The sequence below is a fragment of the Ignatzschineria sp. RMDPL8A genome (genome assembly GCF_029815055.1).
GTDB lineage: Bacteria > Pseudomonadota > Gammaproteobacteria > Cardiobacteriales > Wohlfahrtiimonadaceae > CALZBJ01.
This window is the reverse complement of the sequence record NZ_JAPPWA010000002.1, coordinates 461,372-519,042: the sequence shown is the minus strand read 5'-3', so window position 1 is coordinate 519,042 and position 57,671 is coordinate 461,372. Positions and strand designations below refer to the sequence as shown.

55 protein-coding genes and 1 riboswitch (1 of these 56 cut by a window edge) are annotated in these 57,671 nt (G+C 47.1%); of the genes, 23 read left to right on the top strand and 32 right to left on the bottom strand.

From position 1 onward, the window contains the following. From OXI21_RS03970 to OXI21_RS03935, 8 genes are all read right to left on the bottom strand, one after another. On the bottom strand, positions 1 to 981 hold the 5' portion of the coding sequence (locus OXI21_RS03970; RefSeq protein ID WP_279618265.1) for a TonB-dependent receptor. 948 nt of this gene lie to the left of the window's left edge; only the first 981 of its 1,929 coding nucleotides appear in the window; the start codon lies at positions 979 to 981; the stop codon falls past the left edge of the window. Between the two features lie 22 nt (positions 982 to 1,003). Continuing rightward, positions 1,004 to 1,157: riboswitch (cobalamin riboswitch) on the bottom strand. After that, positions 1,121 to 1,657, bottom strand: coding sequence for a protoglobin domain-containing protein (locus OXI21_RS03965; RefSeq protein WP_279618264.1), 537 nt, complete (start codon positions 1,655 to 1,657; stop codon positions 1,121 to 1,123). (Overlaps the previous riboswitch by 37 nt.) Before the next feature lie 414 nt (positions 1,658 to 2,071). Continuing rightward, positions 2,072 to 3,055: an iron ABC transporter permease gene (locus OXI21_RS03960; RefSeq protein ID WP_279618263.1), complete on the bottom strand. Its 984-nt coding sequence runs from the start codon at positions 3,053 to 3,055 to the stop codon at positions 2,072 to 2,074. Next, entirely contained in the window at positions 3,052 to 3,825 is a 774-nt protein-coding gene (locus OXI21_RS03955; RefSeq protein WP_279618262.1) for an ABC transporter ATP-binding protein, read from the bottom strand. The genes OXI21_RS03960 and OXI21_RS03955 overlap by 4 nt, the downstream gene beginning before the upstream one ends. A 51-nt stretch (positions 3,826 to 3,876) precedes the next feature. Next, positions 3,877 to 4,698, bottom strand: a complete 822-nt coding sequence (locus OXI21_RS03950) for a TonB family protein (protein WP_279618261.1) — start codon at positions 4,696 to 4,698, stop codon at positions 3,877 to 3,879. A 26-nt stretch (positions 4,699 to 4,724) separates the two neighbouring features. Beyond that, a complete protein-coding gene (locus OXI21_RS03945; RefSeq protein WP_279618260.1) occupies positions 4,725 to 5,507 on the bottom strand; it encodes a hypothetical protein in 783 nt (260 codons plus the stop codon). A gap of 45 nt (positions 5,508 to 5,552) precedes the next feature. Next, positions 5,553 to 7,532, bottom strand: coding sequence for a UvrD-helicase domain-containing protein (locus OXI21_RS03940; protein WP_279618259.1), 1,980 nt, complete (start codon positions 7,530 to 7,532; stop codon positions 5,553 to 5,555). Positions 7,533 to 7,535: 3 nt separating this feature from the next. Next, entirely contained in the window at positions 7,536 to 8,507 is a 972-nt protein-coding gene (locus OXI21_RS03935; protein ID WP_279618258.1) for a KpsF/GutQ family sugar-phosphate isomerase, read from the bottom strand. Positions 8,508 to 8,672: 165 nt separating this feature from the next. Between OXI21_RS03935 and OXI21_RS03930 the strand changes: the two genes are divergently transcribed. The 4 genes from OXI21_RS03930 (at position 8,673) to OXI21_RS03915 (ending at position 13,201) form a co-directional block, all read left to right on the top strand. Further along, positions 8,673 to 8,906: a glutaredoxin family protein gene (locus OXI21_RS03930; protein WP_279618257.1), complete on the top strand. Its 234-nt coding sequence runs from the start codon at positions 8,673 to 8,675 to the stop codon at positions 8,904 to 8,906. A gap of 5 nt (positions 8,907 to 8,911) precedes the next feature. Further along, positions 8,912 to 10,585, top strand: coding sequence for a DNA repair protein RecN (gene recN, locus OXI21_RS03925; RefSeq protein ID WP_279618256.1), 1,674 nt, complete (start codon positions 8,912 to 8,914; stop codon positions 10,583 to 10,585). 335 nt (positions 10,586 to 10,920) lie between these two features. Then, positions 10,921 to 12,300, top strand: coding sequence for a c-type cytochrome (locus OXI21_RS03920; protein WP_279618255.1), 1,380 nt, complete (start codon positions 10,921 to 10,923; stop codon positions 12,298 to 12,300). Further along, a complete protein-coding gene (locus tag OXI21_RS03915) occupies positions 12,293 to 13,201 on the top strand; it encodes a c-type cytochrome (RefSeq protein WP_279618254.1) in 909 nt (302 codons plus the stop codon). The genes OXI21_RS03920 and OXI21_RS03915 overlap by 8 nt, the downstream gene beginning before the upstream one ends. Before the next feature lie 124 nt (positions 13,202 to 13,325). Here the strand turns inward: OXI21_RS03915 and OXI21_RS03910 are convergent, their stop codons facing one another. Together OXI21_RS03910 and OXI21_RS03905 are read right to left on the bottom strand one after the other, a co-directional pair. Further along, a complete protein-coding gene (locus OXI21_RS03910; RefSeq protein WP_279618253.1) occupies positions 13,326 to 13,925 on the bottom strand; it encodes a hypothetical protein in 600 nt (199 codons plus the stop codon). A 35-nt stretch (positions 13,926 to 13,960) separates the two neighbouring features. Further along, a complete protein-coding gene (locus OXI21_RS03905) occupies positions 13,961 to 14,392 on the bottom strand; it encodes a DNA polymerase III subunit chi (RefSeq protein ID WP_279618252.1) in 432 nt (143 codons plus the stop codon). 124 nt (positions 14,393 to 14,516) lie between these two features. Between OXI21_RS03905 and tgt the strand changes: the two genes are divergently transcribed. The 3 genes from tgt to lptG are packed head-to-tail and all read left to right on the top strand — an operon-like array spanning position 14,517 to position 17,739. After that, positions 14,517 to 15,632, top strand: coding sequence for a tRNA guanosine(34) transglycosylase Tgt (gene tgt / locus OXI21_RS03900; RefSeq protein WP_279618251.1), 1,116 nt, complete (start codon positions 14,517 to 14,519; stop codon positions 15,630 to 15,632). A 7-nt stretch (positions 15,633 to 15,639) separates the two neighbouring features. Then, positions 15,640 to 16,698, top strand: coding sequence for an LPS export ABC transporter permease LptF (gene lptF, locus OXI21_RS03895; RefSeq protein ID WP_279618250.1), 1,059 nt, complete (start codon positions 15,640 to 15,642; stop codon positions 16,696 to 16,698). Then, entirely contained in the window at positions 16,699 to 17,739 is a 1,041-nt protein-coding gene (gene lptG, locus OXI21_RS03890) for an LPS export ABC transporter permease LptG (RefSeq protein ID WP_279618249.1), read from the top strand. Between the two features lie 136 nt (positions 17,740 to 17,875). Here lptG and OXI21_RS03885 read toward each other — a convergent pair whose 3' ends face one another. From OXI21_RS03885 to hfq, 6 genes are all read right to left on the bottom strand, one after another. Beyond that, positions 17,876 to 19,270: a phosphomannomutase CpsG gene (locus OXI21_RS03885; RefSeq protein ID WP_279618248.1), complete on the bottom strand. Its 1,395-nt coding sequence runs from the start codon at positions 19,268 to 19,270 to the stop codon at positions 17,876 to 17,878. Between the two features lie 91 nt (positions 19,271 to 19,361). After that, entirely contained in the window at positions 19,362 to 20,654 is a 1,293-nt protein-coding gene (locus OXI21_RS03880; RefSeq protein ID WP_279618247.1) for an adenylosuccinate synthase, read from the bottom strand. 48 nt (positions 20,655 to 20,702) lie between these two features. Then, positions 20,703 to 21,755, bottom strand: coding sequence for a protease modulator HflC (gene hflC / locus OXI21_RS03875; RefSeq protein ID WP_279618246.1), 1,053 nt, complete (start codon positions 21,753 to 21,755; stop codon positions 20,703 to 20,705). Between the two features lie 13 nt (positions 21,756 to 21,768). Then, on the bottom strand, positions 21,769 to 23,061 hold the full coding sequence (gene hflK, locus OXI21_RS03870) for an FtsH protease activity modulator HflK (RefSeq protein ID WP_279618245.1): 1,293 nt from the start codon (positions 23,059 to 23,061) through the stop codon (positions 21,769 to 21,771). 98 nt (positions 23,062 to 23,159) lie between these two features. Continuing rightward, on the bottom strand, positions 23,160 to 24,458 hold the full coding sequence (hflX, locus tag OXI21_RS03865; protein WP_279618244.1) for a ribosome rescue GTPase HflX: 1,299 nt from the start codon (positions 24,456 to 24,458) through the stop codon (positions 23,160 to 23,162). A gap of 85 nt (positions 24,459 to 24,543) precedes the next feature. Beyond that, positions 24,544 to 24,789: an RNA chaperone Hfq gene (hfq, locus tag OXI21_RS03860; RefSeq protein WP_279618243.1), complete on the bottom strand. Its 246-nt coding sequence runs from the start codon at positions 24,787 to 24,789 to the stop codon at positions 24,544 to 24,546. 218 nt (positions 24,790 to 25,007) lie between these two features. Between hfq and OXI21_RS03855 the strand changes: the two genes are divergently transcribed. From OXI21_RS03855 to OXI21_RS03800, 12 genes are all read left to right on the top strand, one after another. Further along, positions 25,008 to 25,799 carry a Cof-type HAD-IIB family hydrolase gene (locus OXI21_RS03855; protein ID WP_279618242.1) on the top strand — a complete coding sequence of 264 codons (792 nt, stop codon included), beginning with the start codon at positions 25,008 to 25,010 and terminating at the stop codon, positions 25,797 to 25,799. A gap of 64 nt (positions 25,800 to 25,863) precedes the next feature. Then, the gene (locus OXI21_RS03850; protein WP_279618241.1) at positions 25,864 to 26,637 is read left to right on the top strand and encodes a phosphatase PAP2 family protein; all 774 of its coding nucleotides are present in this window, start codon (positions 25,864 to 25,866) and stop codon (positions 26,635 to 26,637) included. A 62-nt stretch (positions 26,638 to 26,699) separates the two neighbouring features. Beyond that, positions 26,700 to 27,473 carry a peroxide stress protein YaaA gene (gene yaaA, locus OXI21_RS03845; RefSeq protein WP_279618240.1) on the top strand — a complete coding sequence of 258 codons (774 nt, stop codon included), beginning with the start codon at positions 26,700 to 26,702 and terminating at the stop codon, positions 27,471 to 27,473. A gap of 123 nt (positions 27,474 to 27,596) precedes the next feature. Continuing rightward, on the top strand, positions 27,597 to 28,142 hold the full coding sequence (gene orn / locus OXI21_RS03840) for an oligoribonuclease (RefSeq protein ID WP_279618239.1): 546 nt from the start codon (positions 27,597 to 27,599) through the stop codon (positions 28,140 to 28,142). Positions 28,143 to 28,162: 20 nt separating this feature from the next. Then, entirely contained in the window at positions 28,163 to 28,651 is a 489-nt protein-coding gene (locus OXI21_RS03835; RefSeq protein WP_279618238.1) for a phosphatidylglycerophosphatase A, read from the top strand. 38 nt (positions 28,652 to 28,689) lie between these two features. Continuing rightward, positions 28,690 to 29,394, top strand: coding sequence for a thermonuclease family protein (locus tag OXI21_RS03830; RefSeq protein ID WP_279618237.1), 705 nt, complete (start codon positions 28,690 to 28,692; stop codon positions 29,392 to 29,394). Between the two features lie 13 nt (positions 29,395 to 29,407). Next, complete coding sequence (locus OXI21_RS03825; protein WP_279618236.1) at positions 29,408 to 30,253, top strand: PH domain-containing protein; 846 nt, start codon at positions 29,408 to 29,410, stop codon at positions 30,251 to 30,253. After that, positions 30,250 to 31,353, top strand: coding sequence for an ABC transporter permease (locus tag OXI21_RS03820; RefSeq protein WP_279618235.1), 1,104 nt, complete (start codon positions 30,250 to 30,252; stop codon positions 31,351 to 31,353). The genes OXI21_RS03825 and OXI21_RS03820 overlap by 4 nt, the downstream gene beginning before the upstream one ends. Positions 31,354 to 31,371: 18 nt before the next feature. Further along, a complete protein-coding gene (locus tag OXI21_RS03815) occupies positions 31,372 to 32,172 on the top strand; it encodes an ATP-binding cassette domain-containing protein (RefSeq protein ID WP_279618234.1) in 801 nt (266 codons plus the stop codon). Next, positions 32,162 to 33,043: an MlaD family protein gene (locus tag OXI21_RS03810; protein WP_279618233.1), complete on the top strand. Its 882-nt coding sequence runs from the start codon at positions 32,162 to 32,164 to the stop codon at positions 33,041 to 33,043. Before OXI21_RS03815 ends, OXI21_RS03810 begins: the two co-directional genes overlap by 11 nt. Positions 33,044 to 33,054: 11 nt before the next feature. Next, positions 33,055 to 33,642 (top strand): ABC-type transport auxiliary lipoprotein family protein, encoded by a 588-nt coding sequence (locus OXI21_RS03805; RefSeq protein ID WP_279618232.1) that lies wholly within the window; start codon positions 33,055 to 33,057, stop codon positions 33,640 to 33,642. A 49-nt stretch (positions 33,643 to 33,691) separates the two neighbouring features. Then, positions 33,692 to 34,576 carry a DUF4743 domain-containing protein gene (locus tag OXI21_RS03800; RefSeq protein WP_279618231.1) on the top strand — a complete coding sequence of 295 codons (885 nt, stop codon included), beginning with the start codon at positions 33,692 to 33,694 and terminating at the stop codon, positions 34,574 to 34,576. A gap of 116 nt (positions 34,577 to 34,692) precedes the next feature. Here the strand turns inward: OXI21_RS03800 and OXI21_RS03795 are convergent, their stop codons facing one another. Continuing rightward, positions 34,693 to 36,336, bottom strand: coding sequence for a FecR domain-containing protein (locus tag OXI21_RS03795; RefSeq protein WP_279618230.1), 1,644 nt, complete (start codon positions 36,334 to 36,336; stop codon positions 34,693 to 34,695). 191 nt (positions 36,337 to 36,527) lie between these two features. After that, positions 36,528 to 38,018 (bottom strand): cardiolipin synthase, encoded by a 1,491-nt coding sequence (gene cls / locus OXI21_RS03790; RefSeq protein ID WP_279618229.1) that lies wholly within the window; start codon positions 38,016 to 38,018, stop codon positions 36,528 to 36,530. 144 nt (positions 38,019 to 38,162) lie between these two features. Between cls and OXI21_RS03785 the strand changes: the two genes are divergently transcribed. Continuing rightward, positions 38,163 to 39,026, top strand: coding sequence for an adenylyltransferase/cytidyltransferase family protein (locus tag OXI21_RS03785; protein ID WP_279618228.1), 864 nt, complete (start codon positions 38,163 to 38,165; stop codon positions 39,024 to 39,026). A 182-nt stretch (positions 39,027 to 39,208) separates the two neighbouring features. Then, positions 39,209 to 40,414, top strand: coding sequence for an FAD-dependent oxidoreductase (locus OXI21_RS03780; protein WP_279618227.1), 1,206 nt, complete (start codon positions 39,209 to 39,211; stop codon positions 40,412 to 40,414). Between the two features lie 100 nt (positions 40,415 to 40,514). Here the strand turns inward: OXI21_RS03780 and OXI21_RS03775 are convergent, their stop codons facing one another. The 13 genes from OXI21_RS03775 to OXI21_RS03715 all read right to left on the bottom strand — a co-directional run bounded on the left by OXI21_RS03775 (position 40,515) and on the right by OXI21_RS03715 (position 53,793). After that, the gene (locus tag OXI21_RS03775) at positions 40,515 to 41,993 is read right to left on the bottom strand and encodes a hypothetical protein (protein WP_279618226.1); all 1,479 of its coding nucleotides are present in this window, start codon (positions 41,991 to 41,993) and stop codon (positions 40,515 to 40,517) included. 307 nt (positions 41,994 to 42,300) lie between these two features. Continuing rightward, positions 42,301 to 43,320, bottom strand: coding sequence for a 4-hydroxy-2-oxovalerate aldolase (gene dmpG / locus OXI21_RS03770; protein WP_279618225.1), 1,020 nt, complete (start codon positions 43,318 to 43,320; stop codon positions 42,301 to 42,303). 2 nt (positions 43,321 to 43,322) lie between these two features. Next, complete coding sequence (locus OXI21_RS03765; RefSeq protein ID WP_279618224.1) at positions 43,323 to 44,270, bottom strand: acetaldehyde dehydrogenase (acetylating); 948 nt, start codon at positions 44,268 to 44,270, stop codon at positions 43,323 to 43,325. A gap of 82 nt (positions 44,271 to 44,352) precedes the next feature. Beyond that, the gene (locus tag OXI21_RS03760) at positions 44,353 to 46,275 is read right to left on the bottom strand and encodes a feruloyl-CoA synthase (RefSeq protein WP_279618223.1); all 1,923 of its coding nucleotides are present in this window, start codon (positions 46,273 to 46,275) and stop codon (positions 44,353 to 44,355) included. Positions 46,276 to 46,493: 218 nt separating this feature from the next. Beyond that, the gene (locus tag OXI21_RS03755) at positions 46,494 to 47,276 is read right to left on the bottom strand and encodes a fumarylacetoacetate hydrolase family protein (protein ID WP_279618222.1); all 783 of its coding nucleotides are present in this window, start codon (positions 47,274 to 47,276) and stop codon (positions 46,494 to 46,496) included. A 195-nt stretch (positions 47,277 to 47,471) separates the two neighbouring features. Then, the gene (locus OXI21_RS03750) at positions 47,472 to 48,464 is read right to left on the bottom strand and encodes a nitronate monooxygenase (protein WP_279618221.1); all 993 of its coding nucleotides are present in this window, start codon (positions 48,462 to 48,464) and stop codon (positions 47,472 to 47,474) included. A 50-nt stretch (positions 48,465 to 48,514) separates the two neighbouring features. Further along, a complete protein-coding gene (gene hcaB, locus OXI21_RS03745) occupies positions 48,515 to 49,321 on the bottom strand; it encodes a 3-(cis-5,6-dihydroxycyclohexa-1,3-dien-1-yl)propanoate dehydrogenase (protein WP_347815506.1) in 807 nt (268 codons plus the stop codon). Positions 49,322 to 49,330: 9 nt separating this feature from the next. After that, the gene (locus OXI21_RS03740; RefSeq protein WP_279618219.1) at positions 49,331 to 49,858 is read right to left on the bottom strand and encodes a 3-phenylpropionate/cinnamic acid dioxygenase subunit beta; all 528 of its coding nucleotides are present in this window, start codon (positions 49,856 to 49,858) and stop codon (positions 49,331 to 49,333) included. 9 nt (positions 49,859 to 49,867) lie between these two features. Then, complete coding sequence (locus OXI21_RS03735; RefSeq protein WP_279618218.1) at positions 49,868 to 51,211, bottom strand: SRPBCC family protein; 1,344 nt, start codon at positions 51,209 to 51,211, stop codon at positions 49,868 to 49,870. Between the two features lie 146 nt (positions 51,212 to 51,357). After that, positions 51,358 to 51,708 (bottom strand): non-heme iron oxygenase ferredoxin subunit, encoded by a 351-nt coding sequence (locus OXI21_RS03730; RefSeq protein ID WP_279618217.1) that lies wholly within the window; start codon positions 51,706 to 51,708, stop codon positions 51,358 to 51,360. Positions 51,709 to 51,826: 118 nt separating this feature from the next. Next, positions 51,827 to 52,675: a hypothetical protein gene (locus OXI21_RS03725; RefSeq protein ID WP_279618216.1), complete on the bottom strand. Its 849-nt coding sequence runs from the start codon at positions 52,673 to 52,675 to the stop codon at positions 51,827 to 51,829. A gap of 3 nt (positions 52,676 to 52,678) precedes the next feature. Further along, positions 52,679 to 52,975, bottom strand: coding sequence for a hypothetical protein (locus OXI21_RS03720; RefSeq protein ID WP_279618215.1), 297 nt, complete (start codon positions 52,973 to 52,975; stop codon positions 52,679 to 52,681). Positions 52,976 to 52,977: 2 nt separating this feature from the next. After that, the gene (locus tag OXI21_RS03715) at positions 52,978 to 53,793 is read right to left on the bottom strand and encodes an alpha/beta hydrolase (protein WP_279618214.1); all 816 of its coding nucleotides are present in this window, start codon (positions 53,791 to 53,793) and stop codon (positions 52,978 to 52,980) included. Between the two features lie 408 nt (positions 53,794 to 54,201). On the opposite strand from OXI21_RS03715, the gene OXI21_RS03710 reads away from it, so the two are divergent. Further along, positions 54,202 to 54,816, top strand: a complete 615-nt coding sequence (locus tag OXI21_RS03710; RefSeq protein WP_279618213.1) for a TetR/AcrR family transcriptional regulator — start codon at positions 54,202 to 54,204, stop codon at positions 54,814 to 54,816. Positions 54,817 to 54,952: 136 nt separating this feature from the next. Continuing rightward, positions 54,953 to 56,467 carry a threonine ammonia-lyase, biosynthetic gene (gene ilvA, locus OXI21_RS03705; RefSeq protein WP_347815486.1) on the top strand — a complete coding sequence of 505 codons (1,515 nt, stop codon included), beginning with the start codon at positions 54,953 to 54,955 and terminating at the stop codon, positions 56,465 to 56,467. Between the two features lie 142 nt (positions 56,468 to 56,609). Here ilvA and ispH read toward each other — a convergent pair whose 3' ends face one another. After that, positions 56,610 to 57,593: a 4-hydroxy-3-methylbut-2-enyl diphosphate reductase gene (ispH, locus tag OXI21_RS03700; RefSeq protein ID WP_279618212.1), complete on the bottom strand. Its 984-nt coding sequence runs from the start codon at positions 57,591 to 57,593 to the stop codon at positions 56,610 to 56,612. Positions 57,594 to 57,671: the final 78 nt, after the last annotated feature.

Genomic DNA, 57,671 nt, shown 5'->3' with positions numbered 1-57,671 from the left:
AGTACCTAGATACTCTCCTGTTATATGATCTTTCTGATCATACCCTGAATAATTATCTCGCTTAATATCATTAATACTATAAGCAACCGTTGTTGCTAAGCGATCATCAAATAACGATAAGTTTCCTGCAATGCGCCCTAAAAACTGTTTGTTACGCATATAGTCAGGATATACTCGGTTACCAGGCGCGTCATATTCAAGATATTGACGATTATAATGCGCCATCAGATCAATATCGAAGTTTTCACTAACGATAAAGTTCATATTGCCCGATAATACACGGTTTTTTTGACGATCTTTATCAAAATCTTTTTCAGGTTTTAGTGGATCATCATTTGATGTAACATCAATCCCCCGTTGATTTTCAACAGACCCTGCAATCGCATACGAAAAACGCTCAAATCCACCTGACGTTGAAAGCGTCGTACGAATGGTCTCACGAGAACCTGCCTCTAAACTTAAAACAGTTTCTGGCTCTTTTTGGCCTTTTTTCGTAAAGATTTGCACCACACCGCCCATCGCACTGGAACCATAGAGCGTACTTTGCGGGCCTTTTAACACTTCGATGCGATCAATGTTATTTAAGCGGCCAAGCAGAGTGAAATCAACCATTCGCCCTGTTCCCATCGCATCGCCCATCGGCACACCATCCACTAATACCAGCGAATGTTGACTACCAGCTCCGCGAATAAAGAGATTACTCGGGCCATTAATACTGGTACGGCTTAACGTGATTCCAGGCTTACTGTAGAGCGCTTCTTCAACGGTGCGATATTGGCGTTGATGGATTTCACTGCTAGAGACAACTTCGGTACGCGTTCCGGTTTTATCTTTGTCCGTTGCGATCCGGTTTGCAGTAAAAACGATCGCTTCTTCATCCGTTTGAGGGATATTTTGCGATGATTCATCTGCGTGTGCAGAGAGAGAAAAGAGAGTGGCAAGCGCCACGATCAGCGCTTTGGGCTTAAATTGATTGGTCATGAGCTCTAAAACCTCGAGAGTCGATGAATGAATAAATATAGGGGTCTGACTAAAAAAGCGCCTTCCAAGTGGAAGACGCTCTTATTACAGTGGCGGGCCCGCGTAGGATTCTCACCTACTTCCCTATGATCGCAATGAATTAGCTCATTAAGCGATGTAATAATGCTTTTGAAATTCCCGTTACTTCCATCAGTCGATCGTAATAACTACGGTCGATTACGAACTGACTAATATCTAATAATTTGAGAATAGATGCAACAATATCATCCCTATTTTCATTGATTTGCTGCGCTTGATCATCCGTTACTAATTTTGGCATTTCTGAACGCAAATAGCTCATGCTTGACGCAACAAAGAGTGGCGCAATGTGCATTTTTGCGTGAACGCGGCCAATCTCCCATTGAGTTTTAACGTATGCCGCATCCATCACCCCGGTAAATAACCCTTTTAACCAGTTAAAGTGCGTCTGTTTTAACGCCTCTAAACGGCCTTCTAAAAATGGCGCGGTTGCTGAGTTGTTGGTTAATTGATCATAAAAACGATCGGTTAACTGAGGTAACTGAGGAACGATAATCTCACCGACTTTTTTAAGACGCGCTAAATCTTCGTCTGTAAATTGGTTGATATCGAGTAACGCATCTAAATCTGTATCATTCGCACGAACGTCCTGTAACATATTTCCTTCCTATAATTAAGCTAATTAATTAAAGCGTGTCTTGCCTTTATCTTTTTAATTTGAAGACCACGCGCATCATCAGTTCGTTTATTAACCGTACCATTATGTCAGCACACTATGACGAGCGTATGACTCCCAATTGACGACAGAATCATAGCCTATTAATTAAGAAATGTTAAGTCTTTTTAACGCATATTAAGATTATAATTTAAAACGGAAAAATATTGTCACTAAAAACCGTAGAGTTGCTACAAAGCTAACAATAATCGGCATAAACAGCCCCCTATCGATTATCTGTAGTCGATTATTACAATTCATACCAATCGAAGATGGCGACAATATTAATTTTTTTAATCGCTCTCATTTGGAAATCCTCTCCACCAGATTCTGATAATCAATTGCAAAGAGAAGCAATTATTTATTCGACAATAGAAGGTATAAAAAGAGTGGTGCGCCCAAGATCGAGGTGATTACGCCCACAGGAAGATCGGCGGGATAGAGCATCGTTTGCGCCACAAGATCGGCACTCATCAATAAAACAGCACCAAGTAACGCCACCACCGGCCAATTTTGGCGATGATCATTGCCTAAGGTAATTCGCACAATATGCGGCACAATGAGCCCCACAAACCCAATTGGTCCTGCGAGCGAGACGGCATACCCCACCACCACGCTCACCATAATAAATAGAAGGGAGATCACTGGTTTTAGCGAAAGCCCGCGAGTTTGCGCTGCAACGCGCCCTAAAGAGAGGAGATTAAGATGCGGGGATAATCGGTAGATCGCCAATAAAAAGAGCCCACTTATCACCGCTAATTGCCAAAGTTCATGGGACTCCACGAGTGTCAGCCGGCCCATCATCCAATCGATCATCGCGAGCACTTTATGGGGCTCACCGATCGCTTGCAATAACATAATCAGGCTCGAAATAAAGAAGTTTAAAATCACCCCCACAAGCAGCAGCGTCAGCGTCTTTTCAAGATGACGAAAGCTCAATAGATAGATTAGCCCACTTACCGCGAGCGCCCCCAAAAACGCGCCAATTGCCGTACTTGATAGCCCAAAAATAGACAAGGCTCCCACTGAAATCCCAAAATGGATCACGAGCGCCACCCCGAGCGCCGCCCCACTGGCAACACCTAAAATAAAGGGCTCGGCAAGAGGATTTTGCAGCATCGCTTGATAGATCATCCCCGATAGTGCTAACACTGCGCCAATCATTCCCGCCGCCATCAATCGCGGAAGGCGAAAGGTCTTAATGAGCTCAAATCCGTCTGCAAAGTGACGTGTTTGATCATCCCACAAACCGGTCAAATTGCTGGGAAAAAACCACGGCACGCACCCCAATAAAATCAGCACGCAGAGCGTCAATCCGATCAGATACATTCGCTGTTTCATGATAAGAATGCTCCTCGCCCAGAGGTATCCTGCACAAATCGAAACGGAATCTCAAAGAGCGTCTCGAGGAGCTCGCCCGTTAAGATCACCTCTATGCTCCCCATTGCTAAAATCTTTCCACCCTTAAGCGCAATCAGATAATCGGCATAATCGAGCGCATCATTAATATCGTGGGTCACGCGTAAAATAGTCGATTGTGGCATGTTCGGATCTTGATGAATGGCGCAGATCAACTCATTTTGGGTATGGCGATATTTGGGATCGAGAAAACTTGCCGGTTCATCCAAGCAAAGATAAGGGGTATTTTGCGCAAGGATTGAGGCGAAAAATGCTCGCTGCCGCTCACCACCACTTAGCTCCCCGAGCCTACGGGTTTTAAAACTGGTCATCTCTGTTAATTGAAGCGCGCGCTGGATGATCGATTCATTTTCTTGGGCATCGCGCCCCCGATACGGAAACCGCCCCATCTCCACCAACATCTCCACCGTCATATAAGGATCGATCGTTTGTGTTTGCGGCAAAAAGGCGAGCGTTTGGGCAAGCGTTTGCGTGGAATAACGATCGAGCGACCGGCCATCAATAGTAATCGAGCGATACGAGAGAGAGTGGCGCTCAATCAACCGTAATAGCGCATGCAAAAACGTACTCTTTCCGGTGCCATTTGGGCCAATAATGGCGATATTTTTCCCTTTAGGAATGTGGCAATGATCGATCGCAAGCAGGGTTTTCCCGCCTTTAATTACCGTTAGTCCATCAATCTCAATACCCATAACGCCCCTCCTCCTCTATCTCCACAGTCTCCCCTCTTTTCATCCCCACCTCTACCGTAAACGAAAATGGATCGGAGGTAATGCTAAAACACCTGCCGCCCGATTCAGTTTCTCTCCGCGAAGTGCCTTATTAACCGCCTGTTCTGCACAACGATCAAGCCGTGCATAGCCACTACTTTGCGTGATTTCCGTCCGCTCCATTTGCCCTTGATGATTAATATAGAGATTGATCCGCACAATTCCCTCTTCACCTCGACGCCGTGAAATCTCAGGATAACAACTTTCGATGCCGCGTAAAATTCGCCCTTCAATGCCATGGCGTTGCGCCGGTGTTTGAAAGCCAATCTGTACCGCGCCGGCATGCTTCGCCCCTTTTTTTTGTTGATTGGCCTTTATCTTGGTCGTTTGAGGACGCGTAACGGGCTTTTTCTCCGCTGGCGGTTTTGTATGAGATTTCGTGTGAGGTTTCAATTCAGTTTTTTTAGATTCGGGAGTTTTAGGATCAGTATTATTAGACTCGGGGGCTTTAGAGGGCGCATCAATGGTGACCTCCGATTCCTTTGTACTCATCACTTGGTCTATTGCTGAGGGAATAATGGGATCATTGAATGGGTCATTGGTCGGTTCAGGCTCTTTTGAATCCGTCGGATCTAATCCTGTTTCAACCGGCTCAAGCTCGACCCAATGGATTGCCCCCGGTTCTGCTAAACCTTGCTGATCGTTTGCAGAATGAAGCGCAGCGAGCGCGCCGGCAAGGGTTAATGTTTGCTGATGATGCTGAGCCGATAAAAGATGAAATGCCCAACCATTTAGGCCAAGCGATAAGAGTAGCGCTATGCTAAAAATCCAGCCTTTCATCGGTTTTGCATTCACAGCGATACTCCTGCTTCAATCACGCATCACGCCTTTTTCGGGACAAAAAACTCCTCGATAATAATTCCGTGGAAAAGATAGTAAAGCAGTAGCGCACTCACCACAATCATAATGAGTCCCATCACCTTTTCATAACTGCCCGAATTGAGTTTCACCCCGTAATGATTGGGGCTTTCACGACTAAAAAGTAAGAGTGCCGAGAGGAAAATCACGCCACTCATAATCGCAAGGACCAAGAGCGCATCCCGGCTCTGCATCAAGATAAATTCAAGCCGTGGCAAGATCACCGACATAAAGCCCTCTTTAGTGGGAAGCGAGATAAATGTCCCCACCTCAAAGAGTTCAATCGCAGAGAGATCGAGCTTTAAAAACGCCTCGCGCACCTCGACAAAAAAGTAGGCAAGCGCTCCATAAAAAAGAAGCAAAGGGAGGGATGAAAACCACGCCGAAAGATTAACGTCATGAAGGCGTTTAATATAGAGCCAACCAAAGACCGCATAGTAAAAAAGACCATAGCCCGCAAGATAAAAACGAAGGTCGTAGAGCTTTTGTAAACTCGATTGATTAATCTGCGTCGCTTGAGCGTAGCTAAGATCATTATTGAGGTGCACGCCCATATTAATTTCATAGAGATCGCGAGTGTAAAGATTCGCCTCATCGATGCCGAGCACGCCAATAATAAAGCGGAGATCGTAAAAATAATGGAGCGCAACCGCCGCCAAACAGGAGACGATCACGAGCGTACCCATCCCTGCAAAAAACTGCAACGCTGTAATGCGGCGCGTCACCCAACTAGTCGTTCGTCCCATGCTCCCTCCCTCAATATTCAATTTATTTTAATGAAAAAAAGATCTCTAATCATCCATATTTTTCAGCATCGCGCGTAGATCACTTAAGGTCTGCGATGTCTTTTCCCGCTTCTCCTCATCGCTCACCGTCTCCCTATTTTTCCAAATCGCGTGTTCATCCGGTAATTCCCGTAAAAACCGGCTTGGCTGACAGCTCTCCCATTCGCCAAACCGCTTCCGCTGACGGCAATAAGTAATTTTAAGCTCTTCGCGCGCGCGGGTAATGCCTACATAAAAGAGCCGGCGCTCCTCTTCCACCATGCCCCCATCAATGCTGTTTTTATGGGGCAAAATATCTTCTTCAAGCCCCACCATAAAGACCGATGGAAATTCAAGCCCTTTTGCGCTGTGTAACGTCATTAAGGTTACCGCATCTTCCTCACGACTTTCCTCTTCATTTTCTAAAATAGAGACCAAGGTCAAATGTGAGAGAATTTCTGCGAGCGTTTTGCCCTGATCTTTAAACCAATCAGACAGCATTAAGACGTTGCGCTGTTTTCGCTCAAAGGCTTTTGGCGATCCGGCGGTTTCCCGCAGATAACTCTCATAATCAATATGCGCAAGCAGCCGCTCAAAGAGCTCGGCCACCTGAAATTCTTTCTCTTGGCACTTTTTAATAATTTGATAAAACGCATGACATTGATGCGCCGTTTGTCGCCCTAAATAGCTGTGCAATTGCGGATGGTTGAGCGTTTCAAAGAGCGTTAATTGATTGGCATCGGCAAACTCGGTGAGCTTGCGTAACGATACCGCCCCAATTTCCCGCCGTGGAATATTGATAATTCGCAACAGCGAGGCGCTATCTTCAGGATTGGCGATCAATTTTAAATATGAGAGCAGATCTTTAATCTCCGGCTGATCAAAAAAGCTCGCCCCACCCACCACTTTTGTGGGAATACCGCGCATGCGAAGCGCCATCTCAAAAGTTCGCGCTTGGTGATTACCTCGGTATAAAATCGCATAATCACGATATTTTCGATGATGAAACATCACCTCGTGTTGAATGGTAATCGCAACAAAACTCGCTTCATCGTCCGCACTTTTACACTCATGAATCTCAATCTTTTCCCCCTCACCAAGGCTCGACCAGAGCTTTTTATCATAAAGATGGGGATTGAGGGAAATCACATGGTTGGCCGCATTTAAAATATGGGAGGTGGAACGATAATTTTGCTCCAATTTCACCAGTTTCAACGCGGTAAAATCCTTCTCGAGCTGATGCAAATTTTCAGGACGCGCCCCACGCCATGCATAGATCGACTGATCGTCATCGCCGACCACGGTTAAATGCACGCCATCACCAATCAAATAACGCACCAGATCATATTGGCAGAGATTGGTATCTTGATACTCATCGACAAGCAGATATCGAATCCGCTCTTGCCAGGTTTTCCGCACCTCAAGATCATTTTTAAGCAGCAGTAGCGGCTTTAAAATTAGATCGTCAAAATCCACCGCATTATAGGCAAGTAACTGCGCTTCATACTGTTTGTAAATGAGGGCATTTTGCTGAGCAAGCTCATCTTTGGCAAAAGAGAGCGCTTCATCGGGGAGAATTTTATCGTTCTTCCACGTTGAGATCTGTTCAAGGGCAATTTTCGCCGCATCGGTATCTTCATGCAGAAGGGATTCCATCAGCTCAAGCGCATCTTTTTGGTCATAGATAGAGAAGTTTTTCCGAAGCCCAACCGCTTTCCCTTCCCGTTTTAAAATCGATAATCCCAGCGTATGAAAGGTGGAAACCCGCACCGCTCGCCCCTCTTCTCGCCCCAGCGTTTTTATTAAACGCTCACTCATCTCTTTTGCGGCTTTATTGGTAAAAGTCACCGCGTAGATCGTTTTTGGCGCATAGAAACGCTCACGGATTAAGAATTTAATCTTCTCCGTAATGACGCGGGTCTTCCCCGATCCCGCGCCCGCCAACACAAGCAGCGGCGCATCAATGGTGCGAACCGCTTCGGCCTGTTCTCGATTTAGATTAAACAAGGATTAAATCACTCGCGCTTTCAGAAGATGATGCATATTCACAACGCCGAGCAGCTCATTGTCATCACTTAATACCGGCAGTGCGGTAATGCGTTTTTCCTCCATAAGCGCCACCGCATCCACCGCTAAGGCATCGTGTTCGATGGTGTAAGGGTCGGTCGTCATACAAGTTTCAAGCGTCAATTCTGTAGGGTTTTCCCCTTTAACAAGCACTCGGCGAAGATCCCCTTCGGAGAAAACCCCTTCCACACGGCGCGCAGAATCGATCGACACCATAATGCCAACAGGGAATTTTGTCATCTCAAGCAGCACATCCGAGAGCGTTGCCTCTTTTGGCAGTACCGCACAATCTTCAAAGGGTTCCATCACATCGGAAACCCGCAGTAATAGACGGCGCCCCAATTTTCCACCAGGGTGAGAAAAGGCAAAATCATCAGCGGTAAATCCGCGCATCTCAAGGAGCGTCACCGCGATCGCATCGCCCATCGCAAGAGCCGCTGTGGTACTTGCCGTTGGCGCGAGCCCTAAAGGACAGGCCTCCTCTTTCACCTTCACTAAAATATGATAATCACTCAAACGAGCGAGCGAGGAATCGGCATTTCCGGTCAGTGAAATAAGCGGAATTGATTGGCGCGCAATGATCGGCACCACCGCCAAAATCTCATCGGTCTCCCCTGAATTTGAGAGCGCAATGACGATATCTTCTTTCGTTACCATGCCAAGATCGCCGTGGCTCGCTTCCGCTGGATGAACGAAAAAAGAAGGCGTTCCGGTACTTGCTAAGGTCGCGGCAATTTTACTGCCCACATGGCCCGATTTTCCCATTCCGGTCACAATCACGCGCCCTTTAATATTCTTAATGCGCTCGCAAACCTCAATAAAATACTCATCGATTTGAGATTGAAGATTTAACACTGCCTCGGACTCAATCGCGAGGACTTTTTTCGCGCGATTAATATAATTAGTTTGATTCATGTCGTGCCATTAAGATTAAAATTAAAGGTTAAATTATAACGGAAAACCGCGATGAAACCTAGCGGGACAAATTGGCGCGTTAAACGATCAAAATCATCACGTTTGCCATGAAACTCCGTTATAATGCCCCTTTATTCGCGATTTTAATACGGTGATATTCGATCTATGACAGCCCCTTTGCTTATTTTATATGGCACCGATGGTTGCCACCTTTGCGATACGATGGAAGACTTTTTAAAGGCCCATGAAATTGCATTTCACTATATCGATATTGCAAGCAATGATGCGCTCACCGAGGAGTTTGGCTGGGTAATTCCGGTACTCAAATATGGCGATCATTGCCTCACCGCGCCTCACAATTACGACACGCTGTTAGATCAACTCAATTTGAAAGGATAATTGCCATGCTGATCGATCTCTACGTCAACAATTTTGCCATTATTGAAGAGCTCAACCTCGATTTTGAGCCGGAACTGACCGTCATTAGCGGGGAAACCGGTGCTGGTAAATCATTAACGGTAGACGCGCTCGCCATTGTGCTCGGTGGCAAAGCCGATGCCTCGATGATCTACCAAGGCCACGATCAAGGCGAGGTAATTGCAACCTTCGATATTCGCAATATTCCCGATGCCAAACGTTGGCTTGAAGAGAATGCCATCGAAAATAGCGATGATCTCTGCATTTTACGCCGGGTTATCTCTTCAAAAGGGCGGAGCCGCGGCTTTATTAATGGTCGATCAATGCCCCTTCACGCCCTAAAAGCGCTTGGGGAAAAGCTCGTCGATATTCACGGACAACATGCACACCAATCGCTCACAAAAACAAGCGAACAACGTAAACTTGTCGATCAATATTCGGGCTCAACGGAAAAAGTGGCGGAACTAACGGATCTTACCCGCCGTCTGCAAGAGCTGGAAACTAAATTACACGATCTTAAAAACCAAGATGAAGCAGCGCAAGATCGCATCAACTTTTTAAAATTCCAACTCGCTGAATTTACCAATATCGCCCCTCAGGAAAATGAGTGGGAAGAGATCTCCGATCGGTTTGATTATCTGAGCAATTTTGAGGAGCGTTTAAGCGGGATTCAGCACTGTCTTGATCTGCTTGGCAATGACGATCAGGGCATCACGCGCATGCTCAATCAATTGCAACAAGGCTTGGAAACCTTAAGTCGCCAAAGCGAGAGTTTTAACGACCTTGGCGATATGATCAATAACGCGCTCATTCTCTGCTCAGAGTCGGAAAATGAGTTGAGTCGCCGTCTTGATCTTGAAAATTTTGACCCAGAAGAGATGCAGATTGTAGAAGCTCGGATGAAAGAGCTCAACAGCCTCGCGCGAAAACACCGCATCGACCCGGAGCGACTCCTCGATAAACAGCATGAGCTCGAAGCGGAGCTTAAATCGCAAGATGTCTCTGATGAGGAGCTTGAAGAGCTGCAAGCAAAAATTGATCTTCTTAAAGACGAATGGCAAGAGCGCGCCGATGAGATCACCCAACTTCGCTTAACGGGCGCGGCGGAACTCAATGAAAAAATCACCGATTCAATGCAAGGTCTTGCGATGGAAGGCGGGCAATTTGAGGTGAGTTTTGTCCCCGCGATGCCCTATCATCCTTACGGCAATGAGGCGATTGAGTTTTTAGTCTCCGCAAACCCCGGCCAGCCACTGCAACCCCTTGGAAAAGTGGCCTCCGGTGGGGAGCTTGCGCGAATTAGCCTCTCCATCTCCGTAATTTTAAGCATGCGCTCATCGCTACCGACATTGATCTTTGACGAGGTCGATACCGGTGTTGGCGGTGCAGTTGCGGAAATTATCGGAAAGCATCTTCAAGATATTAGTATCGGGCGCCAAGTCTTCTGCGTAACCCATCTACCGCAAGTGGCGAGCTTTGGCCATCACCATCTTAAAGTCGAAAAAACCAAAGGCGAAAAATCGACTCAAACCGCAATTCGTACCCTTAAAGGCGATCACCGCGTTGATGAAATTGCCCGCATGCTCGGCGGCGTAAAACTTACCGATGCCACCTATCAACACGCCCGCGAAATGCTCGAAGGGAATGCAGGAAAAGTATAGTTTCATTCACTAACCGTATTATAAATAAACAAAACGCTCATGCAGATTACGCTTATCGGCCCAAGGTATCGGCCGGTTTAGGTTTTAACGCATGGGCGTTTTTTATATCAAACGAAGGGAGCGCCACCAATTTTCGTGCCAATTAATCCCACTTTAATGGGAAATTGCTGACTTCTATCAACTTACAAAAAAGATATATCGTCTTCCCACTAGTATTTGCCGATCTTTATGATAATTTACATTGTATAAATATAAATAAAAAAGTAACTAAACAAAATAAAGCGAAGTAGTAGAGACCGGGCCCTTTAATTGAAAAGATAAGGAGGATCATTTTTATGAATCCACGCCGCAAAAAAAAGCTTCTTCCACTTCTGGTGGTGGCTGCGATTGGGTTTGTGGGCGCCTATGGAGGCGCTAAAGCAATCACCAAAAGCCGTACACTTCCGAGTGCGTCAACTGCTACCAACAACTATTCTCCAGAGATCATTGCTCGCGGTGAATATATTGCTCATACCGCCGACTGTGCTGCCTGTCATACCGCACCGAACGCGCCTAAATATGCCGGTGGCCTTGCGATGCAAACGCCAATTGGTGCAATCTATTCGACCAATATCACTCCCGATAAAGAGACCGGGATCGGAACTTATACGCTCGCAGAATTTACCACTGCGGTAAAACATGGGGTTCGTCAAGATGGTGCTCCGCTCTACCCTGCGATGCCCTATCCTTCGTACACCATCATGCCCGATGAGGACATTGAGGCGCTCTACGCCTATTTTATGAAGGAAGTGAAACCGGTTAAATTTGCGAACGCCGATTCGACGATTCCTCCGATCTTAAACTGGCGCTGGCCGGTGGCGTACTGGCAATTCCTCTTCTCGCCCGAACGTGAATTTACCCCTGAAACCGATAAAGATGCTCTTTATAATCACGGCGCATATTTAGTGGAAGGCCCGGGACACTGTGGCGCCTGCCACACCCCTCGCGGCATTGCTTATCAAGAAAAAGCCTACTCAATGAAAGATGGGAATGATTTCTTATCCGGCGCGATTATTGATGGCTGGCGTGCAAAATCCCTTCGTGGTGAAGCGCGCGGCCTACAATCGTGGAGCCAAGAAGAGATTCAAACCTTCTTGAAAACTGGTCGTACCGATAAAGTATCGGCCTTTGGTGCGATGACCGATGTAATCAATCACAGTACGCAATATTTCACCGATCACGACATTGAAAGCATTGCCTATTACTTAAAATCGCTCTCTCCGGCACCGGGTAAAGAAATCACCCTTCCGAAGAAAGAAGATACTACGACCGCAGCGCTTCTTGCAGGCAAAGACAAATCAAAAGGCGCAATCCTCTATATGGATAACTGCGTTACCTGTCACCGCGTTGACGGAAAAGGGGTAGCTCGCGTAATTCCTGCCCTTGCCGATAACAGTGCGATCTTTGCGCGTAATGCTCAATCGATCATTCAGATCACCCTTGATGGCGGTAAAATGCCTGAAACTCCTGCGGATATCATGGCGTTCACCATGCCCGGATTTAGTCATTTAGGCGATGAAGATATTGCCGAAGTGATCAACTTTATTCGTAACAGCTGGGGCAACCAAGCACCGAAGGTTGATCCGAGCGATGTGGCGCGTACTCGCCATTTCCTCAAAACTAAATCCCCGCATATCGTCTATGATGCGAACGCACAAGGAGATCGCCATGAGTAAGCTACGTCTCGTTTCATCCCTAATCGCCATCTGTGCTGTGGGCGGATTTGCAGCCTATTCTCTCATGAAAGCACCGCCTTTAACCGAGAGCAATGGCACGGTTTATAACGTTATCGATAAAGATAAAAACGTCGTCGGAACCTATACAATTCCAAGCGATGTAGAGATCTTAAACGAGCCCAATGCCGATGAGATCTTATGGGGCAAACGCCTACATACCGATACCAAGCGTCTCCTACCGGATAATGTTGGTGCGGCGATGAACTGTAATAGTTGCCATATTGCTGGCGGTAAAGCAGCATACGGCGCGCACTATCTCAACTCGAAAAATCGCTATCCACGCGTCATGCCCCGTTCTGGAAAAGAGCTTGATCTTGCGGGACGCGTCAACGGTTGTTTCCAACGATCAATGAATGGAAAACCGCTTCCGGTTGAGTCCAAAGAGATGAAAGCGATGATCGCCTATATGGATTGGCTCAGTAAAGATATTCCAAAAGGCCAAATGATCGATATTCCGATCGCAGGCCCGGTAGATGAGAGCCTTGTAGGCGATACCACTCGTGGCGCACGAATCTATGCAGAAAACTGCGCATCGTGCCACGGTAATAATGGCGAAGGCCTGAAAGATGAGCGCGGCGACATTATTTTCCCACCACTTTGGGGCGATGAGTCCTTCAATATCGGTGCGGGAATGGCGCGTACTTATAAAGCGGCGGCGTTTGTGAAATACGCGATGCCAATGAGTATCAGTCACCAAGGCCTTTGGGGACAAGGAAATCTCTTAGATGACCAAGATGCCGTTGACGTATCGGAGTTTTTCACTCACATGCCCCGTCCTGACTTCCCCGGTAAAGTCAATGACTGGCCAAATGGCAATAAACCCAAAGATGCGCGTTATTAATCGTTATTAATTCTTAATTATTGATAACCCAATAAATAAAATCCTCAGTAATCGTCACTTATGGTGATTCATTACTGGGGATTTTTTATGCTTGGATACACGTGAAACATCGCATCTATGGCGGTTATTCAAGTTCCGCAGCTAAAAACGCTTCAACGGATTCTTTTTCATCCCACGCTCTGACAACCGTTGGGTCAAGATGAAAGAGAAAATGCCAACCGGATTCATCGGTATAGGTGAGCGCTTCTCCATCTTCAGAACCGGCAAATTCTCGTGAAACGGGAATCCCTTTTTCAGCAAAATGCTCAGTGACCGCGACGACGATCGCCTCGCGAGATTCAATATAAGCAAGCGCCTCATCATTTGGAATAATATAGGCATCAACGCGGGTCATTCCTTCGATGAGATTGGGCTCATCTGCCTCATCGCTCCCCATCTCATCCCAAAGATGCACCGGCTCCCAACTAAAAAAGATCGCGTTTTCATGATCGGTAAACATCGTGTGAGACAAAAGAAAATCTGCCCCGCAATAACGCACTAAATAGGACGCAGGCAAGGATTGATAGGGAATGGAATAATCGGTAAAGGTCACATCATCGATCTCGTAGGTTTCAATCTCGACAAACGGGATCGATCGAATAAAGGCGTGGATATTTTCCTCAAACTCAAAAACGCCCACGGTGTGCATCTGATCGAACTGACCGATTTTTAATAGATATGGCATAAACGCTCCTGCATTCGCTCGTAAAGTGAGCTCTATTATAGGATATGCGTCTTAATCTCGTAGCCTAAATCACGATATTCACGATAGCGATTCCGACTAATTTGAATGCTGTCAGGATTTTTGGTGATAATCTCGAAAATGCGCTGAAATTCGGTATGGCGCGTTGGAAAGGTGCGCGAGAGATTGATCAACAGAGAGCGATTCGGTACCGCAAATTCTTCCGCCGAGAGATAGATCAGATCGAGCGTATCAATATCGTCAGCGGATGTTAAGACCGTATGCGGAATAAAGGCATCATCTCGCATGCCCCAGATCGCGCGGTCGGCATCGTTCATAAATTCTTTATCATCAAAAAGAAGGTAGGCCGGCTCCCGCGCTTCATACGCTTTTTCCACGAGTTTTAGCACCAACCCAAGACGCGCACTCTCTTTTGCAGTGGGCAACACATAAAAACTGATCTCAGCCATGGAATCCTTTACTCGTCTCTTGAATATTTTTGCACTAAAGTCTGAAAATTTCGTGGTTTAAGGTAAAATAATAGCATTAAAATCACGATCACGATAAGTAAACGACAAGTTAACCAGAAAACGAATGAAATTTGAATTATTAAAAACTGATGGCACGGCGCGCCGTGGCCGACTTACCTTCGAACGGGGCACCATTGAAACCCCGATTTTTATGCCTGTGGGCACGATCGCGACCGTTAAGGGAGTGACGCCTAAAAACCTAGAAGAGATGAATGCACAAATTGTGCTCGGCAACACCTTCCATCTCTGGCTTCGCCCGGGCCTTGATGTGATTAAAGCGCACGGCGATCTTCATGACTTTATGCGTTGGGATAAACCGATCTTGACCGACTCCGGCGGATTCCAAGTCTTTTCGCTCGCGGAACTGCGAAAAATTGAAGAGAAAGGGGTTACCTTCCGCTCGCCATTTGATGGCCGTAAATGTTTCTTAGATCCTGAAACCTCCATGGAGATTCAGCGGGTTTTAGGCTCCGATATTGTGATGGCTTTTGACGAATGTACGCCCTATCCCGCGACCCATCAACAAGCAAAAGAATCGATGGAGCTCTCCATGCGCTGGGCAAAACGCTCAAAAGATGCCTTTACTAAAAATAATCCCAACTCGCTTTTCGGGATAGTTCAAGGTGGAATGTATGAAGATCTTCGCACCATTTCTGTAGAAAAACTCACCGAGATCGATTTCCACGGATACGCAATTGGCGGCCTTGCGGTTGGGGAACCGATGGAAGATCGTCACCGCATTTTAGAGCACCTCAATCCGCTCATGCCGAAAGATAAACCGCGCTACTTAATGGGCGTTGGGAAACCGGAAGATTTAGTGGAAGGGGTATCGCGCGGGGTCGATATGTTTGACTGCGTGATTCCAACTCGAAACGCACGAAACGGCCATCTCTTTACCCGCTTTGGCGATGTGCGCATTAAAAATGCCCGTTATGAGCTCGATACGCGTCCGATCGATTCAACCTGTAGTTGCTACACCTGTCAGAATTTCACCCGCTCGTACCTGCGCCATTTAACCCGCACTAAAGAAATTTTAGGGGCGCATTTAAATAGCATTCACAATCTGCATTATTTCCTTGATCTAATGCAATCGATCCGTGATGCCATTGATGCTGGTACCTTTGATGAATTTAAGAAAACGTTCTACGAAGAGCGCTCCTATGTAGCGAAAGGACATTAATTTCCGCATGAATCTGATACGCCGTTATCTACGCCGTGAGATCCTCTCGACCTTTGCCGCCGTGCTGATCGTGTTGATCTCCATTTTGCTGGTACAGCGCCTCGCCTTCTACCTCAATCAAGTGTTAGATGGCACGCTGTCGCAATCGGCTGTTTTCTCACTGCTCGGGCTGCAAGTGGTGCGTTTTATCACGGAACTGTTGCCGCTCAGTTTTCTGCTCGCTTCCATTTTAGCGTTCGGGCGGCTCTATAAAGACAGTGAGATGACGGCGATGTATGCGCTCGGCGTATCGGTTTCATCGGTGTATCGCGTCCTTCTCGGCATGGCGATTCCCCTTGGTGTTTTGCTCACGGTACTCAACTTTTGGATTGTGCCCGAAATTGCCAAACAACAAGATGAAGTGCTTCGCAAAGCTCGCGAAGATGCGCAGTTAACCATTATCAAACCCGGTATTTTTAGAGAATTTGCCCGCGGAAAGCATACGATCTATGTGCAAGGCATTGATAAAAAAGAGGATGAACTGCAAAATATCTTCATCAAAACCCGCGAAAAAGATCATACCTATTCCATCACCCTAGCGGAAAAAGGCTATCAAATTATCTCACCGGAAAACGTGCGTTTTATCCTTCTGAATGATGGCTCGCGCACCCATGTGAAGAAAAATGGAGAGACCGATCGCCTCTTTTTCAATGAGATGATTATTCGCCTTGATTCAGACGATTCTCTTACGTGGCCAAAAGCGATCTCCTATAGCGCGAGCGAGGTATTCCCCGGAAAAACTTTGGCGCAAAAGGCCGAATTTCACCGCCGGATCGCATCCCCCATCTCTGTCTTTATCTTAGTGCTGATGATTCCCGCTCTTTCTCACTCAAAACCGCGTGAAGGACGTTTTAATAAGCTCATTTTAGGGGTGATCTTCTATGTGATCTACTTTAACTTAATCGGCGTTGGGCAAGCGTGGATTAAGAAGGGATCGGTCTCGCCAGAGGTTGGCCTTTGGTGGATTCACGGGCTTAACCTTGTCTTTGCCCTCATCATTTCAACACGACACAATAAGGCGGTTTAGATGATTAAGATCGATCAATATACCTTTAAAACGACGCTCTTTTTCACCCTGCTCTGCTTGCTGCTTTTGGTGATTATCGAGACCTTTTTTACCTTTTTAAATGAACTGCAAGATCTTGGCACCTCCGATTATTCACTCATTCATGTGGCAAGTTATATTCTCTTTGATACGCCGACTCGGGTCTATCGCATCTTCCCGATGGCGCTTCTTTTAGGGGCACTTTTAGGGCTTGGGCAACTGGCGAGTAATAGTGAGCTCACCGCGATTCGTACCGCCGGATTTAGTAAGCTTCGCACCATTTATGGCGCGATCTTTGCCACCATCTTTTTAAGCGCGATTGTGGCGCTGATTGGCGAATTTATGATTCCCATCACCGAACAGCGCGCGCAAGAGATGAGCCGAAAAACCACCAAAGGCCAAGGCTTTTGGGCCATTGATGGCCATTACATTGTGGAAGTGGGATCGACCTTAAATGGCGATCTGCGCAATATTACCCTCTATGATGCGCACGATCAGCTCCTTAACCAAGTGACCACTGCATCCAAGGCAGAGATTGACCACGATTCATGGCATTTCCCCGATGCCGCAAGCACAACCTTTAGCGAAGAAAAAATCTCAAAAACACCTAAAAAAGCGGCCGAGATTCCGATCGTGATTGACAATCAAGCACTCACCGCGTTAACAAGTGCGCCAGAATCTTTATCGGCGCAAAAGTTGTGGGAATTTATCCGTTATCTTGATCGCAATGGCCTCGATAGCAGTGAGCATCGCCTCGCTTTCTGGTCGAAGATTTTCCATCCGCTCACCAATATCTCCATGATCTTAATTGCCGCTCCGCTTGTCTTCGCGCAGCAGCGCCAAAAAGGGATCGGTGAACGGATTTTAATCGGCGTCGTCCTCGGGCTCTGTATCTATCTTGCGACCCAAATGCTCGGGCACTTTATCTTGATCGCGGGCTTTGCCCCCATTATTGGAGCGCTCATTCCAACGCTGCTTGCGATTACCATCGCCTTTGTACTCTTTAGGTTGGTGCCCAATTAACGTTTTAGCTAAACAATTAAGCTGGCCACTATCAAAATAAACAGCGACAAAAAAGACCTTATCCTCAAGTTATCCACAGTTAACAGGGTATAAGGTCTTTTTTTAGTCTTAAAGAAATTCAGACAGTCCTTAGTCCTTAACCAAAAAGCGCAATCAATTCTCGAAGCTCTAAAAGTTTTGCTTCCAAAAGATTCGTATCCTCTTTCACCTCAAGATTAAGACGGAGTAGCGGCTCGGTATTGGACGCGCGGACATTGATTCGCCATCTATCAAACTCAAGGCTCAATCCATCGGTATGATCAATTGTGCGCGCTGAATCCCGATAGTGTGCTTCAAGCTCGCGCAGGACTTTTTCTGTTGATTGAACGCTAAAGTTTTGCTCACCACTGCAAGGAAAACGCGCCTTACTCTCGGCAATCAGCTCCGACAAGGATTTCCCCGTCGTCACCAGGAGTTCAACCACCAGGAGCCAAGGAATCATTCCTGAATCGCAATAGTTAAACGCTCTAAAATAGTGATGTGCACTCATCTCGCCACCATAGATCGCCGACTCTTTGAGCATCGTCTCTTTCATCGGAGAGTGCCCACCGGGCGACATCACCGCGCGACCGCCCGCTTGATTAATCTCATATTGGCTATTCCAGATCATCCGCGTATCGGTCACCACCGTTTCACCGGGGCAATGACTCAGTATCTGCTTCGCAAGAAGCCCAACAAGATAGGAAGGATCGACAAATTCACCCTGATGATCAAAGAAAAAGCAGCGATCAAAATCCCCATCCCACGCGACGCCTAAATCCGCGCCATTTTCCCGTACCGCTCGAGCGGTCTCTAAGCGATTTTCATGAAGTAAGGGATTGGGAATCCCGTTTGGGAACTGGCTATCGGGCCTGTTATGAATCTTAATCATCTCGATCGGAAGATGGCTTTGTAAACGATCAAGCACCGGCCCTGCCGTTCCATTACCCGCATTAACCACCACTTTAAGCGGCTTTTGCCCTTCCTTGGCGCGAAGGTTCGCGATATCGATAAAGGAGAGAATCTTTTCAATGTAAGCGGATTTATCATAATGAAAGGAGAGCGCCCCATACTCACCTGAAGCCTTGTCAATCACAGGAAGAAAATCCTGCTGCGCAATTCGCTCGGAGAGTTTTTTAAGCCCCGTTGCATAGCTAATCGGCGCGGACCCTTTGCCCACAAATTTCATCCCCGCATATTCAACGGGATTGTGGCTCGCCGTCACCATAATGCCACCATCAGCCGCTTGATCGGTAGTATGAAAATAGACCTCTTCGGTCCCACAAAGACCGATCGACACCACATCAACACCGGAATCTCGCAATCCAGCAATTAAATAATCCGTTAGAAATAGACTCGCATAACGAATATCAAATCCCACCACCACTTTTTTAGGCAAAAATTCTGTAGCAAACCCGCGCCCGACAGCGTAAAAAAGGCTAGAGTTAATCTCTGAAGGCAATTTTCCGCGCAGATCATACGCTTTAAATCCCGATAATGACAGTTGATTCATCTCCGTTTTCTCCTCTACATAAAAAAACGCATCGATCATTATTACATGCGATGCGTTTTTGACAAATCATTGATGATTTATTGGTGACAATTTATTGGAATGGGTCACGAATCACAACGGTTTCAACACGATCAGGACCGGTTGAAATCACATCGATCGGCGCACCGACGAGCGCTTCAATGCGTTTGATATAGTTGATCGCATTTTGTGGCAGATCATCCATACTTTGCGCACCGACTGTGCTCTCAGTCCAACCGGGCATGGTTTCATACACCGGCTCACAGCGACCGAAGTTTTCCGCGCCATAAGGCGGATAATCCACTTTTTTGCCATCTAAAATATAGTGCGTACAGAGTTTCACTTCGTCCATACCATCTAACACATCAAGTTTCGTGAGGCAGAGCCCTGAGATACTATTGATATCCACTGAACGGCGAAGTACCGGCACATCAAACCAACCGCAACGACGGGCGCGACCGGTTACAGAACCAAATTCGTTACCGCGTTTTGCTAAACCTTGACCAATTTCGCAGGTCAATTCTGTTGGGAATGGGCCTGATCCAACGCGCGTTACATACGCTTTGACAATCCCTAAGGTGTAGTTTAAGTAAAGAGGTCCTACGCCTGAACCCGTTGCCGCGCCCCCTGCTGAGGTGTTGCTTGAGGTCACAAATGGATAGGTTCCGTGGTCGATATCAAGGAAGGTTCCTTGCGCCCCTTCAAACATCACTTTATCACCGCGATCGCGATGTTTGCGAAGTTCGTGAGACACATCTGCAACAAGTGGAAGCAAGCGTTTTGCAAGTTCCATCGTTTCGTTATAAACCTCATCAACCGACATCGCTTCTTTACCAAGATATTCGGTTAAAACGAAGTTGTGATATTCCATCACCGCTTCCAGTTTTTGACGGAACTGTTCTGGGTGGAAAAGATCGGCAACGCGAACCGCACGGCGCGCCACTTTATCTTCATAAGTTGGTCCGATTCCGCGACCGGTAGTCCCGATCTTCATCTTGCCCAATTTCTCTTCACGCGCTTGGTCAATCGCAACGTGATAAGGCATCACAAGCGGACACGCTTCAGAGATTTTAAGACGCTCATCAACGTTGACGCCACGGCTTAATAATTCATCCATTTCACTGAGTAATGCAGACGGTGATAACACCACGCCATTCCCAATATAACAAGTGATATGATCACGCAAAATACCTGAAGGAATCAGGCGAAGCACGGTTTTTTCACCATTAATTACGAGCGTATGACCCGCATTGTGGCCTCCTTGGAAGCGAACCACCGCTTTCGCGCGTTCGGTAAGAAGATCTACAATTTTCCCTTTACCCTCGTCACCCCATTGTGTGCCGATGATAACTACATTATTACCCATCTAAATTGTCCTTATCGTTAACTAATCTAAGGTCGTGAGTGCCTTGCGTTACTCACTAAAATGTTTAAAAAATTTGGAGTTTGGATCTAAGATAAAGAGATCGTTTTTATCTTCAAAGGCTTTTTTATACGCCTCTAAACTACGATAAAACTCATAGAAATCTCGATCTTGACCATAAGCATTCGCATAAATTTCCGCCGCTTTTGCGTCCCCTTCACCTCGGATGACCTCGGCTTTTTCATACGCTTCTGCAAGCATTACCGTACGGTTACGATCCGCTTGAGCCGCTTGTTGAATGTATGCTGCTTCCCCTTTTGAGCGAAGTTCGGTGGCCACTTTTTCACGGTCACGGCGCATACGGGTGAAGACACTCTCAGTAACATCATCTGGTAATTCAACGCCGTTGATTCGCACATCGACGATCTCAACGCCATATTTACCCGCTTCAATAATGAGGGCGGCTTGAATATTATCTTCAATTTCACGACGAACGGTATTGTTAAGATTAACCTTTTGCCCAGCAATTTCAGCAATCTCAACTTCTTTACTCTTAATCACTACTTCCACATCGGATTTGTTGATATCGCGAAGTAGAGACTCATCGGCCGCTAATACATCTTCAGGATTATCAAATACGAGACGCTTATCGCTCTCTTCGTGACGAATTTTCGCTTCCACAGTCCCGCCGACAACGGTTTGAACATCACGCTTACCAAAAGCTGCACGGAAGTTGTTTTTTACAATCGGCTCTAAACGCTGATTGAAGATGATGGGATTGCCCTGCACACTCGTATAGTAGGTGCGCGCATCTTTGACCTTCCATTTAACAAAGGTATCAACGATGAGGTTTTTCTTTTCTGAGGTTAAAAACGGCTCAGGTTTCGTTTCAAGCGTGTGGATACGACCATCAAATTTACGCACGTTTTGAATGAAGGGCACTTTCATGTGAAGCCCGGGCTCTGTGTGCTCTTTAACGATTCGACCAAACTGGAATTGAAGCCCTTTTTCCCACTCTTTAAGCGTGAAAAATGAGTCGCTCAATAAAAATCCGCCCACCAAAACAATCGGTAAGGCAAGCTTTGTTAACATCTTATTATTCATACTGTTTCACCTCTTAATAACCGGTACGTGTACGACTGCGGATCGTTGTATTATTGTTGTACGGTGCCGCTTGTTCGTAGGTTTTCGCAGGTGCCTGCGGTGTAACGGTTGCGCCCGATCGAGTGCTATTAGATCCTTGCATTAAGGGCGATCCTGACTGACTGGGTAACGTTTCGCGCGTTAAAATTGAATCTTTATCACTGTTCTTTTTTGGCGAATCGTTACGCTCTTTCATCATTTTATCGAGCGGTAACATCATTAAATTATTGCTGTTGCCTTCGCTCATGATGATCTTATTGGTGCCTTGTAATACCTCTTCGATCGTTTCTAAATAGAGACGTTCGCGGGTAATTTCGGGCGATACTTTATAGGCCGTATAGAGTTGGTTAAAGCGTTCCGCCTCCCCTCGCGCCACCGCAATTTTACTATCACGATAGGCTTCGGCTTGCTGGATTTCTCGGCCCGCTTCCCCGCGTGCCTCTTCTTCTACTTTACTCTTATAGGCAAGCGATTGATTAATCCGACTCTGTTCATCTTCACGGGCACGAATCGCATCCGAGAAGGCATCTTGAACCGCGAGCGGTGCTTGCGCATCTTCCAAGTTGACGTTCGTGATTGTCAAACCGATGCCGTAGTTATTAATAATGCTCTGAGCGAGCTCTTTCACCTCTTGCATCAATTTTTCACGGCCGTCCGTTAAAATATCATCAAGAAGGGTCTGCCCAACGCGTTCACGGGTGGCACTGTCGACCACCTCTTTAAGGGTTGCATCGGGATTGACCGAGGCGAACCAATATTTATGCGGCTCTAAATTATCGATCTGATATTGCACTTCAACGCGCACATCGACAATGTTCTCATCTTTGGTTAACATCGCAGAGCTACGACCACCATTAGTGGCTGATCCGCCAATTTTTTGCGAATAACGACGCTGAATATCGATAATGCGATGCTCACCGAGCGGACTTGGGAAACGCCACGTTAACCCCGCATCTTTCGTTTTACTGTATTTACCTAAGAAAAGCTCAACCCCTTTTTGCCCCGCATCTACGGTATAAATTCCGGTTGAGAGCCAAAAGCCGAGCGCGACCACAAGCCCAACGCCGACATAAAGGCCAAGCCCTTTAGGAGTGCCTGCCGATGAACCGCCGCCTCCTAAACTCGATTTTACTTTTTTAAGTAATTTATCTAGCTCAGATTCCCCACCCTGATTCGGCGGACGATAGCCATTATTGCCTCGATTCTGACCTGAATCTTGCCCATCATTGGGCGCTTTCCAAGCCATTTCTAAAATTCTCTTTTTCATCAACTACCTTTACATTTCTGATTGACGTTGTGACGATCTTAATTTTTCTTGACACCATAAGATACCAATTGTTGGGAGCTTTTGCACCTAATTCTCAGCTATTTTTCAAGGGCAAAAAACTTTTTTGCACTCGGAAATTGCTTCATCAATCGCGCTAACTTATGGCGTGCTAAATAGACCTCAAGTTCCGCCATTCCTTGCTCATTAAATGCTTCACTCACAACGGCATCAAGCTCATAAAGCTCCGCGCGTAAGCGCCCTTCATCCGGTGGCAATACTATCGTTTCGCGCACATGGGATTTTTGGAAAAACTGAGCGATCGCGTCCAATAATAGATCGATCCCCAAGCCTTTTTCAGCCGAGATCCATACCTGTGTAATCGCCCCATGTTCATTTTTACCAACATGCGGCTCAATGTGGGGGTCAAGATCGATCTTATTGAAGACTTGAATGCGTGGCACCTCATCAGCGCCAATCTCTTCTAAAACCGTCGCCACTTCGTTAATTTTGAGATCGCGTTCAAGGTCAACCACATCGATCACCTCAAGCAAAAGATCCGCTTCCGTTGCCATATGAAGCGTTGAGCGGAATGCATTGACTAGATCATGGGGGAGCTTTGAGATAAAACCAACCGTATCCACTAAAATAGTTCGTCCGACATGCTCTAAATCGAGCCCGCGGTGCGTGGGATCAAGCGTCGCAAAGAGCTGATCTTTCGCATAGACTTTCGAATCGGTTAAATGGTTAAAGAGTGAGGATTTACCGGCGTTGGTGTACCCAACAAGTGCAATGGTCGGCACCTCATTACGGCGCCGAGCTTGACGACCCTGTTCACGCATTTTCTCGACGTTTTCAAGGCGTTTTTTAAGCTGCTTAATGCGAGTTCCGATCAGACGGCGATCTTGCTCAAGTTGCGTCTCACCGGGGCCCCGAAGTCCTACCGCCCCACCGCGTAACTGCGCTAGATTACTATGCTTATGCACAAGGCGAGTGGAGAGGCGTGTCAGCTGAGCGAGCTCAACTTGAAGTTTCCCCTCAAAGGTTTGAGCTCTCTGGGCAAAGATATCTAAAATGAGTCCTGTTCGATCGACGACCCGACACTCACACTTATTCTCTAAGTTTCGTGTCTGGCTTGGCGTTAAATCATGATTGACAATAATGACGTTCGCTTCGAGCCTTTCAGCGGCTTCCGCGACTTCATCGGCCTTACCACTGCCTAAAAAATATTTAAAGTCAGGCGTATCACGTCGTCCCGTAATAAATTCCAGCATTTCTACGCCTGCTGAATCGGCAAGTTCTTGGAACTCCTCAAACTCACCGGATTCGGTATCGGGCATGGTCAGTGCCACTAAAATTGCGCGGTCGCTGACCGGCGTCGGTGTCTCAAATGTACTCATTCAGGTCTGTCTAATACCCCTTTTATTTAATATTGATTAAGGTTGATTAAAATGGACGGCGTTTCATCGTCGTTAACAATGATTATTACGCTTCATCTCCATTATCATCACGGCCATCATCCATCGAAATATTGCGCGCTGGCACGATGGTTGAAACCGCATGTTTATAGATCATTTGGCTCACATTTGAGCGCAGTAAAATGACAAATTGGTCAAATGATTCGATTTGACCTTGTAATTTAATTCCATTGATTAAAAAGATCGACACAGGAACACGCTCTTTACGAAGCGCATTTAAAAAAGGTTCTTGTAAGGATTGCATTTTTGCCATGGTTTTTCTCACTTATTTTGTTTCATTATCGTTATTGTTATGCAGGCGCATCCAAGATTTATGACCCACACGCTGACATCTGTATAAGTATAATGCATAATGCCGTTAATATTCAAAATATGTTGCCCATTTATCGGGACGATAAGCGCAATAAACTCTCTTTTTCCTTCAATTTTCAGTATAATTGACCCAAATTTTAATCTAAACGCACAGAAAACATGTCGATCAAAGCTATATTTTTAGACCTCGATGGCACGAGCTTAACGCCCGCCCACACCTTTTCCGAGCCCTTGATGAAAACGCTCAAAATCCTACAAAATGAAGGGATTGAGATCATCTTTAGCACCGGCCGAAGTTATGCAAGCTCACATCGCTTTGCCCTTGAGCTCGGAGATTGCCGTTACATCATCAATTACAATGGCGCGCGGGTCTTTGATTTCCTTGATAACAGAGTTATTTCACAGCATACGCTTCCGGCTAAAACGGTCTTTGATGTGCTCGATTTTGAGAAAACTCACGCCCTTGATACCGTCTTTTATCACGATGACATCATCTATAATCGCGGCGGACAGCAACACGCCTCCTTTTATGAAAATGAGACCTATATCGACACCGATTCAATTACCAATTGGGATGCGATGACCTTTACCAAAGCACTCTTTATTGTGCCGCCGGAAAAATCGATCCTCTATCAAGATAAAGCCCATGCCCATTTTGAGCGGGTGAACATTATGACCTCAGCCTCCAACTATCTTGAAATTATGCCTGAAGGGGTGAGTAAAGCCACCGGCGTTGAGGCGGTGCTTGAGCGGATTAATGTTTCTCCTGATGAAGCGATGGCGGTGGGCGATCAGCTCAATGATCTTGCGATGCTCAATCTCGTTGGCACCTCATTTATCATGGAAAATGCAACGCCGCAGCTTAAAGAGCAATTTGATTCAAGCCGGATTATTCCAAGCAATGCCGAGGATGGCGTGCATCAAATGTTGACCCGTTATTTTGATCTCTAACGGGATCCTCGAAGCGGATCATCCTCACTCTCAATTTACCGATATTTAACGCAAAAGGACCTTCATGGATACGTTCAAACCCTTGACCTTTCGTTTTACCGCTGTTTTCTTACTACTGCTCGCGATTCCACTTATCACCTGGGCGATCGGCTGGAATTGGAGCGCTGAGCAGGCCTACACCATTTTTGATGCATTTCTCTATGGCTTAACGGAAACGGGATCGGCGCCCTACTATGCCGGTGCCTTTTCACTGTTTCTAGCGATTCTGCTCGTCCTTCTCTGCCGTGATAAAAAGCATGGTTGGATCATGATTTTCCTCAGCGTGTTTATCCTCCAAGCAGGGACGCAAGTGATTAAAACCGGCTTAAAACAGCTCTACAAAGAACCGCGCCCCTATATGAGTTATGTGGTGGAGCTGGCAAACGGCGAGCTCGATGACCTTACCGATTTTTATCAAAACAAACGCAAACATCGCGGAGAAATTATCGCCCATTTAACCGAGAACGACACCCATACGCCAAGCTATCTTAAAAACCATTGGAAGCATGAAACCGGATACTCATTTCCCTCCGGGCATACGATTTTTGCCGCGTGCTGGGTCTTTATCTTTTTAGGTTTTTTAACCCGCGAAAAACATCCATGGACGCTTGCGGTGGGCTCGATTCTGACGCTTTGGGCGGTCTTAATGCTGATCAGCCGCCTTCGCCTTGGCATGCATTCCCCCATTGACCTCCTTGTCAGTACGGTCTTTGCCTATTTAGCGAACCTACTCTTTTTCTACGCCCTTGATCGCAATGACGCGCATAAAAAACGCCTCGCACTTGTGACCTCGCCATAAGTGCACACTAAATAAAACACCACTGGTTGCCCATTCAACTGATTATCTAAAGGAGATTTTCGATGTTATTTCTACTCTCCCCGGCTAAAACACTCGATGAGACCACAACCCCGCCCTTTCGCGGCGACTCATCACCTCGTCTGCTTGAGCATTCTGCCGAGCTCGTTGAGATCTTAAAACGCTACAGCTCTGAGGATATTCAGGCGCTGATGAAGGTCTCTGAAAAGATTGCTGACCTAAATGTCGAGCGCTTTCACAATTACGAAACACCCTTCACCCACGAGAATGCCAAAGAAGCGCTATTTCTCTTTAAAGGCGATGTCTATGAAGGAATCGACGCATATACGCTCTCTGAAAAAGAGATGACTTATCTAAACGATCATCTTTTAATGCTCTCGGGATTGTATGGCGCGGTTAAACCGCTGGACCTGATTTTCCCATATCGTCTTGAGATGGGCACCCGCCTTAAAAACGATCGAGGCACCAATCTCTATCAGTTTTGGGGCAATCAGGTCACTAATCGACTCAATGAGGCGATCGAGGAACAGGGCCACAAAGCGGTGATCAATCTCGCATCGAATGAATATTTTAAAGCGGTTCAGCCAAGGGCACTAAACGCGCCGGTAATTACGCCGGTGTTCCAAGATTTCAGTAAAGGCACTTTTAAAGTGATTAGCTTCTACGCGAAAAAAGCCCGTGGCCTTATGACGCGCTTTGCCGCTGAAACCAACGCACAAACCGTCGACGATCTTAAAGCCTTTAATACCGATGGGTATCAATTTATCGAAATGAATGGCAAAAATGAGATGCTTTTTCAGCGTAAACTCGGCGCATAATCGATCGTCAACCGCCCGCCTTTAAGCGCTTAGATGATCCCGAGGGAGTGGACAGATCAGTCTCACTCCCTTCTTTTTTAAAGAATATGCTAAAATCAGTGCACAGAAAATTTAGGAGTTAACATGAAATCAGCGGATAACTTACTCTGGATCGACCTTGAAATGACCGGTCTAGACGAAACCACGCACCATATTATTGAGATCGCATCGATCATTACCGACAAGCAACTCAACATTATCGCCAAAGGGCCGAACATCGCCATTCATCAGCCAAGCGACATTTTAGGTTTGATGGACGAGTGGTGCACTACAACTCACGGCGAATCTGGCCTGACTAAACGCGTCGAAGAGAGTACGATCTCCGTTAAAGAAGCGGAAGCGAAAACTCTTGAATTTGTGCGCCAATATATCCCTGATGGAAAAACGCCTCTGTGTGGTAACAGCATCGGCACCGATCGCCGTTTTATTAAGAAATATATGCCGCATCTCGATCAATTTTGCCACTATCGCAATATCGATGTGAGCACCATCAAGGAGCTCGTGAAACGCTGGTATCCCGAGCATCCGGGCTATGAGAAAAAAGGCGTGCATTTAGCGCTTGATGATATTGAAGAATCGATTGGCGAACTCAAGCATTATCGCGATCATTATTTTGTGAAAGAAGCGTAATTCGCGGAGATCTAGCGACCATGACTCAGCCAAAAATCACCATTAAAACGCCCGCTCAATTTATCGCCTCCGGCTTTGGTTCAGGGTGTGCGCCTGTTGCGCCCGGCACCTTTGGAACACTCGCGGCACTCCCGTTTTGGGTGGGATTAACATTTCTCCCTTTATGGGCCTATCTTCTTGTGATTGTGGTGGCTTCCCTCTTTGGATTTTACATCTGCCAAAAAGCGAGTGATGAGCTTGGCGTACACGATCACGGGGGCATTGTCTGGGATGAATTTGTCGGGCTTTGGATCACCATGATCGCGATTCCCTTTAGCCTGACTAATATGGTGATCGGGTTTATTCTCTTTCGCATTTTCGACATCATAAAGCCGTGGCCGATTCGCGTTGCAGACCAAAAGATTGGCGGCGGCGTTGGCATTATGATCGACGATATGATCGCGGGCAGCATTGCTTGCGGCGTATTTCACCTCATTCGCCTCTATGTGCCAATTCCTGGGCTTCTGTAAATCGGTCGTTTTTAAGATTTTGGAGGTCATTTTTCGTTATGCAGATCAATAAAAACAATCGCAATAACCGTCTACTCAAAGAGCTCGTGCAACACCTTTACGGGCTCTTTTCAAAACAGCAAAAACGGGGCAAGCGCTACGTCAAACAGAGTTCAAAAAAGATCATCACCGATCTTAAAAAAGGTAAGAAACCGACGCTCTACGCGATCCTTCCCATTGCGCTCATCTCGATCGGGCTCTTGGTCTTTTCCTATTACCAAGACCCCTATGTGGTCGATAATACTATCCCGAAAAAGACGACGCTCACCGCGTGTAAAATCCACTCCATTAGCGATGGGGATACGGTGACCGCGCACTGCTTTTACGATGAGAAAAATACCCGTTTAAAGATCAGAGTTTGGGGCATTGATGCGCCAGAGACCGAGCAAAAACCGTGGGGCGAGCATTCAACCGCTTATCTTAAATCCCTCATTACCAATAAAAAGGATGTGAGCGTTGAGATCCTTGATATCGATCGGTATCAGCGTTATGTGGCGAAAATCTACCAAGGCGAGCCCATCGAGGAAAACGATCTCGGACTAAAAATGGTCGAAGCAGGGCAAGCAGTTGTTTATCATCAGTATAATAATGATAAACTATACTTCGCCACTGAAAAAACCGCACAACATGAAAAAATTGGCATCTGGTCCAAGCCTGGTGATCAGCAAAATCCCGCCGAGTGGCGCAAACTAAATCGGAGATAATAGTAGGTTACGCATGCAAGAATTGAAGAGCACAGAGACGACACCATCCATGCAATCATCAGGAATTCCGCTTCGCCAGAAAGAGGAAGTGCCCCTTGAGAAAAAATTATCGATGCCTAAGTTAGCGCTCAATAAACCGGCATTTAATCTGCCTAAATGGCCTAAAAAAGCAACGACCGATTCACAAGATGCTACTGAGAAACGTGCGGTGAAAAGTCATTACGATAATGGGGATTCAAGCACGATCTTGGGCGATCATGAAACGCTTGAGTCGATCGTTCGCGTTCATTATTGGATTTTTTTGGTGCCGCTTTTATGGCTTCTGTTAGGGCTCTATCTCTGGCTCGGGGCGCTCGCCAAAGGCCCATTCAACTTAATGTTTGTGCTCGATATTTTTGAGCTCCCTGCCCGTTCAAAAACGCTGATGGCTAATGATCTCTATTCTCAAATGGCGCTCGGTTTTGCCACTCTTCAAGATAAGATGCCCGAAGGAATCACCCATCTTTTAAGCACCACCTATCTCCATCCGCGTAAATGGCTGAGCTACGGGGTATTGATCTACGCAGCGTATCGCCTGATTCGCGCGGCAATCTACTTTATTACCACCGAAATTCTTCTTACCAATCGTCGCCTTGTGATTAAAAGTGGGCTGATTAAACCGGAGATTATCGACATTGCGCCGAAACAGATCAGCTTTTTCCAAATTAAAATGGGCATCGTGAGCCGTTTTTTAAATGTTGGGCGCTTAATTATTCAGACAAACGGCGGTTATATTTGCGAGCTTCCAGCCATTCCGCGCCTTAAAACGCTGCGCAAATCACTGCTTGATCTTGGTGACCCACAGGATAATGCCTCATGATTACCGTTCATTCAGATTCAATTACCCTCTCCGGAGACTGGATTTTGCCCAAAATGGATACGGCAAAATCAGCGATGGATGCACTTAAATTTAATGCGCTTTCCGAGAATTTCACCCTCGATGCCAGCCATATCGAATCGATCGATACCAATGGTTGCTACCTTATCTCGAAGCTCCTTTACACGGCTTCAGAGGCGGGAAAAAAAGGCACGCTTACCGGGCTTAAAAAAGAGGATCTCGATCTTTTTAACTTTATCGATACCAAGCTCAATTTTGATCTGCCGCCTGCGAAAACTCCGGCGCTGCTCAATTATCTCAGTCAGCTTGGGAAATATGGAATCAACCTCACCATCGATGCTATGGGGTTTCTCGCTTTTACTGGTGAGGCCTCGCTTGAACTCTTTAAAAATCTTCTGCGTCCGTGGCGCATTCGTTGGCGTACCTTTTGGGCCAATATCCAAACCGCGGGGGTCAATGCCCTTGCCATTGTGGGACTGCTTAACTTTCTCGTGGGGTTTGTGATCACCTATCAAGGCGGAACACTACTGCGAATGTTTGGCGTCAATATTTTTGCGGTCGATCTGATTACCATCTCGACATTGCGTATTTTAGCGCCGATGCTCACGGCAATTATTATTGCCGGGCGAACGGGATCGGCCTTTGCCGCGCAAATTGGGACGATGAAGGTCAATGAAGAGGTGGATGCGCTCGAAACGATTGGGATTAATCCGATCGATCAGCTCGTGATTCCAAAACTCCTTGCGATGCTGGTGGCGATGCCGTTTTTAACCATTTTTGCCGATATCTTAGGGATTTTAGGCGGGATGGTGCTCTCTTATACCTTCCTCGATATCAGTTTTGCGGAGTTTTTAGAGCGTATTCCGCAAACCGTCACCATCAATAGCTTTTTGGTCGGGCTTGCACAAACGCCAGTATTTGCCATTATCATCACCTTTGTGGGCTGTTATCAAGGCTTCCAAGTGCAAGGCGGCGCTGACAGTGTCGGACGTCAAACCACCACCGCCGTGGTACAATCGATCTTTTTAGTGATTATTTTCGAGGCGATCTTTTCGATCACCACGCGCAACATCGGACTGTAAGGAGCAACAGGAACAATAATGGATCCATTAAAACACTATGCCCCCAAAGATCGAAAGATCGTGATTCGCCTTGAGCATATCTATAACCGTTTTGGCACGCACTCCATTCATGAAGATTTGAGTATGGAGGTGCACGAGGGTGAAATGATCGGCCTTGTCGGTGGTTCAGGCTCGGGAAAAACCACGCTGGTTCGCTCGATTATTATGCTATTGCGCCCGGCTTCCGGCCAGGTCTATCTGATGGATCGCCCGGTGTGGGGAATCTCAAGTGGCGAGCAACTAAAACTTAAAAAAATATTTGGCATGCTCTTTCAAAGTGGTGCGCTCTTTAGCTCGCTCACAGTGCTTGAAAACATTATGATTCCGCTTAAAGAGCACTATTCCCTCTCTGAGTCGAGCATGAAAGAGATTGCGATGCTCAAAATCAAACTCGCGGGCCTTCCCGATCATGCGGCAACGCGCCTTCCCAAAGAACTCTCAGGCGGGATGGTAAAACGGGCAAGTTTAGCGCGCGCACTCGCCCTTGAGCCCAAAATGCTCTTTTTAGATGAGCCAACTGCCGGGCTTGACCCGATTTCTGCCGGGGCATTTGATGAGCTCATGTGCCAGTTAAAAGCCTCGCTTAATTTAACGATTGTGATGGTCACCCACGATTTAGATTCGCTCTGGGCCACCACCGATCGCATCGCGTTTTTAGGTGAGAAAAAGCTCCTCGCCTTTGAGCCGATGGAGATTTTAGTCAATAATCCTCACCCATTAATTCAAGATTATTTTCAAGGCTCGCGCGGCCGTGCGACAAAGGATGCATATGGAAAATAAATTTAGTTACACCTTAGTTGGTGCCTTTATTGTAGGGTTTTCCCTGCTGTTTATGGCCCTTTCTGTCTGGCTTACGGTCGGGACGGAAAAGGTTAGTTACGTGCAATATCGTGTGGTTACTCAGGAATCGGTTGCCGGACTTTCCGTCAATAGCAACATCGATTATCAAGGAGTGCAAGTTGGTAAAGTTGCAAATATTTCGCTCAATCAAGACGACCCGCGCTTTGTGACGATTCTGCTTAATATCAATTCAGGAACGCCCATTAAAGAGGACACCAAAGCGGTGCTGATTGCTAAGGGAATTACCGGGCTTGTAGGCGTCAGTCTCACTGATGGTACGCCGGATTCGAAGCTGCTTCTTCCTACCGATCATGAGCCGGTGCCGCGCATTCAAAATGGGCCCTCGCTCTCAAAACGGCTCGATGAAGCGATCAACAATATCACCACCTCCGTTGCCGGGCTTTCCGATCAATTTGATGGTCTTTTAAACGATGAAAATATCGCGAGCATCAACGTCACCATTAAAAATATTGAAGCGATTACCACCGCGCTCAATCAGAGTGCGCCAAAAGTAGAAAAACTGATTGATGATACCTCGGTATTGGTGGCAACAGGCAATGATATCGCCGTTGGTGCAAAACCGCGCATTAATAAACTGCTCGAAGAGCTCAAAACAACGCCCGAAGAGATTAATGCTCTTTTAAGAGAGTGGCGTACCGTTGCGAACAATACCGATGGCACCATCAGCCAACTTGGGCCGGAACTCTCGCAAATGCTCTTCACCATTTCAACCCTGCTTGAGGAACTTCGCCATCAGCCAAGCTCGCTCATTATGGGGAAACCGCAAAACAAAAAAGGCCCGGGTGAATAAGGAGATATTCGATGAAAACACTCTATAAATTATGCTTAACTGCCGCTGCGTCGCTTCTGCTCATTGCCTGTCAATCGGGTCCTGCGCCGCAACATTATCTCATTACGCCAGATGATCAGGCTATTACCGCCTCGCACGCAAAACCAAAGCCTGCGCTTCGCGTTGAACCGGTGAAATCTTCAGCGATCTTAAATACCACACAGATGGAATATAAACGCCACGACAATCAGGTGGAGTTTTACACCCAAAGTCAATGGAGCATTCCTGTGCCGCGCATGATTCAAGATCTTATGGTGGAGAGCCTCGTCAAATCAGGCCGTTTTAGCGATGTAATCAGCGCACCGAGCGACTTAAGTACCCCGCTTCGCCTTGATCTTCATCTCTATACGCTCGAGCAAGATTTTACCAAGTCCCCCTATAAAGCAGTTGCGCGCATGCATGTTCGCCTTGTCGATACCCATAACCAACGCATCATTCGCTCAAAAATGTTCTTCGATGAAGAGACCATTTTGGACTATAACGCGAAAGCCGGCGTGGAGGCGTACAATCGTCTCTTTAGCCGCATGATTCCTAAAGTGATCGACGAGATTGCGCGCTAATCGGTCGAGCCGATCGAACCGATCTCAATATAAAAGTGATATATCACGGATGATTAATTATAAAATTGCTCTCGAACGGATCGCATCCCCCCGTTTCGAGGATTTTTATGCCTTAAAAAAAACCAATAATAGCGCCCCGATTGGCTGGATTCACCGCGATCATGCGGAGATTATTGCGCCGTTTCATCAGGTTTTCACCATCGATCAAAGTTCAGATACCATAACGCTTGCCGAACCATTTTTATCTCGCTCGTCCGAATCACGAAGTGCCGAGATCGCCGAGATCAGTGCAATGCTTTATGAGGCAGGCCATCTCAATGAATGGCGAGGGGAGCTCTATGGCGTATATGAAACCTCGCTCCGTGAGAATGATCTTCTCTTTGTGATCGAGCGGAGCGCGGCCCCCTTTTTTGGTGTGCGTACCTATGGCGCTCATATTAATGGATTTACCACGTTTGAGAATGAGGAAAATCCGCTTCGTTGCTGGATTGGACAACGCTCCACTAAAAAACGCATTGCCCCGCTTAAGTTTGATCAGATCGCCGCAGGGGGGCTTACCTATGGAGAATCCGTCGATGAGAGTGCTGAACGTGAAGCGATGGAAGAGGCGAGCATTCCCCATCACTTAGCCGTAACCATGCGCTATCAAGGCCTGCTCCACAATATGGAAGAAGTCGATCGGACTATTCGCCAAGAGACCCTCTTTTGTTACGATTTAAAGCTGCCGCAAGATTTTATCCCTAAAGTGAATGACGAAGAGATGCTCCAGTTTAAGTGTCTCCCGCTAGATTCGATTGCAACGCTCATTGAAGAGCATCAATTTAAAGATAATAGCGCGCTTGTAATGCTTCAGTTTATGTTGCGGCACGGCTCGATTCCAAAGACTCACCCGCACTTTGAGCTCTTAACCAAAAGACTGATGAGCGACGCCTGATTTTTCTGGTTTTCATTTGTCACTCATTGATTAAAACCAAAAACCGATCGACATAAAAAAGCCCGTTATGACACGGGCTTTAATTTTTTAACTACTTTAGTGATCGTTAACAGCGATTACTTTGCGGGAACATTAAAAGGGTTACCCTCACTCCACTCATCGACAAAGCCATCACTTGCAATGGTTTGCACGCGGAAGAAATAATCGCCCGGCTTCATCGCGCTCATCGGCATTTCCGCAGCGGCGGTAGTTTCATCAAAGAAGATATGATTAAAGTTCGCATCGGTGGAGACTTGAATGCGGTACTGCGAACCCTCTTCAAGCGCCGGCCAAGTTAAACGAATATCGCTCACCACTACATCCATCGCGCTCAGCGCAGGTTTTTCAAGCAGTACGCGGAAACTTTGTGGCTCAGTAAATGGCCCACGTTGCTCAAATTGATCAAGTGCCGCGACGCGCCAATAATAGACCCCCGCACGAAGCCCCTCTTTTAGATTATATTCAACGCCCGGCAAAATCGGCTCGTTGACAATCGGTAGACGGAAGCTCTCATCGTCTGAAATTTGGAGATAGTAGCCACTGGTTAACGCCTCATCTTTCGCATCCCATTTAAAGACAAGCTCACGAAGGAGCTGTTTTTGTTCATGGGTCGGCGCACCTAACACCGGTGCGTAAGGACGAGCATTCACAATAATATCGTGTTGCGCAGGTATCCCCATTACGCCCAATTCATCAATGGCGCTGACAAACAGATGGTAACGTCCATCGTCAATTTGCGAGCTCTCCACCACATTTCCGCTAACGCTTTGGCTAAAAATCGGCTGTTTTGGATTCTCTCCAAAAGGCACGATCGATAGATGATATCCCGTTGCTTTTGGATTTTCAGGAAGCGTAATGCTAAAGGGCGAGGTTTCGACAATGGTCTCCATCTCAAAGATCGGCGGTGGCAAGAGTTCAACCGCTTTAATCTCGGTGGTTGTGGCATCGAGCACCACCGCTTCACCACGTTTAAGTAAGATGGTTTGGCTATCGGTATTGCGATCCGCTTGCACTTTTCCTTCCAACACCTCGGTAATTGCCGCATCTTCAGCGCCAACGCTCACCCGGAAAGTCGTTCCGCGCACCGAGCTTACGCTCACATCGGTCGAAACGCGATAGTTGGTGTTTGAAATTGGGCTCGAAGGAATCGAACTTTCAACGCGCCCTTTATGCAGTTTAATCTCAATATCACTCAGTGACCCATCGCCAAGCGCATCAAATTGACGCAGTTCAAGCTCACTATTACTTTGCAGCAGAAGTTGCGAGCCATCATTAAATTCAATGGTGGCTAAGCCCTGGTCATGCGTGGTGATCGTCGTTCCCGGCAATAAAACAACGCGATCACTCGCCATGGTTGTACGATCAAGCTCAATCTCTTGATTATCGCGTTTAAGCTCCACCTCACCTTTAATCGCCGTCAGTGTCGCGCTCGCCTCACGCTTTTTAAGCCACGCTTTCGGAATACGAATAACGGTGCCAAGCTCGATATAATCACTATTGGGCAGGCCATTTAATTTCTCGAGTTGCACCCAATGTTTAATATCGGTTAAGTGGCGCTCGGTAATATTCCATAAACTATCGCCCTCCACCGTTTTGTAAAGAAAATATTCTTCTGATTCATCGGCCTGTGCCATGGCCGCCATAAGGCTCAGAATAAGGCCCGATATAAGCGCCACAAAGCCCATAAGAGGCTGGCGCTTGATTGAAATATACTGATTCACCGTGAACGATCCTTCATTAATAATACATCGATAAATAATGGGCAAATTATAACAAATATTGCCCAATCATTAAGAAATATCGACAATCATCTGAGGAAAAGACCGCTTATTTGATTTTTATTAAGAAGCGTATGGGAGTGAAAACAACTCTCTATTATTCTATATTAATCTCTAATAACCCCAATATTCGATCAGAGCAACGAGGAGGAGAGATAGATCGCTTTTTCAAAGAAAATCCGCGCTTTCGAACGGCTCTTTTTCCACTCAAGCGGATCGATTTTTGTCGCGTGTGTGAGATCTTCAAAAAAGTCGTCCGCCATACGTTTTGCAAAGGCTTCATCATAGACGACCGCGTTTACCTCAAAGTTAAGGTCAAAACTTCGATTGTCCATATTCGCCGTCCCCACCATCGCAACTTTCCGGTCAAATACCGAAGTTTTCGCATGGATAAAGCCACGCTCATAATGATAGATCTCCACTCCCGCATCCATCAGCGTTTCAAAGAGCGAATTCGCGGCGCAGCGTACAAAGAATGAGTTAGTTTTCTTTGGAATTAACACCTTCACCTTCACATCGCTCATCGCCGCCATTTTCAGCGCCGATAAGACCATTTCAGACGGGACAAAATAGGGCGTTGTAATGAGTACCTCACGCTTGGAATTAGCGATCGCTAAAATAAGCGAATTCATAATCATCGGTTCCGGTGAATCGGGGCCACTTGCCACAATTTGAGCCGTTTCTTGGTGATGATCAAACTGCGAGCGGTCGATATGAGGGAAATATTTTTCAGAAGGAACAATGCGCTGATTGGCGCAAAAATTCCAATCCGAGAGAAAGATATATTGCAACGAATAACAGCTATAGCCCACCACTTTAACGTGGGTATCGCGGTAATAAAGATCCTCCGCGCCTTTCCCCTCGTTGATATATTCATCGCCAATATTGATCCCACCAACAAACCCAACAACGCCATCCACCACAATAATCTTACGGTGATTGCGATAATTGAGGCGATTAGCGAGCATAATAAAAATGAGTTTACGAAACGGATAGATCTCAACGCCCGCATCGCGAAGCTCTTTTGCATAGGCTTTACGAATGGCACCACTGCCAAAATCATCGTAGATAAAGCGCACTTTAACGCCCTCTTTTGCCTTACGAATCAGCACCTCTTTAATGGCGTTGCCGATCTTGTCATTCCGCACAATGTAATATTCAATATGGATGGTGGATTTCGCGTTTTCGAGCGCTTTGAGCACCTCTGGAAATTTCTCTTCCCCGTTATTTAAAAGGGTCACATCATTATATTGACTGAGCCAATGAATCCGATCTGAAGCAATATAACGCGCGAGATTCTCATACTGCTGAATTGCGGGGTTATCGAGCTCAAGCGCCTCATGTTTTAGGGTTTTGATATAGCGTTTTACCTCCGCTTCCGTCGCATCATCGGCCATCACTTTTTTACTGTACATATTTCGATTGCGATAATTGACTCCAATGGAGAGATATAAAATCACCCCAAGGAGCGGAATAAAGATGATCAAAAGCAGGTATCCGAGCGTTTTACTTGGACTCGTTGTCTCATAAATTACCTGCACCGCAACACCAATAATCGCGCCGGTGTATAAAATAAGCACGAGCCACGTCAAAAATGGCACTATAAAATCGGTCAATTCTTGCATAACGATAAAATCATCCTATAAATAAGCAGAGTGAGCCCTTATCATATCATGCTCTTAACGCAGATTGATGCCTGCGATTGCGCTTCCACTCGCCACGAAAAATGCTACACTATTGACTTAAACCTTTTGTTTTAAGGATGCATCATGTTACCGAGTACCGGCTTAATTTTAGGGAAGTTTTTCCCATTCCATCTTGGCCACATCAATATGATCTTAGAGGCTTCCTATCGCGTCGATTCGCTCCATTTAATCATTTGCAGTGAATCCAATCGCGATACAAAACTCTTTAACGAGAGCCTTTTTAATGCGATGCCGAAGCCTGAAGACCGCATTTCTTGGGCGGAAACGATCTTTGCCGGGCGCCCAAATATTCATGTGCATCACCTAAATGAAGATGGCATTCCACCCTACCCCAATGGCTGGGATGAGTGGACCAATCGCGTCTTTGATCTCATCAATCATCTTGGCATTACCCCGACCCATATCTACAGTAGCGAGCCACAAGATAAGACCTTTTATGAGGATCTCTTTAAGCTTCCCGTAACGCTGATGGACCCCAAACGCTACGAATTTGATATCTCCGCAACGCGTTCTCGCACAACCCCCTTTCGTTATTGGAGCTTTATTCCAAATTTAATTCGCCCATGGTTTCATAAAAAGATCGCGCTTTATGGGGAAACTGCCGAAAGTATCGCGCCGCTGCTAGCGCTTATTTATAACAGTAAATTTTATAAAGTCTGCCCAAGTACGATTCCCGATTCGATCACCATGTTTAGCTTTGTGATTATTCAATCTGAAGAGACCCTATCGAGCGTCCCCTTTCATGCGGTGATTAGCGATCAAAAAGTGCGTACCGAACGGCCGTTACTCGATCTGAGCGCCCCTCTAGAGAATGCGACCGAGCAAAATTCTCCCGCCACTGCTGAAATCAATGGCAATTCCGAAGCGCCTTTTAACCGCGCAAAACACTTTATCGAGACTACCTTTCGCTTAATTCCCCCGAAATAATCTCACAATACACTCATCATTTTAAACCCAATCCGGTGCAATAATCTGCCAATTCCCGGCCTCCCTATTGCACCCTTTTTTATTCCGCGCTATGCTAACCATACAGAGCTGTATGGTTGATATAAATCAAACGGCTAAAGAACAATAAAAAATAAAACCGTTAAATTGTGAGGAGGAGAACAATGGAATCCATTGTCATTATCGGGGGCGGTCAAGCGGCGGCATTTGCGGCGCAGACCTTGCGTAAAGAGGGTTTTGAGGGAACGCTCTCCATTATTTCTGATGAAGAAAAGATCTTTTACGAGCGCCCGCCTCTCTCAAAAAGTGTGCTCGCCGGCGAGGAATCCCCTGAGATTTTATCGTTTTTTTCACCCGAGGTGATCGACGCGCTCAACATCGATTGGCATAAACCCAAGCGCGCAGAAGCGATCGATCGTGATGCGCAAACCGTCACCTTAAATGATGGGACAACACTCCCCTATGATCGCCTCATTTTAGCCACCGGTAGCCGTCCTCGTGTGCCAAATGCCAATTGGACTGCCTTTGAAAATGTGCATACCCTTCGCACCATTGATGATTCGTTAAAACTGCAAGCGGCTTTTAAAGCCGGAAAACGCTTAGCGATTATTGGTGGCGGCTGGATTGGGCTGGAAGTGGCCGCAACGGCGAATAAACTTGGGCTTAATGTGGATCTTTTTGAGCTTGCACCGCGTCTATGTGGCCGAAGTGCACCGCCTGAGGTTTCTGAGTATCTCTACACTCTTCATACCGGAAAAGGGACCAACATTCACCTTAATTGCGGGGCGATCGATCTTGCAGAAAATGCCGATGGCACGCTGACTTTAACAACGGAATGCGATGAGGTGAATGCCGATATCGTCCTTGTTGGGGCGGGTGCTGAGATTGCTACAGAACTTGCGGAAAATGCGGGGCTTGAGATTAAAGGCGGGATTATCGTCGATGAGTTTGGCCAAACGTCTGACCCGAATATCTATGCTGCAGGCGATGTGGCGATTCACCCCGTTGTCGGCTTTTGTACGCAATCCTGGGCCAACGCACAATATCAAGCGATGATCGCCGCGAAAGCGATTATGGGGAAAAATCCGCCGGCCTATGGGGAAATTCCGTGGGTGTGGTCGGATCAATACGATCATAACATTCAGATTATGAGCCTTCCCATCGATGAGGAGTGCACGCTCATTATTCGCGACAGTGGCGAGACGCAAAAAGCCTATATTCACCTCGATAGTGAAAATCGCGTCCGCTCCATTGTAGCGATCAATGACCCAAAAGTGATCGGCATTGGACGCATGTGGTTTAAACGCAAAATGGTGCTTGATCCGGAAAAATTAGCCGACACCTCAATTGATGTAATGACCTTGCGTTAATCTTTTTGCCATATCGAGATTCCGATATAACAAGAAAAAGCCTTATTCTAAGCGTAAAACTCAATCAGAATAAGGCTTTTTTTAATGCTGCTTTAAGGCATTACTTCATAAAACGCATATCGCCTTTTTTCGCGCGCTCTTCCCAATCACCCGTTTTCGCCTCGATGCTTTGCTTCATCACTCCGCGCACTTCATCCATCAATTTACGGGCATTATCCCCAAGTAAAAACTTACGGTTGAGCGTCTCACGATTCGAGTAAAAACCGAGTTTATGGGCGCTGATATATTCATTAATCAGTTTTTCATCTTCCGGCATTCGCGGCGTTTCTAAAATGGAGTCTTTACCCATCGGCAGATCAACCACCGATCGGCCATCACTGCCCTGCCAAAACCCGGGAACCAGCGAATACTCTTCAAAGTTATTTAAGGTAAATTTACGTGCTTTATCATCCCAATGATAGGTGATTTTTTGCCCACCAAAAGGGCTCACCGGCGCATCGCCTAAACGGGCCCAATAGGTGTAGAGCGTTAAGGTTTTACCGTCCCATTTATAACTGCCAAGCTCCACCGATTCACTGTTATGATCGGCCCACGAGCCATCTAAAATATGGTAAAGCACCTGCCCGCGACGATTTTTCTCAAGCGATTTTACCTCAATTTTAAGGAGCGATTCATGATACCCCTCAGAGGCCACATCGCCCGAAATCACTTGGGCATTAAAGCGCGTCGCATCAAATTCATTAAGCGGTTTACGTTTAATATTGGTTAGATCAAGCGCGGGATCTTTCGCGACATTATCGGTCAAATCACTCGACGCTAGCGGCTCAACGCGCATCTGATAATAGTGCCCATCGAGCATAAACATCAATCCATTATCACTGCACCAAAAGAGCTCATCGAGGGTAAATCCGGCATGTTCTGCAAAAGCGATACCAAGGGGAAATGCCGGCGCAAACCCCTCATCCGTTGCCACTTCTAGATAGATATTATCGCGGGATTCGGTGCGCTCTGCGGTGAGTTTTAATGCATTGGATGGGGAGACTACGCCCTCTTTTTCAGCGAGTACATTGATCCATTTTTCTTGACCAATCAGCTCATTTTTACGGTTTTGATACGCCGTTTCGGCAATTTCATGAATGTTGGCTTGAACGTTTAGATCAAAATTGTAGTAACGATCTTTATAGAGCGCGATAGGGAAACTTTTATAGGCCTCTTTGGCAAGATAGACCTGCATCTCTTTGGAATCGGTGCGGTCTAAATAGGGCCCGACAAGAAGACGATAACGCCCGTTATGTTGATCGATACTGATGTTGTGGCAATGGCGGCGATTTTCCTGATAAAACGGCGCCGATTTAATGTCTTTTTCAAGCTGATGAAATGCATCGAGCGCTTGGAGATGGGAGATAAAATTGCCCGTTTCTAAAAACCATTGCGGGGTCTGTTTGGTCACCACTTCTACATCATAAGGAGAATATTCCGCGGAATTTGTAGCGGGATTAGTGGTGGTTGCGATATCGGCCTGCGCCATGGCAAAGGTCATGCAGGAAAGTGATGCTAGGAGCGAAAAAAGATGTTTCATAAGCCCTCCAGAAATAAGGTTACATATACCCTTCCATGCTATGTGAATAGCGGTCTCTCGGCAATTTTACCGAGGCTCTTTTTAATCAATATCAAGATTCGAGTGAAATTGTTTAAATCCCCCATAAAAAAGGCTTAGATCCCTTACCCAGAATCTAAGCCAATGCGATAAATCGCGATATATCATGGAGATATAGTGTGAGTAAATTATCCATTACTCCTGGAGATCAAAGTTCGCGCCCTATCCATTAACCAAGTCAATCAAATCAATTCATAGGGACACGTTTAGGTATGTCTAACGTCTACGGTTAGCCTTGACGATTGAGAAGATCGAGCGCCACGTCGACGATCATATCCTCTTGCCCGCCCACCATCTTACGTTTGCCAAGTTCAAGCAAAATATCGACGGTTTTAAGCCCGTAACGTTCAGCCGCCACTTCCGAATGACGGAGGAAGCTTGAATAAACGCCCGCATAACCAAGCGCGAGGGTTTCACGGTCAACACGAACGGGGCGATCTTGAAGGGGACGAACGATATCGTCAGCGGCATCCATCAAGGTATAAAGATCTGAATTGTGCTTCCAGCCAAGTTTATTGGCTACCGCAATAAAGACCTCAAGCGGCGCATTTCCTGCACCAGCGCCCATTCCCGCTAAACTTGCGTCCACACGGTTTGCACCCTCTTCAACGGCCACTACCGAGTTCGCAACCCCGAGCGATAAGTTATGATGCGCATGCACGCCGATCTCCGTTTCCGGCAATAAAATATCCCGTACCGCACGGACGCGATCGCGGACATTATCCATCGTCATCGCCCCGCCGGAATCGACCACATAAACGCACGTTGCGCCGTAGCCTTCCATCAATTTCGCTTGTTTGGCGAGATTTTCCGGCGTTGTCATATGGCTCATCATTAAAAATCCGACCGTATCCATACCAAGCTCACGGGCATAATTGATATGCTGAGCCGATACGTCCGCTTCGGTACAATGGGTTGCAACGCGCACCACACGCGCCCCTGCGTTATACGCATTTTTGAGGTCGTGCGTGGTGCCAATCCCGGGGAGGAGGAGCGTTGCAATTTTGGCGTTTTTAACTACATCGGCCGCCGCTTCAATCCACTCAAGATCCGAGTGCTTGCCAAATCCGTAGTTAAAACTCGATCCTTGTAATCCATCACCGTGAGCCACTTCGATGCTATCGACATTGGCATCATCGAGCGCTTTGGTAATGGCTTGAACATTTTCAATCGAATATTGATGACGAATCGCATGGCTGCCATCGCGAAGCGTCACATCAGAGATATAGAGTTTTTCAGGTACGCTCATGATTAGGCCTCCTGTTGGGTGTGTAAATTGGTCGCGATTTTCTCAGCGGTCGCAAGCGCGGCTGAGGTCATAATATCGAGGTTTCCAGCATACGCAGGCAGATAATGAGCGGCGCCTTCCACTTCAAGATAAACCGCCACTTTAAGGCCTGATTTATAGCCAATCTCAGGGAGATTAAGCGGTGCATCTTCCGGAATCACCTCAAACTGAACGTCTTGCTTTAAGCGATAGCCTTTCACATATTGATTCACCTCTGCCACGCGTTTTTCAATCGCCGTGCGAATCGCTTCCTGATCGGCATTATCGGTAAAGCAATAGACCGTATCACGCATGAGTAATGGTGGCTCGGCAGGATTTAAGACGATAATCGCTTTCCCTTTGGTTGCCCCACCGATCATCTCAATCGCTTTGGAAGTGGTTTCGGTAAATTCATCGATATTAGCGCGCGTTCCAGGCCCTGCGGAGCGGCTACTAATTGAAGCAACAATCTCTGCGTAATGCACCTTGGTCACACTTGAAACGGCATGGACAATTGGAATCGTCGCTTGACCACCACAGGTCACCATGTTGACGTTTTTCTTATCAAGATGCTCCTCAAGATTGACTACCGGAACGCAGTACGGACCAATCGCCGCGGGCGTTAAGTCAATCAGTTGAATCTCTTTTTTATGCTCGCGTAAAATGCGCTCATTAAAGAGATGCGCGCCTGCTGAAGTGGCGTCAAACACAATGTCGATCGACTCAAAGCTAGGCATTTTAACTAAGCCCTCGACCCCTTCGTGCGTGGTATTTACGCCTAAACTGCGCGCTCGTGCCAATCCATCTGAATCGGGATCAATTCCGACGACAGTATCGATCGCGACATTTTCCCCTTGCTCTAAAATTTTGATCATCAGGTCGGTGCCAATATTGCCCGATCCGATAATCGCTGCACGTACTTTCTCTACCATACGTCACTCCTTTAACCTCTGTTTTTGTTGTTTTTACTTCGAAACGGAAGGAAGATTGCCCGCCTCCCGTCTCTATTTCTGATTAATTGCGTACACGTTCCGACAGACGAATCACTTCTCGGCCCGGTTGCTTGGTGTAGAGTTTTTCCACTTGATCACGGCGGCGCGCTAAGGTTTTCCGCTGATTAATATACGCTTTATCCGTCGTCTCACCCGATTCCAAGCAGGGCGGATGATCGAGAATAATGAGGCGTTTAATATGGCGTGATGACGCAGGATTGTCCTTTTGGAACGTACTCATGCACTCAAGTAACACGGTGCGCACTTTCGGGTGATCGGAGAGATCTTCCATCGAGAGCGCCATCTCAGGATCGTCTGCGAGTTCGTGGAGATATTTCGTTGCAAACATCATCGCACTCACATATTCCTGATCGTGTCCGGTAATGACAAAATCGAGCGCATAAGGCGAGAAGGCATCCACTAAGAGCGGGCGCATCACCCCGGCTGAAACCCACGTTCCAGTATTGAGCTTAAAGTCCTCAGTGATTCGGCCATCGAAGATAATGCCTTGCTCAGGGCGCTCGGGATTCGCGAGATGTCCCGCATCGCCGGTGTGATAAAACCCTTCCTCGTCAAAGGCTTTTTGAGTAATCGACGGGTCGCCTAAATAACGATTAAAGATCGACTCACCGCGAACGCGCATCTCAAATTTATCCTCGGTGGGAACAAATTTCACCTCAACGCCGGGAACAGGCAGCCCGATATTCCCCGGGCCATCCAAAGTGTAGTGAACGTTGGTAATCACTGGTGCTGTTTCCGTTGTGCCCCACTCAGTTGCCACAAATAGAGGCTTATCGCGAACGGTATCTGAAACCGTGACTAAGCGGTCCCACGCATTTTTTGGAAGCGCCGCCCCTGCATAGAAGAGAAGCTCTAAACGCCCAAAGAATGCTTTGGCAAACTCCGGATCATTTTCAAGATAGGGGAGCAATAATTCATAACCGCGCGGTACGTTAAAGTAGAGCGAAGGTTTCACCATTTTGATGTTTTCAACGGTGCGATCAATGAGCTGATCGGTCGCCATTCCATCATCAATATAGAGACTTCCGCCATTACGCAGCACGATATTAAAGTTATGGTTTGAGGCAAAAACGTGACTCCACGGAAGCCAATCCACCACTACAATCTCTTTTTGCTCCACAAAGCGCCAGCACTGCGCGATCGCCTGCTGATTTGAGCAGAGAATGCGTTGTGTGTGCACCACAAATTTCGGATCGGCGGTTGAACCTGAGGTCATCAGATAACGCGCCACCGTATTGGGGGTAATTTGCTCAAAGTAGTCAGAAACCTCATCCGTCTCTTTTGCATTTAAGAGCGAATCAAAGGTGACCGCTTGGGGGAAGAGCTCTGCGTTATGCTCGATAATGAGACGGCTATCGACTTCCACACCGCGAAGGGCATTTTCATATTTTGCGCCATCATCAACAAATACCGCCGAGGGTTCAAGCGTATTTAAGATCCAATTAAGACGACTAAATTCTTTCGGTCTTAAAGAGTAGGCAGCGGAGATCGTTGCCACAGGAATACCGACATGGTACGCCGCTAAAGTCATAAGCGCTTGGCTGATTCCATTTCCGGAGAGAAACACAATCGGATGGCACGTCGGGATCTTAAGATCGAGAAGACCTTGCGCAATCCGTCCAATCTGCTCACGCACTTCTTTATAGCTAAGCGTACGCCAGCCGTCCCCCTCACGCTCCGCTAGAAACGTGTGATCTGGCTTCTCCGCTGCCCAAAAGTCGAGCCACTCGCCAACGCAACGGGCGTAAGGTTGCAGCTCTTCTGGGGATCGCATAATAAAACTTCCATCGGCACGGTATTCGCACATGACCGCTGCAGGGGCGAGATCGGCTCGCTCACTCTCTGCCGCGTGATGGCGTTGCTGAAAATTATTCAGTACCGTTGCAGACACTAAACTCCGATTCCGGCCCAATGTCCTACACATAATTGCTTCCTCCAATCATTTTTGTGGTTTTTTATTCTTATCGTTTTGTGTGCTTTTACAGTCCAGCGTAAGAGAGATTTCCCCTTTTTTAGGCGTGAAAATCCCGGCTTCCCTTTATCGCAAAGGTAAGTAATTGTTCTTTTTATATTGATATTGGCGGTTATTTAGCCCGCACTGCTATCGAATCTAATTCGATCAAATGATCGTAGATAAACCCCTTAGATAAATTCGCAGCTCACTTCACCAAGACGGGTCAATTTCATTGAAATCTTATCGCCCTTTGCCACATTGACCATCGGTCCGAGCGCTCCTGAGAGGAGAACATCGCCACAGAGTAATGGACGGCCCTTTTGCGACATGGTGCGTGCAAGCCAGAGGCAAGCATTGAGCGGATTGCCAAGACACGCCGCCCCAACGCCCATCGAGGCAAGCTCACCATTTTTATAGAGCAGCATGCCCTCTAATTCAAGGTTGAGCGACTCAAGGGTGATCGGTGTTTTACCGAGGACGTAGAGCCCGCTTGAGGCGTTATCGGCGATGGTATCGGCAAGGGTAAAATCCCACTTATCGATCACCGTATCCACCACTTCAAGCGCCGGGAGCACGTAATCGATCGAGCTAATGAGCTCCGCAAGACTCGTATCTTCCGTTGGCAGATCGCGCTTTAACACAAAGGCAATCTCCCCTTCCACTTTCGGCTGGACTAGACGGCTTGAATCGATCGCTTCGCCATCGCCCACTTCCATATCGGCATAGAGCATGCCAAAGTCCGGTTGATCGACGCCAAGTTGCTCTTGCACCACTTTTGAGGTGAGCCCAATTTTACGGCCCACAATGCGGCGACCGTTTTTGAGCGCAAGCTCAGTATTGATCTCTTGAACGCGATACGCATCATCCATGGTATGAATGCCATATTGATCGGAAATGCGCCCACAGGTGGTGCGATTTGCACGCGCGGTCGCGAGTTGCTCCGCTGCCTTTTTGAAATGATCTAAAATCATGTCCCCCTACCTACCTTTTTTGGTTTTACTTATCTCTGTCACGCTTACAATGAGCGTCGATTTGTTTTTATTGTTCTTTGGTTTTCTTATAGATCTTCTTAGATCTTTATTTATCTTAATTAATCTTTGTTAATATTATATTTTATTAACTTGTATAAATTACAATACTCTAAAATCTTCTAGGTGGCGATCAAATTATGCAGGTGAACGTCCCTTTTTTCCTAAGCTCGCCTCATATTCAGCCAAAAGTGTCGCTACAATCTCTGACACCGTTTGAAACGTTGTGATTTGTCCAACCCCTTCACCAGCTGACCAGATATCCCGCCACGCTTTTTTATCGTTAGCGATATTGCCTGAAAAATCCGCCGCTTTCCCCGGCAGGGTCTCAATCGAAACGCCGCTTTTCTCTAACGACTTTTTAAGCCAATTCGCCGGAACGCCGCTCACTTTATCGCTTGTGATTACATCCGTTAAATCCGATTCCACCAGCATGGTGCGATAATCATCCACCACCAAACTCTCTTTTGCGCCGATAAATCGGGTGCCCATCACGCTAAAATCCGCGCCGAGTACCTTGCAAGCATGAAGATCGCGACCATTCATAATCCCGCCGGAAAGCCCAATGTAGCCATCCCAAAACTTCCGCACCTCAGCAATAAAGGCAAAGGGATTATGAAGCCCTGTGTGCCCGCCTGCGCCATGACAAACTAAAATCAGCCCATCCACGCCGGCATCGATCGCCTTTTTCGCGAGCGTCACATTAGTAACATCGGCAAAGACTTTTCCGCCATAGGCATGCACATCGGCAACCACTCGTTTTGGCGAACCGAGCGCCGTAGTTACAAGCGGTGGCTGATATTGCTTAACAAGCTCAAGCTCCGCATCAAATCGGTCATAGGTGCGATGGACGATCATATTTAAGAGCCAAAGGGGCACATTTTGATCATTCTCATCTCTCTCATTACGCTCACCACCTTCACCACGCTCTTTTTTGATCGTGGCAATGCCCTCTTGAATCTGATCGAGCCAACTGGTTAAAATCGTTAAATCCCGCGCGTTCGGCGTTGGTAAACTGCCAATCACCCCCGCACGACACGACGCAAGGAGCAGCTCCGGCCCTGACACCAGAAACATCGGCGCCACCATCACTGGAAGCGTTAATGATTGAAGTAAATCCCGCTCTGTCATCGCCATTGCCTCACTTTTCTTTGTTAATTTTAATATCGATATTTTGCCCGTTACGAGCGATTATGAACGCCCGGTTTTCGCACTTCCCACCCGCCATCACTGTGAATAATGGTGGCTGTAGTGAGCGCTGAATTTTCCCGCGACGCGAGCAGCACATAGTGCCCAGTATGCTCTTCTGGTTGTGCCACTTTTTGAAGCGGTACCGCCATCGCAGCATTTTTCTCAAAATCGGGCAGCTCATTGAGCGGCACACTGTTTTGATTAAGCCCATCTAAGCTCGACATCGCCGTATCCGTCGCGCCGGGAGCCACGCCATTGACGCGAATATGGGGCGAGAGTTCAAAGGCGAGCTGACGCACAAGGCCCACAACTGCATGCTTTGAGGTGACATATAAAATCCCGCCACCGCCGGCATAAAACGAGCTATTGGAGAGCGTAAAGATCATCGATCCTTTCGTTTTACGCAGCTCTGGAATCGCCGCTTGCGCCCCGAGCAGATAGCCTTGAACGTTAACCGAAAAGAGCTTTTGGAAACTTGCCTCAAACTCCTCAGGGGCAATCTTTTCAAGGCGAGTAAAATAATCAAATACCGCGGCGTTTGCCACAAAAGTATCGAGTTTACCGAATGCCTTGACCGTTTCAGAAACGGCGCGCGCATTATCCTCAGCCTTGGTCACATCTCCGCAAATGGTGATGATCGAATCGCCGAGTTCCTCTTTTAATTTGGCAAGCTCCGCCTCATTTCGTGCAAGCACGCCCACTTTCGCACCCTCTTTAACGTAGCGGCGCACGATGGCACTACCAATGCCACCGGTGCCACCGGTTACAAGCGCGCTATAGCCTTCTAACCATCCCATCATTACCTCCTATAGGAAGGTGTTGAGGTTTTTGAATAAAAGCGACGCGTTCGGGATTAAAATCTTACGGCGATAGAGCTTTAATTCACCCTCTTCGCGGCGGATAATATCCTCACGACGGCCCGCAAGCTTATATTCCTCATCAAGCCCACGGCTACGCACGTTATAGATGCATGAATGCACCTCATATTCACCCTCATTTTCGCCATTAAAGACCTCAATGTTGGTGACGATATGTACGTTACGAGTTTGTGGGTTTTCTGCCCACGCCGACGGTTGCTTAAAGCGCTCAATCCGACGATTTAAATCACGCAGACCATCATCGAAATAGGCCATGTGTTCGCGGGTATATTGCCCTAATTTATCTTCACGGCGACGATTTTCAATCCCGGGCATCCAGTAATGAATCTCTTCCGAAAGCGTCCCGAGCCATTCATCCCAACATTCCCAATCAAGCAGACGCGCCTCTTTTAATAAAAAGCGTTCCACTTCGCGGGTTGCATCGATATCAGCATACTGTCTATTTGAATCTGTCATGGGAGCCTCCTACTTCATTTTGCCATTGCGATCCGGTACATCTTTCCAGCTATCCGCTTCGAGCAGATCTTTCCAGCGCTGATAGTACGCACGAGCATTCGCTTCGTTAATTTGACCGGTAAAGACGTTGCCTGGAAGTTCGGTGTCATCGACACGGGTATTCATTCCAAGTCCGATGAAAAGATCCTGATAACGCGTTACTGCGCCACGGCTTGTCTTGGTACAATATTCCCAGTTCTCACCGTCATCCATCTCGAAAACGCCGGTCGGAGAGAAGGTCATCATCGCCCCTTTACGCCATTTTTCTTTAATCTCTTCGGGGGCATTTTTATTGACGAGCACCCAAGTAAAGAGCTCAATTTTATTGGGGCCACGAGGTTGCCAAACGCGCATCGTATTTTGCCCCGGTAAAAATGAGAAGTTCGGGAACACAGTACAGGATGACACCGCACCAATCATCGACGCACGGAATTCACCTAAACGTTCTTCCGCTTTCGGGCGATGTAAGTGAAGATATTTGTTGATCGCACGCTCGCCAAGTACCGCTGCGTTTCCAACAAAGTCGCGGGCAAATTCATAGCCGTGACCGTTCCAGTTCACTTGATAGGATTCTGGGAAGTCACTCACTTTTGCCACAGGGCCGCCAAGCATTGCGCGCGCTGCTGAGTCATGCGTCCAGCCGGCGTGTAAAATGTCTGCAACGAAGTTTTCCGCCGCTAATTTCCAGTTACACTCGATCGTTGAACGAATACAGCCGCCCACAAACTCTGTGCCGCCTTCATCGTTATCTAAAATCGCATCGAGATACCAGGTAATCTCCCCTAAATACTCTTCTAATGAAGGGGCTTCTGGGTCAAAAGTGGCAAAGACTAATCCTTTATAGGAATCGATCTGCGCCACGGAACGAAGGCCGTGCTGAGTTTTATCAAAATCGCTCTGCTCATAAATATCCGACTCATGAACACCGCGAAGCGCCCCATCTTGCCCAAAAGACCAGCCGTGATAGTTACAGATAAACCCGCGCGCGTTGCCCGCTTCCGCAAAACAGACTTTGTTACCGCGGTGAGGACAGGCATTTAAAAACGCTTTGATCGATCCGTCACGTTGACGCACCACTAACACCTCATCTTCACCCATGGTGGTGGTGAGATAATCGCCTGCATTCGGGATTTGTGATTCATGTGCGATAAAAAGCCAGCAGCGTGCGAAAATCTTCTCTAGCTCCTGCTCATAAATGTCTTGATCCCAAAAAATCTTTCCAGCTAAACGCCCCTCTTCCATATCGCAGAGACGATCTAACTCCGTTAGTGCGGGAGTCGCCTCTAAAGGACGTAATCTCGATTGATTCGCCATATCTATTTCCTCCAAATCGTATTTTTTATAACATGCTTATTGTTGTTATTATCGGTATCGTTTTTAGTATGAGCGCCCGTTATTATATTTTTAAAGTGTGGTGGGCGCGTTTGTGTCAGCTCAATTTAAGTGATGAGCCGACCTTATTACGGCTCAATATTGGCTTCAACGGCGGCATCGGCATGAGCGTCTAAATCCGCAAAAACCTCGCCATCTTCCACATAAATCTTAAAGGTGCGCAGATGCTTCTCGCAGGGAAACGCCACCGCTTCACCGGTACGAATATCAAATTGGCCCCAATGGACTGGGCAAGTGATAAGATCATCTTCGATATACCCATCGGCGAGTGATGCCGTTGCGTGGGTACACATATCTGATGTTGCGAAAAATTCGCCATCGAGATTGTAAACACATAGATCGCCGACCGCTTCATTGGACACTTTTTTAAGTGAATTTGGACCTAATTCCTCGGCACTGCATAAAAAAACTTTAGACATTGTTCTCCCCTTTACAGCTTAAGCTTTTACAACTGTTTTGCCGCCTGATGCGACGGCATTATTATTTTTATTGTGATTCTGATTATTTATTAATCATTGATGACCATTAATGGCCGACTTACGCATCATTGGCGTGAATCTGTAAGAATCCGAGCCCTGTGACCCACTCGCGCACCGGCGCATAATCGATCACTTCACCTTTTGGATTCGGAACTGCGGCCATTGCGCAGATAAAGTTACGAATCTCCATCGCCCCATTGCCACCGCGCTCTAAAATCTCTTCGTTTGAATAGCGGGTTAAGCCATCGAGATCGCCGTTCACCCCAAGATCGAGAATTTCATGGTCGAAATCTTCCGCCACTTTCCCCATCTCAACGGTACCCACCCAGTGACTAATCCCGCCACTGCCGATAATGACCACGCGCTCATCCTCTGGGAATGATTCCACCGCGCGACGAATGTGTTCACCCAGTTCGCGAGTCCGATTGAGCGAGATAAACGGATCCACGCCGCTTGCAAGGTAGACTGGAATCGATGGAATCGTACGGCCTAGCTCTTTTTCCGCCACAGAGACTAAATATTGATGCGGGATCGAAAAGGCATGATCAACGGTGAAACTGCGCGCCACTGACCAGTCGAAATTCTCCACATCGCCCTGTTTGACAATGTGCTGCGCGAGCGCTTGGTGATTTTCCACTACGCCCCGTTCAAGCCCTTTTAAATTCTCGATCGGTCCATCAACATCGCCCGTCCCAATAAGGTAACGCGGTAAACAGTTGGTACCAAAGAGAATGTAATGGTCATTTCCAACGATAATCGCAGCCGTTGCATCGAGCTCTGCCATGCGTTTTCCGCAGGTTTCATACGCTTTCCACATACGATCCGCTACCGATTTTTCCGGCGCGTCCGGCGCTACAAACATTACTGGGTCATGAGGCACCCAAAAGCCTCCTACAATTTTCGCCATTTCCTACTCCTTTAACGCCGCTGAAAACGCATTGAGATCTTTCCCCGCAGCGCCCAATTTCTCTTTATAGAGGCGCATACTGCGATTTGGAGACATCTCCTGCCAAAAGCCCATGGTGAGCATCGGATTCACCCCGATTTTTTGTAAGCCCGCCACATCAAACTCAAGCACCATCTGTTTCTCATCGTCATCTAAATCAAAACGGGAGAGATAGCGTTCAGGATCTTCGCGGAAACGATCTTTCGCAAGACGCTCCACCGACAAGTGCCACAGCACTCGTTCTAATACATTACGGCTCATAATTATGCCTCCAAGAATTGACGCACAATCGATACAAACTTCTCAGATTGCTCGGTTTGTACCCAGTGACCGCATTGGCCAAAGAGGTAGAGATCGGCGTTTGGAATCGTTTTTGCAAGGAGTAATCCACACTCAGGCGGCACTACATTATCTTCACGGCCGTGCACTACTAATGTCGGCGCTTGAATGTTGACAAGCGAGGTATCCGGGAAGCCACGAACCATGGTCACCCCATCATCTTTTGGCTTGGGAAGGAGTTTACGCAACGCTTCTTGCGCCCCTTCACGGGCAGAGGCTTCGTAACGGCTTTTCACCAGCTCGTCGGTGATAAAAGATTTATCGTATGGGAAGAGCTCCAATAAGGAACGCATGTTTTCAACTGAGGGCTCATAAGTCCACGCGCCACGTAATCCAGGCGTTTGGACAAATTCACCGGCCGGTGTTCCAAGTAGGATCAATTTATCCACGCGGCTTGGATCAAAAAGCGCTAATCCGATCGCAAGAGCGCCGCCAAATGAGTTACCTACAAATGAGGCTTTCTCAATGCCAAGCGCATCCATAATGCCGATTAAATGATGCACCCAGAGCTTGATGTTGTATTTTGAATCTTCTTTAAATTCAGTAAACCCAAAGCCTGCGATATCGGGCACAATCACGCGCCATTTATCATCAAATTGACCGATGGTTTTCGACCAGTTGGTCCAGCCTGAAACGCCCGGGCCTGAGCCGTGGAGCAAAAAGAGGGGTGCGCCCTCACCACTTTCGTGATAATTCGTTTTGTGGTCTGCCGCCATTAGGCTTTTGCCAATCCCTTCCATTGTGATTCCTCCCAAGTTTTTATCGTTCTTCTTTATTTGTTTTTTATTTTATTCCCCTGTATCGTTTGACCGAGATCAACATACAGAGCTGTATGGTTTCATCTTAGGAGTGCTTTTGACGAAAGTCAATACACTACTGTATGTTTTTGTATTATTGCATGATTTTTAATCAAAATATTGGAATTAATTCGATTTTGAGCGGGATCTATGAAATGATAATGCGCCTGATTTTATCGAGGGTTTCAGCGACTCAATAGGGTAATTTGTTCTATATCAAGGCCCCATTGCCTCATATCATGCACAATCAATCAAATGGGGAATTTCTCCCCAAAAAAAGCCTCGCTCATGATGGTAAATCGCAGGTGAAACCACTAAAATAGAGCCAAATCAACGAAGGGATAATCAGCTATGGTCAAACAATCATCGACCCCGCTCTCACGGAGTGATTGGATTAAGGCGGGTCAACAAATGCTTATTAAAAGCGGGATCGATTCCGTTCGCGTCGAGACATTGGCGCAAAATATCGGCATCACCCGCGGCAGTTTTTATCATCACTTCAAAGGGCGCAATGAGCTTCTGCAAGAAATCTTAGTCGACTGGAAAACGCGCGCGACCGATCAGGTGATTCGCCGGCTTAAAAATACCCATTATCCCCCCCGTGAGCAGCTCGCGATTATCTTTAATCTGCCCACCCGAGGTGAATCTGCGAAAGCGGCAGCGGATTTTGAGCTCGCCATTCGCGCTTGGGCCCGCCGGGATAAAGTGGCGCGTAAAATGATGGACGATGTGGATACCTTTCGTCTTGATTACATCAGCGAACTCGTTGAAAACTTAGGCTTTGAGAAAAAGGAAGCGTGCCAGCGGGGCTTTTTAATCTACTCCTATCTTGTGACCCTCTCCCTCTCTAACCCGAATGATTGGCAAAAAGGGCTTTTTGATGAGGATAATGACCTCTTTGCGCTCCTCCTTCCTGAGATCTGCGACACAGAAAAATGCCCGAAACAGGATGCCGAATCGGCGTAATAGAGCGCCCTTAACACAGCTTAACCAAGATTCCCTTGATTATTAAAGCAGAAAGCTAGACGCAGCCGCCTTTTGTGGATTACTATAGAATTCTTTGTTTCACTAATCACACTAAGAAAGGAACGCAAGGATAATCATGGATCCATTAATTCGAAGTATACTGGCCGCCCGGGTGTATGATGTTGCGATTAATACGCAGCTCGACCATCTCTATCTCTTAAGCCGTCAATTTCAGACACAAATTTGGCTTAAACGTGAAGATTTGCAACCCATTTTCTCCTTTAAAATTCGCGGGGCCTATAATCGAATTTTTAAGCTGACGCCTGAAGAACGCAATCGTGGCGTGATCTGTGCGTCAGCCGGAAACCATGCGCAAGGGGTTGCCTTAAGTGGCCGTCATCTTGGGATCGACACCACTATTGTGATGCCGGCAACCGCGCCGATGCTCAAAGTGAACGCCTGTAAAGAGATGGGCGCGACCGTCATTTTATATGGCGAAACCTTTGATGAAGCGTCCAATTACGCTCTAGAGCTGGCCAATCGCGAACAAAAATCCTTTATTCACCCCTTTGACGATCTCGATGTGATTGCCGGACAAGGCACCATCGGTAAAGAGATGCTCGAACAACAGCCCGATCTCGACGCGATCTTTATTCCCGTTGGCGGTGGCGGTCTCATTGCGGGCGTTGCCAAATATGTCAAAGCGATTCGCCCAGAGTGTAAGATTATCGGCGTTGAGCCAGAAGAGTCGGCCTCAATGCTCGAATCTCTTAAGAAAAAAGAGCGCATCACCCTCGATCAAGTGGGCACGTTTGCTGATGGTACGGCGGTTAAAAAAGTGGGCAAGCTCACCTTTGATCTAGCGCTCCAATATGTCGATGATATCGTCACCGTAAGCACCGACGAGATTTGCGCGGCGATGAAAGATATCTTCAATAATACCCGTGCGGCGAGCGAACCCTCCGGGGCATTAAGCGTTGCGGGAATTAAAAAATATCTGCAACAACATCACGATCACGGTTTTAAACATGTGGGCGGGATTTTAAGCGGTGCCAACGTTAACTTTGAGCGCATTCGCTACGCGGCAGAACGTGCCGAACTTGGCGAAAAAACCGAGGCGCTGCTTGCGGTATCGATCCCTGAGATTCCCGGCAGCTTCAAAAACTTTATCGATATGATCGGTAAACGCAGCATCACCGAATTTAACTACCGCTTTGCCGATCCAAGTACAGCGGTTGTCTTTGCCGGCATTCAACTGACCGGCGCCGATGTGGAAAAAGAGAGCATTATTGCGAAACTGCAAGAGCAAGGCTTTGCCGTTGTTGATCTTAGTGATAACGAGATGGCGAAAGTGCATATTCGTCACATGGTCGGCGGGAAAGCCAATCACATTACCGATGAACGTCTGCTCCGCTTTGTCTTCCCCGAACGCCCCGGCGCGCTGATGCAGTTTTTAGCGACGATGGAGAGTAAATGGAATATTAGCCTCTTCCACTATCGCAATCACGGCTCGGACTATGGCCGCGTACTCGTTGGAATGCAGGTCCCCAATGATGAGAAAAATAATCGCGAATTTGAGGATTTCCTCAATCGTCTTGGCTACGAATATGCCGATGAGTCGGATAATCCCGCGTTCCATCTCTTCCTCTAGCCCCATTAAATTTACAACATCAATTTATAACGCATAAAGAAAAACCGCAGAGTGTTACGCCCTGCGGTTTTTTATGTCTGTTTTTTTTAATCTGTCTTAATCGACTTTAATCGCTCTGTCGATCGCTAAGATTGTCCGATCCCTATTTTAATTCTTTGGGATCGCGCGTTTCGATATCTAAACGAAGCGGCTTCGGTAGCGCAAAGACGATATCTTCCGGCGTTCCGGGCATATCCCCTTCAAGCGTTGCGCCTCCTTCATTTTGAAGGCACTCAATCACTTCACGCACTAAGATATCCGGAGCGGACGCGCCGGCGGTGACCCCAATTTTCTCATGAGTTTCAAGCCATGCAAGATCAATATCGGTTGCGCGGTCAATGAGATACGCTTCCGCCCCTTCATTTTCCGCAAGCTCGCGGAGACGATTGGAGTTTGAGCTATTTTTCGAGCCCACTACCAAAATGAGTGAGCATTTCTCTGCAAGATTTTTCACCGCATCTTGACGATTTTGCGTTGCGTAACAGATGTCGCTCTTTTTCGGCCCCTCAATATTAGGGAAACACTCATTGAGACGATCAATAATTTTTGAGGTGTCATCGAGCGAGAGCGTTGTTTGCGTTACATAAGCAACGTTATCCGGATTATTGACCTTTTCCACCAGTGCATCGACATCGTCAACGGTTTCAATCAGGTGCATTTTTCCGCCATGTGAGGTATCAAACTGCCCCATCGTCCCGATCACTTCCGGGTGTCCGGCGTGGCCGATCAATACGGTATCTTTCCCGTCGATAGCAAATCGGCTCACTTCTAAGTGCACTTTTGTCACAAGCGGACAGGTGGCATCAAACACTTTTAACCCGCGACGCTCCGCTTCCGCTTGCACCGCTTTTGATACGCCATGCGCGGAAAAGATCACAATCTTTCCATCAGGCACTTCATCGAGCTCGTTTACAAAAATCGCGCCGCGATCGTTTAAGGTATCGACCACATATTTATTATGCACCACTTCGTGACGCACATAGATCGGCGCGCCAAAGATATCTAGGGCACGCTCCACAATGGTGATCGCTCGGTCAACCCCCGCACAAAAACCGCGAGGATTGGCTAAGTAAATTTTCTTTGTCATAGTCTCTTTTTAAATTAACAATGAATGAAAGCGATTACGCTTTTTTGGTTGCTGATTCAATCTCAGCGGCGACCGCAC

Bases quoted from the DNA above. Each gene is read 5' to 3' on its own strand.
- OXI21_RS03710 (WP_279618213.1), top strand. From the start codon at position 54,202: ATGGTCAAACAATCATCGACCCCGCTCTCACGGAGTGATTGGATTAAG.
- OXI21_RS03915 (WP_279618254.1), top strand. From the start codon at position 12,293: ATGAGTAAGCTACGTCTCGTTTCATCCCTAATCGCCATCTGTGCTGTG.
- hflC (WP_279618246.1), bottom strand. From the start codon at position 21,755: ATGAATAATAAGATGTTAACAAAGCTTGCCTTACCGATTGTTTTGGTG.
- OXI21_RS03755 (WP_279618222.1), bottom strand. From the start codon at position 47,276: ATGATTTTAGATCATTTCAAAAAGGCAGCGGAGCAACTCGCGACCGCG.
- OXI21_RS03885 (WP_279618248.1), bottom strand. From the start codon at position 19,270: ATGAATCAACTGTCATTATCGGGATTTAAAGCGTATGATCTGCGCGGA.
- OXI21_RS03910 (WP_279618253.1), bottom strand. From the start codon at position 13,925: ATGCCATATCTATTAAAAATCGGTCAGTTCGATCAGATGCACACCGTG.
- OXI21_RS03785 (WP_279618228.1), top strand. From the start codon at position 38,163: ATGTTACCGAGTACCGGCTTAATTTTAGGGAAGTTTTTCCCATTCCAT.
- OXI21_RS03935 (WP_279618258.1), bottom strand. From the start codon at position 8,507: ATGAATCAAACTAATTATATTAATCGCGCGAAAAAAGTCCTCGCGATT.
- OXI21_RS03820 (WP_279618235.1), top strand. From the start codon at position 30,250: ATGATTACCGTTCATTCAGATTCAATTACCCTCTCCGGAGACTGGATT.
- OXI21_RS03805 (WP_279618232.1), top strand. From the start codon at position 33,055: ATGAAAACACTCTATAAATTATGCTTAACTGCCGCTGCGTCGCTTCTG.
- OXI21_RS03730 (WP_279618217.1), bottom strand. From the start codon at position 51,708: ATGTCTAAAGTTTTTTTATGCAGTGCCGAGGAATTAGGTCCAAATTCA.
- OXI21_RS03720 (WP_279618215.1), bottom strand. From the start codon at position 52,975: ATGAGCCGTAATGTATTAGAACGAGTGCTGTGGCACTTGTCGGTGGAG.
- hfq (WP_279618243.1), bottom strand. From the start codon at position 24,789: ATGGCAAAAATGCAATCCTTACAAGAACCTTTTTTAAATGCGCTTCGT.
- OXI21_RS03740 (WP_279618219.1), bottom strand. From the start codon at position 49,858: ATGACAGATTCAAATAGACAGTATGCTGATATCGATGCAACCCGCGAA.
- OXI21_RS03815 (WP_279618234.1), top strand. From the start codon at position 31,372: ATGGATCCATTAAAACACTATGCCCCCAAAGATCGAAAGATCGTGATT.
- OXI21_RS03830 (WP_279618237.1), top strand. From the start codon at position 28,690: ATGCAGATCAATAAAAACAATCGCAATAACCGTCTACTCAAAGAGCTC.
- OXI21_RS03850 (WP_279618241.1), top strand. From the start codon at position 25,864: ATGGATACGTTCAAACCCTTGACCTTTCGTTTTACCGCTGTTTTCTTA.
- hcaB (WP_347815506.1), bottom strand. From the start codon at position 49,321: ATGGGATGGTTAGAAGGCTATAGCGCGCTTGTAACCGGTGGCACCGGT.
- OXI21_RS03955 (WP_279618262.1), bottom strand. From the start codon at position 3,825: ATGGGTATTGAGATTGATGGACTAACGGTAATTAAAGGCGGGAAAACC.
- dmpG (WP_279618225.1), bottom strand. From the start codon at position 43,320: ATGAGCGTACCTGAAAAACTCTATATCTCTGATGTGACGCTTCGCGAT.
- OXI21_RS03960 (WP_279618263.1), bottom strand. From the start codon at position 3,055: ATGAAACAGCGAATGTATCTGATCGGATTGACGCTCTGCGTGCTGATT.
- recN (WP_279618256.1), top strand. From the start codon at position 8,912: ATGCTGATCGATCTCTACGTCAACAATTTTGCCATTATTGAAGAGCTC.
- OXI21_RS03880 (WP_279618247.1), bottom strand. From the start codon at position 20,654: ATGGGTAATAATGTAGTTATCATCGGCACACAATGGGGTGACGAGGGT.
- OXI21_RS03800 (WP_279618231.1), top strand. From the start codon at position 33,692: ATGATTAATTATAAAATTGCTCTCGAACGGATCGCATCCCCCCGTTTC.
- OXI21_RS03920 (WP_279618255.1), top strand. From the start codon at position 10,921: ATGAATCCACGCCGCAAAAAAAAGCTTCTTCCACTTCTGGTGGTGGCT.
- hflX (WP_279618244.1), bottom strand. From the start codon at position 24,458: ATGAGTACATTTGAGACACCGACGCCGGTCAGCGACCGCGCAATTTTA.
- OXI21_RS03760 (WP_279618223.1), bottom strand. From the start codon at position 46,275: ATGTGTAGGACATTGGGCCGGAATCGGAGTTTAGTGTCTGCAACGGTA.
- OXI21_RS03965 (WP_279618264.1), bottom strand. From the start codon at position 1,657: ATGTTACAGGACGTTCGTGCGAATGATACAGATTTAGATGCGTTACTC.
- OXI21_RS03905 (WP_279618252.1), bottom strand. From the start codon at position 14,392: ATGGCTGAGATCAGTTTTTATGTGTTGCCCACTGCAAAAGAGAGTGCG.
- OXI21_RS03775 (WP_279618226.1), bottom strand. From the start codon at position 41,993: ATGAAACATCTTTTTTCGCTCCTAGCATCACTTTCCTGCATGACCTTT.
- OXI21_RS03725 (WP_279618216.1), bottom strand. From the start codon at position 52,675: ATGGCGAAAATTGTAGGAGGCTTTTGGGTGCCTCATGACCCAGTAATG.
- OXI21_RS03765 (WP_279618224.1), bottom strand. From the start codon at position 44,270: ATGGTAGAGAAAGTACGTGCAGCGATTATCGGATCGGGCAATATTGGC.
- OXI21_RS03715 (WP_279618214.1), bottom strand. From the start codon at position 53,793: ATGGAAGGGATTGGCAAAAGCCTAATGGCGGCAGACCACAAAACGAAT.
- orn (WP_279618239.1), top strand. From the start codon at position 27,597: ATGAAATCAGCGGATAACTTACTCTGGATCGACCTTGAAATGACCGGT.
- OXI21_RS03735 (WP_279618218.1), bottom strand. From the start codon at position 51,211: ATGGCGAATCAATCGAGATTACGTCCTTTAGAGGCGACTCCCGCACTA.
- hflK (WP_279618245.1), bottom strand. From the start codon at position 23,061: ATGAAAAAGAGAATTTTAGAAATGGCTTGGAAAGCGCCCAATGATGGG.
- lptG (WP_279618249.1), top strand. From the start codon at position 16,699: ATGATTAAGATCGATCAATATACCTTTAAAACGACGCTCTTTTTCACC.
- yaaA (WP_279618240.1), top strand. From the start codon at position 26,700: ATGTTATTTCTACTCTCCCCGGCTAAAACACTCGATGAGACCACAACC.
- OXI21_RS03780 (WP_279618227.1), top strand. From the start codon at position 39,209: ATGGAATCCATTGTCATTATCGGGGGCGGTCAAGCGGCGGCATTTGCG.
- OXI21_RS03930 (WP_279618257.1), top strand. From the start codon at position 8,673: ATGACAGCCCCTTTGCTTATTTTATATGGCACCGATGGTTGCCACCTT.
- lptF (WP_279618250.1), top strand. From the start codon at position 15,640: ATGAATCTGATACGCCGTTATCTACGCCGTGAGATCCTCTCGACCTTT.
- ilvA (WP_347815486.1), top strand. From the start codon at position 54,953: ATGGATCCATTAATTCGAAGTATACTGGCCGCCCGGGTGTATGATGTT.
- OXI21_RS03835 (WP_279618238.1), top strand. From the start codon at position 28,163: ATGACTCAGCCAAAAATCACCATTAAAACGCCCGCTCAATTTATCGCC.
- OXI21_RS03945 (WP_279618260.1), bottom strand. From the start codon at position 5,507: ATGGGACGAACGACTAGTTGGGTGACGCGCCGCATTACAGCGTTGCAG.
- OXI21_RS03750 (WP_279618221.1), bottom strand. From the start codon at position 48,464: ATGACAGAGCGGGATTTACTTCAATCATTAACGCTTCCAGTGATGGTG.
- tgt (WP_279618251.1), top strand. From the start codon at position 14,517: ATGAAATTTGAATTATTAAAAACTGATGGCACGGCGCGCCGTGGCCGA.
- OXI21_RS03855 (WP_279618242.1), top strand. From the start codon at position 25,008: ATGTCGATCAAAGCTATATTTTTAGACCTCGATGGCACGAGCTTAACG.
- cls (WP_279618229.1), bottom strand. From the start codon at position 38,018: ATGCAAGAATTGACCGATTTTATAGTGCCATTTTTGACGTGGCTCGTG.
- ispH (WP_279618212.1), bottom strand. From the start codon at position 57,593: ATGACAAAGAAAATTTACTTAGCCAATCCTCGCGGTTTTTGTGCGGGG.
- OXI21_RS03810 (WP_279618233.1), top strand. From the start codon at position 32,162: ATGGAAAATAAATTTAGTTACACCTTAGTTGGTGCCTTTATTGTAGGG.
- OXI21_RS03825 (WP_279618236.1), top strand. From the start codon at position 29,408: ATGCAAGAATTGAAGAGCACAGAGACGACACCATCCATGCAATCATCA.